Origin of the sequence: Allobrachymonas sp. (assembly GCF_041912815.1) — a bacterium.
In the GTDB taxonomy this organism is placed as follows: Bacteria; Pseudomonadota; Gammaproteobacteria; order Burkholderiales; family Burkholderiaceae_C; genus Brachymonas.
Genome location: NZ_JAYRLV010000006.1, coordinates 1 through 56,099, shown reverse-complemented (window position 1 = coordinate 56,099; position 56,099 = coordinate 1). Strand labels below are relative to the sequence as shown.

Below are 56,099 nucleotides of genomic sequence, written 5' to 3'. Positions count from 1 at the left end.
CCTCTCCGACACGGAGAGGCCATGCCGCAGCGGTTCGGTTCAGAAGGACTGCTGCGCCCCACTCTCTGCGGAGCGTACCGGCGTGGCCCGTGCGAGCGCCATCCAGACATCGAAGCGCAGCCGGACAAAGGGACGCTGGGGAGCCTCGCGCAGGCAAACCAGGTGATCCTGTGCATCCAGCCCCATGACCCCGCATTCGTCGGGAATTTCCTCGGGCGTGGCGATGGGCTTGCCTGCCGACGTGCGTCCCAGCACGTAATACAGACGGGGTGCCATGGCCAGGTAAGCGGCGCGCTTGGAGGCCTTGCGCAGGTCTCCAAGCAGATCGGCACGGCTGACCTTGATCTCGTGGATCACCGGTTCGAGGTACGCCTCGCGCGAGGTATGGCGCAGGCTGAAGACATCGGGCATCGCCACGACCCATTCGCGTGCAGCAGGGGCGATGACGTCGTCTGGCACGCACAGGAGTTCTGGGAGCTCCAGATGCTCCGGGTCATCCGGCGCTTCTTCCACTGCCAGCCTTCCCACAGCGTCCCGCACGATGGACGCCCGCAGCGACAGACCGCGCCATGCAATGCGTCCCTGCGCATGCTGATGCTGTGCCACCTGCTCCACCAGCTGCTCGTGGGCCGAGCGAGCCTCTCGGTTGTCGGCACCGTAGGCCGCCAGCGAGTCGATGCCCGCAGCGGTCAGGCGAATAGTGGAACGGCCGTCGGCATCCCAGTGCAGGGACAACAACCCTGCCGCGATCAGATCGACCTCCAGCGTGTCCTGACAGGGCCAGCCCGAGGAACGGTACATCTGACGCAGACGGGTGAGATGACGACGGGAGAGGTTCATGAAAAGACAGGCATCAGGCATGCCGAGCCACGAAAGAGCCGGTGACAGCCACACGATGCGAAACGCCGCATGACTGTATATGCGTACAGCATTGTAGAGGCACTCAGCCCCGCTGCCAAGCAGACTCTTCATTCCCAATGCTCTGCTGCAGCGCCGGCCACCGCACTGCCACAGAAAGCGGAACGATGGACGACAGGCTGATTTTGAATCAGTGAATGGGTCTTTCTGGAATATCAACGGAGAAATGCCATTTCGCAAGATAAAAATACACGGAAATCACATGCATGCATGTCGTCATCTCAGGAAATGGGAAAAAGACACCACTGCAATGCAACGACACCCCAATTCCGCCTTCTTCCTGATGCGTGCCACACAGGACAGGGGCTTGCAGCCCACAAGGGTTTTCCATGAAATGGCCGCGAATGTGACATAGGGATATTTCCCTATATTTCCCTATTCCAAGGGCAAACCCTTGATGGTTTACCCTGAATGACGCATCACTCTGTAAGTTTGCATTCAACATGCATTTTTATAAACACGCCTCGACCTTTTGAGGCCTGTTTTCTTGAAATGACATGAAAGGGAATCGATGAGCAGTGCAATTTACGAAAGAGTGCGCGCCAATCCGAAATTCCATGAGCTGGTGGCCAAGCGCGGCCGGTTTGCCTGGACGCTGGCATTTGTGGTGCTGACGCTTTTCTACGGGTTCGTGATGGTGGTGGCCTTCACCCCCAAGGTGCTGGGTGAGCCTGTGAGTGCAGGTTCGATGCTGACGGTGGGCGTGGCAGTGGAGCTGTTCATGTTCATTCTGTTCTGGGTGCTGACGGCCGTGTATGTCCGTCGTGCCAATACCGAGTTCGACTCCATCAACCAGCAGATCCTGCGTGATGCAGCCCAGGGAGGGAAGTAATGCGTACCTTGTTCCGTCGATTCCCTGCACTGGCACTCGCTGGTGCTTCCGGTCTGGCCTATGCCGCAGGCCCCGCACTGGAGGCCACCACCAAGCAGGCCACCAACTGGTCCGCGATCGTGATGTTCATGATCTTCGTGGGTCTGACCATGGGCATTACCTACTGGGCGGCCAGCCGCACAAGTCGGCTGCCGATTTCTATACCGCTGGCGGCGGGATCACCGGCTTCCAGAACGGCATGGCCATTGCGGGCGACTACATGTCGGCTGCCACGCTGCTCGGGCTGACCGCGCTGGTCTACGGCACCGGGTATGACGGCTATATCTACGCCATGGCGTTCTTTGCCGGCTGGCCCATCATCCTGTTCCTGATGGCCGAACGCCTGCGCAACCTGGGGCGCTTCACCTTCTCCGATATCACGGCCTACCGGCTCGACCAGGGCAAGATCCGCACCATGGCGGCCATTTCCTCCCTGATCGTGGTGTGCTTCTACCTGATCGCGCAGATCGTGGGTGCCGGTCAGCTCATCAAGCTGCTGTTCGGGCTCGACTACATCGTGGCGATCTTCGCCGTGGGCATCCTGATGATGGTGTACGTGACGTTCGGCGGCATGGTGGCCACGACCTGGGTGCAGATCATCAAGGCCGGTCTCCTGCTGTTCGGAGGCACGGTGGTGATGCTGCTGGCCATGAGCCAGTTCGGCTTCTCGTACACGACGGTGGTGGAAAAGGCCATGTCTGTGCACAAGCTCAAGGGCAAGCTGATGTATCCGGGCAGCCTGCTCGCCGATCCGGTGACGGCCATCTCCCTGGGACTGGGCCTGATGTTCGGCACGGCCGGGCTCCCCCACATCCTGATGCGTTTCTTCACCGTGACCGACGCCAAGGAAGCACGCAAGTCGGTGCTGTACGCCTCGGGCTTCGTGGCTTACTTCTTCAACGTGATCTTCCTGATGGGCCTGACCGCCATCGTGATCGTGGGCCAGAACCCCGACTTCTTCGAGGGTGGCAAGCTGGGTGGCAAACTCATCGGCGGCGGCAACATGGTGGCCATGCATCTGGCCAAGGCCGTGGGCGGCAACCTGCTGCTGGGCTTCCTGTCTGCCGTGGCCTTCGCGACGATTCTGGCCGTGGTGTCCGGACTCGCCCTGGCTGGTGCCTCTGCCATCTCGCATGACCTGTATGCCCGCGTCATCAAGAAGGGCAACGTGAGCGAGACCGATGAGATCCGCGTCTCCAAGTACGCCACCATCGTGCTGGGTGTGATTGCCATCGTGCTGGGCATCGCCTTCGAGAAGCAGAACATCGCGTTCATGGTGGGCCTTGCCTTCGGCGTGGCTGCTGCCGCCAACTTCCCGGTGCTGATCCTGTCGATGTACTGGAAGGGTCTGACCACCCGCGGTGCCCTGTGGGGTGGCTATTCCGGCCTGGTGTCCGCAGTGCTGTTCGTGCTGTTCTCCAAGTCGGTGTGGGTGGATGTGCTGGGCTACAAGGCCGCGATCTTCCCGTATACGCAGCCTGCCCTGTTCGCCATGCCGCTGGCCTTCTTCATGGCCTGGCTGATGTCGAAAACCGATGGCAGCGTGCGTGCCAAGGCCGAGATCGCTGCATTCGATGACCAGTATGTGCGCGCACAGACCGGCTTTGGTGCAGCCTCTGCAGCCAAGCACTGAGCCACAACGCTGCTCGCATGGCTGTCCCCGAGGCAGCCATGCCTCCCGGGGTACCTGTCCATCGCGGCAGGTACCCCGTGTGCATGATGGGCAGGCCCGTGCTGACGCACCATGCCTTCCCGCCCCGGCTGAGGCATGGGGGCACCGCTAGAATGGATCACCGGGCTGCCGCCGTGGCGCCCGGTTTTTTTGCGTGTGGAGTGCCGATGCCGCATGGCATGTCTGCGCGGCTCCGCACCGGTTTGCTGGAAGGCTGGTCATGGATATCTTCGATTACGACAACGTACTGCTGCTGCCCCGCAAGTGCCGCGTCACGAGTCGCAGCGAATGCGACACACGGGTGACGTTCGGGCCGCGCGCGTTCCGGATTCCGGTGGTGCCTGCCAACATGAAGACCGTGGTCGACGAGCGGCTGTGCACCTGGCTGGCGGAGCACGACTATTTCTATGTGATGCACCGCTTCGATCTGGATACGGTGGCCTTTGTGCGCGATATGCGGGGCAAGGGGCTGTATGCCAGCATCTCGGTGGGCATCAAGGCAGCGGACCGCGCCGTGGTCGATGCGCTGGCGGCCGAGCGGCTGATGCCCGAATACATCACCATCGACGTGGCGCACGGACATTCGGATGGCGTGCGGGACATGATTGCCCACATCAAGGATCGGCTGCCGGGCAGCTTCGTCATTGCCGGCAATGTGGGCACGCCCGAGGCGGTGATCGACCTGGAGAACTGGGGTGCCGATGCCACCAAGATCGGCATCGGGCCGGGCAAGGTCTGCATCACGCGCCTGAAGACGGGCTTTGGCACCGGAGGCTGGCAGCTCAGTGCCGTGAAGTGGTGCGCCCGCGTGGCCACCAAGCCGCTGATTGCCGATGGTGGCATTCGTTGCCATGGCGACATTGCCAAGTCGATCCGCTTCGGGGCCACCATGGTCATGGTTGGCTCCCTGTTTGCGGGACATGAGGAGTCTCCGGGCAAGACGGTGGAGGTCGACGGCACGCTGTTCAAGGAGTATTACGGCTCGGCCAGCGACTTCAACAAGGGCGAATACCGGCATGTCGAGGGCAAGCGCATTCTGGAACCGGTCAAGGGCAAGCTGGCCGATACGCTGGAGGAGATGCATCAGGACATCCAGAGCTCGATCAGCTATGCGGGTGGCAGGAGCCTGATGGACATTCGCAAGGTGAACTACGTCATTCTGGGCGGCGCCAACGAAGGGGAACACCTGCTGATGTAGGGCAAGGTGCCCTGCCCTTCCCTGCAGTCCAGATGGACTGCTGCACCACGATTCTTGCCTCCCATGTTGCCGATGCGTCCCCTGCCGACTGTCCTGCTGCGCCTGCGCTCTCTGTGGCTGGTGGGCATGTGTTGCCTGCTGGCGGCCTGTGCCTCGGTGCGCTATACCCCGCTCGCCACCATCGACCGGGTGCAGCCCGAGGTGGGCTACCGGCTGCGCACGGCAGTGCAGTCGCAGACGGCGGACCGGGCACGGGCCGATGACCTGTTCGTGGTGATGATGTTCTCGGGCGGCGGCTCGCGGGCGGCGGCGCTGGGATATGGCGTGCTCAAGGAGATGCGCCGGCAGCAGTTCGTCCGGAACGGCGAGACCACGGACCTGTCGGCACAGGTGGATCTGACGTTCGGCATTTCGGGTGGTTCGATGCTTTCGGCCGCCTGGGCGCTGGAAGGGCCGGAGATCTTCCAGACTTTCGAGCCGCACTTTCTCAAGCAGGACATTCAGCGCAATATCGTGCACAAGGTGTTCTCGGTGACCAACTGGTCGCGCCTGAGCTCACCGGAATTCGGACGAGGCGATCTGCTGGAGGAGCAGCTCGACCTGACGCTTTTCCAGCACGCCACCTTCGGCGATCTGGCCAGCCGCCGCAAGGGGCCGTTCTCCGTCATCAGTGCGACCGACATGTCCACCGGATCACGGCTCGACTTCATTCAGGAGAACTTCGATGTGCTCTGTCTGAACCTGTCTAAGCTGCCAGTGGCCAGGGCCGTGGCGGCATCGAGCGCGGTGCCGCTGGTGTTTGCACCGGTCACGCTCAACAACCACGGCGGACACTGCCACTACACCCTGCCGGAGGAAATGCAGCAGGCGCTGTTCCTTACATCGCCCGGCAGCCTGGAACACAAGACCCGCATGGAGATCGTGCGCTCGCTCACGGGTTATGACGAAAGCCGCCAGCGCCCCTACATCCATCTGCTCGACGGTGGGCTGGTGGACAACCTGGGCATGCGCGGCCTGCTCGATGCCACCCAGCTCTACAGCAGCGAGCAGATTTACGACCAGTTCACCCTGCACCGGGCACGCCGCATCGTGGTGATCAGCGTCAATGCGCAGAACCGTCCCGCCTCGGTCATCGACCAGAGTGCAGCCGTTCCGCCCACCCGCGAAGTGGTGCAGGCCCTGGTGAACATTCCCATCGACAGGAACTCGCAGGAATCGCTGCGGCAGTTCCGGCGGCTGATCGATCACTGGCGGGCAGGCGAGCAGGCCCGTGCCCGGCAAAAGGGCGAGACGCCGGTGGATCTGTATTTCATCAGCCTCGATCTTGCCGATCTGCCCGATGCTGCCCAACGCCGACAGGCGCTGAACATTCCCACCAGCCTGTACCTGCCGCCCGCCCAGATCAACCTGCTGGAAGAAGCTGGCTCCGTGCTGCTGCGCCAGTCGTCCGAATTCCAGCGGCTGCAGAAAGACCTGTCCCTCACGCGCTCATGATGTCGTCCTCATCCTCTCCTGCCGCTCCATCTTCTTCCACCGCCTTCACTCCGCTGCAGCTGGCCTGGCTCGGCACCGGCGCCATGGGGCTGCCCATGGCGCAAAGACTCTGCGCTGCAGGGCATCGGGTGCATGTCTGGAACCGCACGACTGCACGGGCCGAGCCTTTGCGCGAGGCCGGAGCGGTGCTCCACACACAGGCTGCCGATGCCGTCCGAGCCGCCGATGTGGTGGTGGGCATGCTGGAAAACGGCCCTGTCGTGCAGGACGTGCTGTTCGGCGCCGCAGAGGCTGCCGCCCACATGCGGCCCGGCACGCTGTGGATCGACATGGCGAGCATCGCCCCCGACGAAGCACGCGCGCATACCGAACGGCTGGCCCGGCTGGGCATCCATGCGCTGGATGCCCCCGTCTCGGGCGGCACCGTGGGGGTCGAGGCGGGCACGCTGTCGATCATGGTGGGTGGGAGCGCAGAGGATTTCGCACGCGCCACACCGATCTTCTCGGCACTCGGACGTGCCACACGGGTGGGCCCTGCCGGCAGCGGGCAGCTGGCCAAAGTGGCCAACCAGATGATCGTGGGCACCACCATCGGCGCCGTGGCCGAAGCCCTGCTGCTCTGTGCCCGGGGCGGGGCCGACATGGCGCAGGTGCGGCAGGCGCTGCTCGGCGGATTTGCCGACAGCCGCATTCTGACGCTGCACGGCGAACGCATGGTGCAGCGCGACTTTGCCCGACGTGCCCGCATGCAGGTGCAGCTCAAGGACATGCGCAACGCCCTGCACACGGCCGATGCCCTGGACTGCCAGCTGCCGATCACGGCGCTGGTCGAGCAGCTCTACGCCGATGCCATCGCTCACGGGCTCGGCGATCTGGACCACTCTGCCCTGTTTCTGGAGCTGGCCCGGCGCAACGGCATGGCGTAGCGGGCCCACAGAATCCCTGAACGGGTGCGGATGCCTTCACTCCTCCCACAGTGCCCGGCGCAGGGCGGCGGCGGCATCTGCATGGGCCTGCAGGGCTTCGGGAATGGCTCGCCCCATCTTGATGAATTCATGGATGACACCGTGGTAGACCTCCAGCGTCACGGGCACTCCCTCCGAACGCAGCCGATCGGCCCAGAGCATGGCATCGTCATAGATCGGGTCGCACTCTGCCAGCCCCAGCCACAGGGGAGCCACACCATCCACCCGTGGGGCCAGGAAGGGAGCAAACCGCCAGTCCTCATAGTCGGCAGGGCTGTTCACCCATTGCTCGAACATCCATGCGATCTGGGGCTCTGTGAGCAAAAAGCCCTGCGCATACTTGTGTCGTGAAGGGGTGAGGGGCGCAGCCTGCATGCCGGGATAGAAGAGCAGCTGCAGGCGCAGAGGCACTCCCTCCTGCGCGGCCTGCACCGCACATCCTGCCGCCAGGGTGCCCCCTGCGCTGTCCCCACCGACAGCCATGCGCTGGGCATCCAGCCCCAGGGCCGCTGCCTTCTGCCGCAACCAGAAAATCGCATCCCACGCATCCTGGAAGGCAACGGGAAACTTGTGATCGGGGGCCAGCCGGTAGTCCACCGATACCACGGCGCAGCCACTGCCTGCACACAGCGCGCGGCACAGGGTGTCGTGCGTGGCCACGCTGCCGACCACAAATCCTCCCCCATGGTAGAAGACCAGCACCGGCAGCGGAACGGTGGCGTCCTGCCCTGTCCCCCGCAGGGGAATGTAGAGCCTGCCCGGGATACTGCGCGCATCGCGCGTGGGAATCCGAAGCTCCTCGACACGGGCCAGCTCGGGGGGACGGATCTCCAGCACCTCGGAGCCCAGCGCATAGGCCTCGCGCGCCAGATCGGCGGGCAGGCTTTCCATGGGGGGACGCGTGCGGCGGCCTATGCGTTCGAGCAGGGTGCGCACGTGAGGCCGCAGCTCGCCCCACGCCACGGGATCGACTCCCGCAGGAACCGAAAGGGGAGCAGAGAGAGAGAAAGACGAATCGGAAGAAGACATGATGGGAATGATGCAGAAACAGGCAGGCAGCGAGGCAGCCTCCACAACGGAACGCACAGAATGCAGATTCAGAGAGGCTGCACCTGCCCCGGGTCGGGATGTTCGAGCCAGTGCGCCCATTCATCGGCCAGCTGGCGACTGGCTGCCACGGCCTGGGTCCAGGCCCGGATACGCCCCGCGTCATCGCCCAGATAGCGCTTGAAATCCTGGCGGTCTGGGAGTTTGCCATGGGGCAGGTGCGCCACCCAGTCCGGGCGCGGGGACAGCAGCAGGACATGATCAAGGGCTGCTGTGCTCGCATGACGTCGAGTCCAGGCCTTGTCGAACCACCCGGGAATCAGGGTGCGCTGGAAGTGAGGATACAGCACGATGCTGCGGGCTGGTCCAGTGCCTGCGGGCTGCGCCGAGAGGCCCTGCAGATAGCGCAGGTGCAGATGGTAGTCGGTGATGCCCCCATCCCAGTAGGCCCCGCATGGGGCTCCCGGAATGTCATGCACGGCCTCCAGCACAAACGGAATCGAGCCACTGGCCTGCACGGCGGGCAGGAAACTGGCTGGCGTCAGGCTCACCTGCCGGGTCGGAAAGTCCCGCGCATCGAACGGCAGGGGAGACGACTCGGCCCCACCCGTGTCCGCCCCAGTCCCACCGGAAACCACCGGTGCAGAGAACACCACGCGTTCCAGCCACTGCCCCAGTGCCTCGCGCCTGCGGGCGTTGCCGACATAGGCGGCCAGGTACCCGAGTGTGCTGCGCCACGGGCCTTCCTTCGCCAGCAGCCCGCTCCGCCCATGCGAGGTCATGACGTGCAGCCGATAGCGGGGATGCGCCAGCACCCGGTCCACGCTCCCGTCGAAGATTTCATGCAGGTTGGCCGCAAACGAAGCACTGATGGCAGACGGCGGCGGCAGGCGCCATCGTCCCCACGCCCGCCGCAGCGGATAGCTGTCATGGATGTAGTGGTGTTCCAGAGCATCGAAGCCGGCCACCGGATCATCCAGACAGGCCGTGGCCAGTCGCCATGCGCCGATGGAGGCTCCGACCAGATTGATGGGACCTTCGGCCTGCGGCAGCCAATGCCCGAACAGATGCCTGTCGAGGTGCAGCAGCATGAGACCCTTGGGGCCACCTGCGGCAGCCGGCACCGCAGCGACATGGGACGGCACGAGGCCGTGTGCACGAATATGGGCCAGGGCTGCCGGCCCGGCATGCAAGGCAAGCGCTTTCATGAAAGTCCTTCGTCACCCCCCTTTGGGCATGGCCTCCGCAGACAGACCTGCGATGATCACCCCCTGGAGGCATGGCCGATGCCATCGGATGGCATGCAATTATGCAGGAGCCCCTGCATCCCCTTCTTCCCGGAAAGGGTACGCCCCCAGTCAGCCGGCCATCATTGCCATGGCTTGATACTTTCTGATTTGCCTGCATATAGAAGCATCTGTTCCCTGTTCTGCCGTGCGCAGGGCAAAGGTATTAGACTGCCTCACGCCGCCGATGCCGGGTCCGTCACACGGGCACATCGGAATACAGGGTCGGCACCCCACGAGACCATACAAGGAGAATCCGTTCCATGCGCATCGAAGCATCCCGTCTGGCACAGGGACATCCTGAGCTGGAAGACGCCATTGTGCGTGCCCGCAAGCTGCTGCGTCGCAAGGCCCTGACGGGCGCTGCCACCAGCATGGTGCCCATTCCCGGGGTGGACTGGCTGGTCGACGCCTCCCTGATCACCCGCGTGATTCCGCAGATCAATGCCGAGTTCGGTCTCACGCCCGCACAGATCTCGCGCCTTGATCCGGGGCGCCAGGAACGCCTGCAGAAGGCCATCGCCACGGTCGGCACCATGATGATCGGGCGTCTGGTCACCAAGGAAGTGGTACTGCAGGTCCTGCGCCGTGCCGGTGTGCGCATGACTTCGAAGCAGGCCGTCAAGTACGTGCCCGTTGCCGGCCAGCTGGCTGCCGCTGGCCTGGGCTATGCCGCCTTGCGCTACCTGGGCGAGCAGCACATCCGGGACTGCGTGCAGGTCTGTCTGGACTCTGAGCTGGCCAGCGAATTGCCCCCGCTCACGCGGCTCTCGGGCAGCGTGGGCCGGCGCATGCAGGGACACTGGCTCGGACGTTCGGCTGACGACGAGTGAGCCGATGAGGAGCCGGCATCGCACTGCCGGCTCTCCTCTGCTGGTGACTGGGAACCTCCGACGCACGACGGGCTCCTTGCCGTTCGGCCACCAGCCACCGCCTGCAGCTCCCGGCCTCTGCCGGAGGCTGCACACGGTTCTCATTACAATGGGTTTTTCCCCGCAGCGGTTGCCGTGCGCGGGTGTGCCCATGCAGACCCGCCAGATCCGACCATCGTTCGCGTTCTTTCCGATGATTGTCCGATTGCCCAGGAATGTCCGGTCCGCCGCAGCTCATAGCCATTCTTCTGGTGCCCCTGTTGCTGGGCATCCCCCTCACCCTGCTCCCGCACCATCTGCCGGGCCGCGCCCTGCGCAACGGCGCGCTCCCGGCTGCTGAACGGCCTGCGGCACGCCAGGCCAGTGCCATGCTCGCTGGCCTGCTGGCTCTGGGCAGCCTGGGATGCCTGCTGAGCCTGCTGCCCGACCTGATGGCCGCCGGGGCAGTGCAGACCTCCATGCCCTGGGTGCCCGAGCTGGGGCTCGACATCTCCCTGCGGCTCGACCCGCTCTCGGCCCTGTTCGTGGGGCTGATCGACGTGATGGGCCTGCTCACCATCGTCTATGCCAGCGGCTACCTGCACCGACACGATTCCACGGCACGGTTCTACAGCCGGCTCATGCTGTTCATGTCGGCCATGCTGGGCGTCGTGCTGGCGGACAACCTGCTGCTGCTCATCGTGTTCTGGGAACTCACGAGCCTCTCCTCCTTCCTGCTCATCGGCTACTGGGGCACGCAATACGACGCACGGCGCGGCGCGCGCATGGCACTGACCGTGACCGGCGGCGGGGGGCTCGCCATGCTGGGTGGCTTCATGCTCATTGGACAGATCACCGGCACCATGCGCATCAGCGAGCTGCCAGCCCTGGCCTCCCACATCCAGGCCCATCCGCTGTTTCCATGGGCGCTGGGACTGATTCTGGTGGGCTGCTTCACCAAAAGTGCGCAGCTGCCCTTCCATTTCTGGCTCCCGAGCGCCATGGCGGCACCGACTCCCGTTTCGGCCTACCTGCACTCGGCCACCATGGTCAAGGCGGGCATCTATGTGCTGCTGCGCCTCTTTCCGGTATGGGAGGGGAATGCGCTGTTCCAGCAGATCGTGCTGCCCGTGGGGCTGTGCACCATGGCCTTCGCGGCAGCGGTGGCCATTTTCCGGCATGACCTCAAGGCGCTGCTGGCCTATTCCACGGTGAGCCACCTCGGACTCATCGTATGCCTGATTGGCATCGGCACGCCCCTGGCGATGGAGGCGGCGGTGCTGCACATCGTGAACCACGCCAGCTTCAAGGCAGCCCTGTTCATGACGGCCGGCATCGTCGACCACCAGGCCGGCACCCGCGACATGCGCAAACTCGGCCAGCTCTCCCTGTATCTGCCTATGACGGCCACCGCCGCCACCGTGGCCACGGCCAGCATGGCCGGCGTGCCGCCGCTCGGCGGCTTCGTGAGCAAGGAGATGTTCCTGACTTCGGTCTGGTCGCTGCAGGCGCTCTCGCCTATGGGCTGGGTCCTGGTCGCAGTGGCCGCGCTGGGCGCCACGGGCAGCGTGGCCTATTCGGCGCGCTTTCTGCTCGACACCTTCTTCCGTCGGGGAGATGCCGCGTTTGCTGAGCAGGCCCGCCGCAATCCCCATCTGACGGATCCGGTCTGGAGCATGCGTGCCCCGGTCCTGCTGCTGGCCGCCGTGTGTGCAGCCGGCGGATGCTTTCCCGAGGCTCTCTGGGGCGGTCTGGTCCGGAGCGCCGCCTCCACGGCGCACGGAACGCCAGTCGACGTCCATCTGGCCCTGTGGCATGGCTGGAATGTCCCGCTGCTGATCAGCGCTGTCGCCCTGATCGCCGGCCTGTCCATCTACCTCTGGCTTGTGCGGGACCGGCGGCTGCAGCTGCGTCCGGAGAGCGGATTCTGGAAGCACTGGAGCGGGCCCGAGCTCTACACCCGCACCATCGACCGCCTGTTCGCACTGGCCGGGCGTCTCACCAGCCTGACTGCCAACGGCTCGCTGCAGCGCTACCTGGTGCTGCTGCTGGGGTGCGTCGTCGTGTGCGCAGCAGGAGCGGCCATCGCATGGCCCGAAGCTCTGCCCGTTGCTGGCACGCGCGCCCTGCTGCCCGCCACTCCGCTGGCCTGGCTGCTGTGGGGGCTGACGGCACTGGGATGCGTGTCCGTGCTCCGGTGGCATCACCGGCGCCTGTACAGCGTGGTGTTCATCTCGATCGTAGGCATGGTCACTGCACTGTGCTTCGTGTTTCTGTCGTCTCCCGATCTGGCTCTCACCCAGCTGAGCGTGGAGGTGATTTCCACCGTGCTGCTGCTCATGGGGCTGGCACTGCTGCCGCCCACCACTCCGCGCGAATCTTCCGCATGGCGCAAGGCCCGCGACGGTGCGCTGGCGTTGTCCATCGGTGCCCTGGTGGCGTGGCTGGCCTGGGTCATGCTCACGCGCGACCATGCGTCCATCGCCTGGTACTTCCTGCAGAATGCGCTGCCCCACGGCGGCGGCGGCAATGTGGTCAATGTCATCCTGGTCGATTTCCGTGGCTATGACACCATGGGCGAGATCACCGTGCTGTCCATCGCAGGGCTCGGAGTCATGGCCCTGATGCAGGGCCTCCGCGTGGAGCGCCCCGCACGGGATCCGCAGAGCCTTGCCTGGTCCTTTGCCCCTTCGCCGCTCATGCTGCGCATGGGAGCGACGGTCATGCTGCCCTTCATCGTGCTCGTGGCACTGCACGTCTTCCTGCGCGGGCACCAGGCGCCTGGCGGGGGGTTCATCGCCGGCCTGATCACTGCGGCGGGACTGGTGCTGCAGTACATGGCCCGCGGGCAGACCGAAGCCGATGCCCTGCTGCACGTCCGCCACGGCGACCGTTTCGTGCGCTGGATTGCGCTGGGCCTGGGCATGGCGGCCATCACCGGGCTGGGGGCCATGGTGTGGGGATACCCTTTCCTCACCAGCGCCGCCGGCCATCCGGTATGGCCCGTGGTGGGCGAAGTGCCGCTTGCCTCGGCCGCGCTGTTCGACCTGGGAGTCTACGGCGTGGTGATCGGCTCTGTGCTGCTCACGCTGTCCGTGCTGGGACAGGCCTCGCGCCATGCCCACCCTGCGTCTCTTTCTCCCGCACGTCTGCCAGACGGCATGCCGGGTCCGAACCTGCTCCCCACAAAGGGAGATCCATCATGAGCCTCGAATTCCTGCTGGCCAGCGGCATCGGCCTCGTCACCGCCAGTGGCATCTACCTGATCCTGAGGGGCCGGAGCTGGCCCGTGGTGCTGGGACTGAACCTGCTGGGCTACGCAGTCAACGCATTCATCTTCGCCATGGGACGCCTGTGGCTCGACGCCTCCCCCCTCATCGGCCATGACACGCCCCCCACGGCGCGCACGCTGGCCGACCCCATTCCCCCGGCCCTGGTCCTGACGGCCATCGTGATCGGCTTTGCCACCACAGGGCTGCTGCTCGAACTGGCACTCCGGGGCTATCACACCCACCACAGCGACCATGTCGACGGCCACGAGCCCGGGACTCCCGCGCGCGAGGAGGACACCCATGCATGAGCTTGCTCCCGCACTGACCCTCCTGCCTCCGGCGTGGCGCCAGCACCTGCCCCTGCTGCCCGTGCTGCAGCCCCTGCTCACGGCCATCGTGCTGCTGATGGTGTCCGGACAGCGCCGTCTGCACCTCCAGCGCGCACTGGGGCTGGCCAGCCTGGTGCTCGGAGGAATCGTCGTCGTGGCGCTGCTGCAGGTCGCCGACACGGGCTCCGTCATGGTCTACCGCCTCGGCAACTGGCCCCCTCCCTTCGGCATCGTCCTGGCGGTGGACCGTCTGGGAGCCTACATGCTGGCCATGGCATGGCTCATCGCCGTCCCCATCCTCTGGTACGCCTGTCACGGCTGGGACGAACGGGGCCTGCATTTTCACGCGCTCTTCCAGCTCCAGCTCATGGGGCTCAACGGGGCCTTTCTCACGGGCGACCTCTTCAACCTGTTCGTCTTCTTCGAGATCCTGCTCATTGCCAGCTATGTCCTGCTGCTGCACGGACGCGGAGACGAACGCCTGCGCAACGGCCTGCACTACGTCATCCTCAATCTGGTCGCTTCGTCGTTCTTCCTCATCGGACTGGCCCTCGTCTACGGCATCACCGGCACGCTCAACATGGCCGATGTGGCCCTGCGTGCCATGCAGCTGGCCCAGGAATCAGCCACCCAGGCCTGGCTGCTGCGCATCACGGCGCTGCTGCTGCTGACCGTATTCGGCCTCAAGGCTGCGGTGTTTCCCCTGCACGTATGGCTGCCCGGCACCTATGCCTCTGCCAGCGCTCCCGTGGCCGCCCTGTTCGCCATCATGACCAAGGTGGGCATCTACGCCATCCTCCGCACCCATGTGATGATGTGGGGCCACGTACCGGGTGCTGGCGACGTGGCCCAGCACTGGCTGCTGCCGCTCGGCATTCTCACGGCAGTCACCGGGGTGCTCGGGGCGCTCGCTGCCCACCGACTGGCCCGTCTGGTGGCCTGGCTCACCGTGACCTCGGTCGGCACCGTGCTCACCGGTGCGGGACTCGGCACGGTCGAAGGCCTCTCTGCCGGCCTGTACTATGCGCTGCACAGCACCCTTGTCATGGCCGCCATGTTCCTGCTCGTCGAACTCGTCGCCCTCCAGCGCGGCTCCGCCTATGACCGCCTGCAGCCAGCCAACCGCCTCGCCCAGCCCGCCACGCTGGGGCTGCTGGTGCTGCTCGGTTCGGCCTCGGCAGCGGGCCTTCCTCCCCTGCCGGGCTTCCTCGGCAAGCTGATGCTGCTGCACGCTGCAGCCGGACACATGCACCAGGGGCTGATCTGGGCTTCCGTGCTGGGTGTGGGCTTTCTCACCCTCATAGGACTGGCACGCGCAGGCAGCCTGCTGTTCTGGAGCGTAGAGCCCGCAGCGCCTGCCAGCGGTCACCTTCCCGCGTCGACCCCCTATATTCCCAGCGCCGCCTCCTGGGCCGTGCTGGCCCCGTCCTCCCTGCTGCTGGGCTGCGTCATGCTCGTGGCCGTGTATGCCGCACCCCTCAAGCACTACACCGACGCCATGGCCCGCCAGCTCCTCGACATCCACAGCTATGCCACCCAGGTCCTGGGGCCACAGCAGCACAACGGCATCTCCCTGAGCACACGCCCCTACACCGGCCACATGCCAGCCACATCCAAGGAGGCCCACCCATGACCCCTCCCTCCGCACCTCCTGCTTCCAGCCTGCGCCGCTGGCTGCCCCATCCCTGGTGGAGCCTCTGGCTGGCGGCATGCTGGCTGCTGCTGGAAGATGCAGACAGCCCGGGCCACTGGCTCATGGCCCTTCTGTTCGCCCTGGTGCTGCCCCGGGTGCTGCACGCCTTCATGCGTCTCCCCCCACCCCCGCAGACCCCGGATGCACCCGACACCCCCACTCGCATCCGCATCCGCTGGCAGCCCATCCCCCGACTCGTGGCCCACGTGCTGCAGGACATTCTCCTGTGCAATCTCATCGTGGCCCGTCAGGCCCTCGGGCGCATGTCGGCCCTGCATCCGGCCTGGCTCGAAGTCCCCGTCTCCCTGCGGCACCCCCTGGCCATCGACCTGCTGGCCTCCATCATCACCAACACCCCGGGCACCATCAGCTGCACCATCAGCCCCGACCGGCGCCGCATCCTGGTGCATGCCCTGCATTGCGACGACATTCCAGGCGCGCTGGCCTCCATTCACAGGCGCTACGAGCAGCCGCTTGCCGCCATCTTCGACACCCCACCGGAGACCCTTCCCCATGCCCCATCCCGCTGATTACCCGATCTGGATCCTGGCCCTGCGCATTGCCATGGGGGCAGCCGGACTCTCCATGCTCCTGTGCGCCTGGCGTCTGTGGAAAGGCCCCTCCCTACCGGACCGCATTCTGGCACTCGACACCCTCTACCTCTACACCCTGGCCCTCATCGTGCTCACAGGCATCCTGCAACAGTCGGCTCTCTTCTTCGAAGCCGCGCTCGTCATCGCCATGCTGGGATTCGTTTCGACACTGGCCGCCGCACGCTACGTCGCCCGCGGCACCGTCATCGAATGATCCGCAGGAGCAATCCCCATGCCCCCCGTCCTCGCATCGCTCCTCGTCTGGCTTCTCTCCCTGCTGCTGCTGGCCGGGAGTTTCTTCATGCTCGCCGGCGCCATCGGCCTCGTCCGCTTTCCGGACTTCTACATGCGGCTCCACGCCCCCACCAAGGCCTCGACCCTGGGCGTCGGCAGCATCCTGCTCGCCTCGATGGGAGCCTCGGCGCTCGATCTGCACCTGCATGCCGCCGAACTGCTCATCACCCTCTTCCTGTTCCTCACGGCCCCCATCTCCTCCGGTCTGCTGGCACAGGCAGCACTCCACCTGCGCCAACCCGGTGTGTGCGCCCTGCCGGGTTCTCCCGAAAACGCCGAGTTGGCCGCACGTCAGCCAGACAGGGCACAATAGCGCCTGCGCTCCGGGCGGCGCCTTTTAGCCTCTGCCCGGAGACACATACACCCTGCATGTTTTGACCCCGCACCGCAAGGAACCCCATGACCACCATCATCAAGCAGGACGATCTGATCGAATCGATCGCCGCCGCGCTGCAGTACATCAGCTACTACCATCCCGCCGACTACATCGAGCACCTGGCCCGCGCCTGGGAAATGGAACAATCCCCCGCCGCCAAGGACGCCATGGCGCAGATCCTCACCAACAGCAAGATGAGCGCACTGGGCCACCGCCCAATCTGTCAGGACACCGGCATCGTCAACGTCTTCCTCAAGGTCGGCATGGACGTCCAGTGGGGCGACTTCACCGGCAGCCTCGATGACGCCGTCAACGAAGGCGTGCGCCGCGGGTACAACGACCCTGACAACACCCTGCGCGCCTCCATCGTCTCCGACCCCCAGTTCAAGCGCAAGAACACCGGCGACAACACCCCCGCCGTCATCCACACCGAAATCGTGCCTGGCAACACCGTGGAAGTCACCGTGGCAGCCAAGGGAGGCGGCAGCGAAAACAAGTCCAAGTTCGCCATGCTCAACCCCAGCGACAGCGTCGTCGACTGGGTCCTCAACACCGTTCCCCACATGGGTGCAGGCTGGTGCCCGCCCGGTATGCTCGGCATCGGCATCGGCGGCACGGCCGAAAAGGCCATGCTCATGGCCAAGCAGGCTCTCATGGAAGACCTCGACTTCCATGAACTGCAGGAAAAGGCCAAGCGCGGCGAACCCCTCACCGATGTGGAAAAGCTGCGCATGGAACTCGTCGAAAAGGTCAACGCCCTCGGCATCGGCGCCCAGGGCCTCGGCGGCCTCACCACCGTGCTCGACGTCAAGATCAAGATGTACCCGGCCCATGCGGCCGGCAAGGCCATCGCCATGATCCCGAACTGCGCCGCCACACGCCACGCCCACTTCACCCTCAAGGGCAACGGTCCGGTCTATCTCGCTGCGCCCAGCCTCGACCTCTGGCCCAAGGTCGACTGGCATCCCGATGCCGACAAGGCCACCCGTGTCAACCTCGACACCCTCACCCCGGAAGAAGTCGCCTCCTGGAAGCCGGGCCAGACCCTGCTGCTCAACGGCCGCATGCTCACCGGCCGCGATGCCGCCCACAAGCGCATCCAGGACATGCTCGCCAAGGGCGAAAAACTCCCGGTCGACTTCACCAATCGTGTCATCTACTACGTCGGCCCGGTCGACCCCGTGCGTGACGAAGTGGTCGGCCCTGCCGGCCCCACCACGGCCACCCGCATGGACAAATTCACCGAGATGATGCTGGCCCAGACCGGCCTCATCTCCATGATCGGCAAGGCCGAGCGCGGCCCGGTCGCCATCGAAGCCATCAAGAAGCACAAGAGCGCTTATCTGATGGCCGTTGGCGGAGCCGCCTACCTCGTCTCCAAGGCCATCAAGGCAGCCAAGGTTCTGGCTTTCGAGGATCTGGGCATGGAAGCCATCTACGAATTCGAAGTCCAGGACATGCCCGTCACCGTCGCGGTCGATGCCCAGGGTGTATCGGTTCACAAGACCGGCCCAGCCGAATGGTCCCAGCGCATCGCCAGCGGCGAATTCAAGGGCGTCGGCATCATCGCCGGCTGACAGGCTGACAGGCTGATACGCAGTCCTCACGGTGCGGCAGCCCTGCCGCACCCCTCCTTGTTCCTCTCGGGGCCGCCTCCCTCGGAAGCGGCCTGAGTGGCACACAGAGTCCCTGCGCTGCAAGGCCATCTGATGCCTCCAGCGCGGGCGACTTTTTCTTCCCTCTTGCTTCCGGGCACACTACATGCCGGTCTTCAATCCCCACAGTCTCGAACCCATAGGCGTCTTCGACAGCGGGGTGGGAGGACTGAGCGTACTGCGCCAGCTGCTGCGCCTGCTGCCTCAGGAAGACTTCGTGTACCTTGCGGACACCGCCTGGGCCCCCTACGGCGAACGCAGCGAGGACGACATCCGACACCGCTGCCTGGACATCACCCAGTATCTGGTGCGCGCCCACGCCATCAAGGCACTCGTCATCGCCTGCAACACGGCCACTGCCGCTGCCGCATCCCTGCTGCGCGAACGTTTCCCCACCCTGCCGCTGATCGGCATCGAACCGGCCATCAAGCCTGCCGCATCGCTCACGCGCACCGGCCATATCGGAGTCATGGCCACGCGCGCCACGGTAGGCAGCGCCCGCTTCCAGCAGCTGGCACGCACCTGGGGCACCAACTGCCACCTGCATATCCTGGCATGCAACGGCCTTGCCCTCTCGATCGAAAATGCCCTGGAAAACCATCCCAACCCCGATGGCGAAACCGTGCGCAGCCTCTGCGAGCGCTACATGCACGAACTGTCGCCCTTCGTCGGACAGGACTCCGCCCACGGCATCGACACCTTGGTGCTGGGCTGCACGCACTACCCGTTTGCCACACGGCTGCTCGCGCCACTGGCCGGCCCCGGCGTCGCGCTCATCGAGCCAGGCGAACCGGTGGCACGCCAAACCGCCCGTCTGCTCGGCAAGACGGGCCTGCTGCGCAGCGCCCCGGTGCCCTCGCCCGACGATGCCAGCGAACGCCCCGAGCGCCCCGTGCCCGGCACCCTGATCCTCGAAAGCACCGCTTTCCCGGAACGGCTCACCACAGCCGCCAGGCGCTGGCTGCATCTGCCTCACATCGAAGCCCACGCAGTCACACTGTCCTGATCACCGTCTGCCGATCACAGCTTTCAGGGTTCTGGGGGAAGCGGGCACCGATCCCGCACTGCTCCCGCTGGGGCGCTGCTGCCAGAACACGCCCTCCCTTTGAAGGAAGGCATGAAAGGCCCCGCCACCTTGCGCGCCAGTCGCGCCTTCGCATCAATGCAGATGGCGCGGCTTGCGTCCACCGCCACTGCGGTGCCCAGTGCCTCCGGCATTGCCGCCTTTCGGCGACTTTCCGATCTCCAGCGACTCCACCAGCGCATCAAAGCGCTCGGTGAACAGCCGGTCGATCTCGCCCACCACACCAGTCAGCTCGCTGGCATCGAAATGCCGCTCCATGACATTCACCACATCCTGCACCAGCAAGTCGCGCTGGATCTGCATGATCGCCGCCGGCGTGGGACCGACGAAGACCAGAATGAAATCGTCTCGCGACTCCTCATCGCGCGATTCCTCGTCGTCCTCATCGAATTCGGTGTCATAGAACGACACCTCGATAGGCGCCCCCACACTGGCGAGCTCATTGAGGTTCATGCACATGTCGTCGATGTTCTGGCGAAAATCCTCGTCGCCGCGCAGCGTCCAGCACATGCGCAGCAGATGCTGGCGCGCCTCGTACTGGATGCCGGGCTCTTCGTCATAGATGCTCGCCGCACCGTCCTGCAGAGAACGGGCTCCTGCGTACTCCCACAACGGGCGCAGTGCCTCCTGCACATCTTCGAGCTTCACTTCGGGATGCAGAGACACTTCGCCGTGCACATGGATTTCAAAGGGGGGGTTGTAATGTGCCATGATCTTCTCTGTCTGTAGTGTCTGCCTGTCATGCGTCCGACTGTCAGGCACGTGTCCCCGGCAAGCCCGCATGCTCCAAGTGTAGCGATCTTTTCCCGCTGCCCCGTGTCCATGCCTTCCGCGCACCGGCATGGGGGTGCCCCATGTCCGTGCATCTGGGCTAGAATCAAGAGAGTTTTTCCTGTTTCACCCTCAGCAAGAGCGAGAAAGGCACATCCGGTTATGACACCGCGAACTCCGTCCTCCCCCTCTCTCGACGTCTCCCTGCAGACGTCGGGCCGCTGCTTGCACGGCCGTCGGTAAATTCGGCGGACATTCCGTTTTCAGAAGCAGGCGCGGCATCCCCCGCGCCTTTTTGTTGCCTCCTTCCCTCCTTTTTCTGATCCAGAGTCTTTCACGATGGTACGCATTACCCTCCCCGACGGTTCCCAGCGCAGCTTCGACCATCCCGTCACCGTAGCCGACGTGGCTGCCAGCATCGGCAGCGGATTGGCCAAGGCCGCCCTCGGCGGCCGCATCGGTTCCGCAGACGATTCCCGACTGGTCGACACCAGCTATCTCATCGAGCACGACACCCCGCTGGCCATCGTGACCGCCAAGGATGCCGACGGCCTGGACATGATCCGCCACTCCACCGCCCACCTGCTGGCCTATGCGGTCAAGGAACTGTTCCCCGATGCGCAGGTCACCATCGGCCCTGTGATCGAAAACGGCTTCTACTACGATTTCGCCTACAAGCGCCCCTTCACCCCCGAGGATCTCGCCGCCATCGAAGCCAAGATGACCGAACTGGCCGGCAAGGACGAACCCATCGTGCGCCGCGTGCTCCCCCGCGATGAAGCCATTGCCTACTTCAGGGATCTGGGAGAAAAGTACAAGGCCGAGCTCATCGGCAGCATTCCACAGGGCGAGGAAGTCAGCCTCTATCGGGAAGGCCGCTTCGAGGACCTCTGCCGCGGCCCCCACGTGCCGAGCACCGGCAAGCTCAAATACTTCAAGCTCATGAAGGTCGCCGGTGCCTACTGGCGCGGAGACAGCCGCAACGAAATGCTCCAGCGCATCTACGGCACCGCCTGGGCCTCCAAGGACGAGCTCAAGCAATACCTGCACATGCTCGAAGAGGCCGAGAAGCGCGACCACCGCAAGCTCGGCAAGGAACTCGACCTCTTCCACATCGACGAATTCTCGCCCGGCACCGTGTTCTGGCACCCCAAGGGCTGGACCATCTGGCAGCAGGTCGAGCAATACATGCGCCATATCTACCAGGACAACGGCTACCTCGAAGTCAAGGGACCGCAGATTCTGGACAAGGGACTCTGGGAGAAGACAGGCCACTGGGACAAATACCGTGAGAACATGTTCATCACGGAAAGCGAGAAGCGCGAATACGCCCTCAAGCCGATGAACTGCCCCGGCCACATCCTGATCTTCAAGCAGGGCGTGCGCAGCTACCGTGACCTGCCCCTGCGCTATGGCGAATTCGGGGCGTGCCATCGCAACGAACCCAGCGGCGGCCTGCACGGCATCATGCGCGTGCGCGGCTTCACGCAGGACGATGGCCACATCTTCTGCACCGAGGCACAGATCCAGTCCGAAGTGACGGCTTTCACCACCCTGCTGCAGAACGTCTATCGCGAATTCGGCTTCGAGAACATCATCTACAAGCTCTCGACCCGCCCCGAGAAGCGCATCGGCACCGAAGAAAGCTGGGACCGAGCCGAAAACGCCCTTGCCGAAGGCCTGCGCGCCTCCGGCTGCGAATTCACCTATCTGCCCGGCGAAGGGGCGTTCTACGGCCCGAAGATCGAATACACCCTCAAGGACGCCCTGGGACGCGAATGGCAGTGCGGCACCATCCAGGTCGATCCCAACCTGCCCCAGCGGCTCGATGCCGAATATGTGGGAGAGGACGGCAACCGCCATCGCCCCATCATGCTGCACCGGGCCATCGTGGGGAGCCTCGAACGCTTCATCGGCATCCTCATCGAGCACTATGCCGGCGCAATGCCCACCTGGCTCGCTCCCGAGCAGGTGGTGGTGCTCAACATCACCGATGCACAGGCCGACTATGCCACCCAGGTGGCCGAAACGTTGCGCAGGCACGGCATCCGTGTGGCCACCGATCTGCACAACGACAAGATTACCTATAAAATACGCAGTCACGCCACCCAGAAAGTGCCGTATATCCTCGTCGTGGGAGACAAGGAACGCGACAACCACCAGGTGGCCGTACGCGCCAGAGGCAACCAGGATCTTGGCGTCATGTCCGTCGAGGATTTCATGAGCCTCGTGCAGAGTGACATCACCAGCCGGTCAGCCACTCCGCCCATTCCGCAAAAGAGCTGAGTATCCGGGCGGCAGCGGCTCTGCCTGCTCGCCGCCCGACTGGCGTACAACGTATTGAAAGGACATTCACCATCGCTACCGAATATCGTGATCGTCGTCAGCGCGAGGAACGCAAGCATCGCCTGAACCGCGAAATTTCCGCACCCGAGGTGCGCCTCTCCGGGCCCAACAACGAACCCATCGGCATCGTCAGTCTGCAGGAAGCCCTGCGCATGGCTGGCGATCAGGATGTCGATCTGGTCGAAATTGCCCCCATGGCCCATCCTCCTGTCTGTCGCCTGATGGACTACGGCAAGTTCAAATACCAAGAACAAAAGAAAGCCGCAGAAGCCAAGGCCAAGCAGAAGGTCATCGAGGTCAAGGAGATCAAGTTCCGTCCTGGTACCGACGAAGGCGATTACAACATCAAGATGCGCAACGTTCGCCGCTTCCTTGAAGAGGGCAACAAGTGTAAAATCACGCTCCGTTTCCGCGGACGCGAGATCACGCACCAGCAGCTCGGCATTGAGCTGCTGCAGCGCATCCGCGACGAGCTCGGCGACACCATTGTCGTCGAGCAGTTCCCCAAGCTCGAAGGCCGCCAGATGATCATGATGATCGCTCCTGGCCGCAAGAAGGTGGTCGGCAACGCCAAGGACGCAGGCAAGCCCGCTTCCGAAAGCACCGTCGACGCGGGAGCAGAAGCCGGACAGTGATGCCTCGTCGCTGCGCGACGCATTGCCATCCGCACCCCATGGATGCAGGGCTGCCCTCACCCGGCAGCCCTGTCCATTGACCGCCTCCGGCAACGGAAGCGATCACAACAAGTGGCTCGGGGCCAGCAAGCGTGTGTGAAAGGTTGCACACCGCCTCACGAGCACAAATGAAGGAGCATCACAATGCCCAAGATGAAGACCAAGAGCAGCGCGAAAAAACGTTTCCGCGTTCGTCCCGGTGGCACGGTCAAGCGTGGCCAGGCCTACAAGCGCCACATCCTGACCAAGAAGACCACCAAGAACAAGCGCCATCTGCGTGGTGCAGTGACCGTGCATGAGACCAACATGGGTCACATGGCTCAGATGCTGCCGTTCGCCGGCCTGTAATCAGACGAATAAGGAGATAAAACATGCCTCGCGTCAAACGTGGTGTCACGGCTCGTGCCCGTCACAAGAAAGTCCTCGCCCTTGCCAAGGGTTTCCGCGGCCGCCGCGGCAATGTATTCCGCATTGCCAAGCAAGCCGTCATGAAGGCAGGTCAGTATGCCTATCGTGACCGCCGCAACAAGAAGCGTGTGTTCCGCCAGCTGTGGATCGCCCGTATCAACGCCGCCGCCCGTGCCAATGGCCTGACCTACAGCCAGTTCATCAACGGACTCAACAAGGCCCAGATCGGTCTGGACCGCAAGGTGCTGGCCGACATCGCAGTGCACGACGCTGCCGCATTTGCCGGCATCGTCAATCAGGTCAAGGCCTCTCTGGCAGCCTGATGGCACGCGGGATCGTCCCGGAATCGGTCTCTTCGAGGCCTCTTTCGGGAAAGTCCATCGCTCAAGAACAAGGGCTGGTGCTTCACGGGACCAGCCCTTGTTGCTTTTGGCAGCTTCACCCACATGCCCTGCCTGCCATTGCAGGGAGCAGGACATGCCGCTGATGCTGTCCCCCGCGGGAGACTTCCTCTCCCGCTTTCCCCGATCCGTCTTTTTTCCGTATTTGCCATGAACGATCTGGATTCCATCGTCACCCAGGCCCGGCAGGATTTCGCCGCTGCCAGCACCCCCAACGATCTGGAGAATGCCAAGGCACGTTTCCTGGGCAAGTCCGGCCAGATCACGGAGCTCATGAAGGGGCTTGGCAAGCTCCCCGTCGAGGAAAAGAAAACCCGTGGCGCCGCCATCAACCAGGCCAAGCAGGCCATCGAGGCGGCCCTGACGGAGCGTCGCCAGGCCCTGGCCGATGCCGAGATGCAGGCACATCTCCAGGCTGAACGTCTGGATGTGTCCCTTCCCGGCCGCCAGCGCGGACTGGGAGGGCTGCATCCGGTCACACTCACTACGGAACGAATCGAGGCCATCTTCGGTTCCATGGGATTCGAAGTGGCGCGGGGCCCCGAGATCGAGGCCGACTGGTTCAATTTCACGGCACTCAACACGCCCGAGGACCATCCTGCCCGCTCGATGCACGACACCTTCTACGTGGAAGGCGGCAGTGCCCATGCCCCCAATCTGCTGCGCACCCACACCAGTCCGATGCAGATTCGCCATGCGGTGCAGCATGTCAAGCGGCATCGGGCGCTGCTCGATGCGGGGCAGCGCATGCCGGAAATCCGTGTCATCGCTCCGGGACGCACCTATCGCGTGGACAGCGATGCCACCCACTCCCCGATGTTTCACCAGTGCGAAGGGTTGTGGATTGGCGAAAACGTGAGCTTCAAGGACCTGAAGTTCATCTTCACCGAGTTCTGCCGCACGTTCTTCGAAAGCGATGATCTGGTCCTGCGCTTCCGCCCCAGCTTCTTCCCCTTCACCGAGCCCAGTGCGGAAATCGACATCCAGTTCCAGAGTGGCCCCCTGGCCGGCAAGTGGCTGGAAGTGGCCGGCAGCGGACAGGTGCATCCGAACGTGGTCCGCAACATGGGACTCGACCCCGAGCAGTACATCGGCTTTGCCTTCGGCATGGGGCTCGACCGGTTCACCATGCTGCGCTATGGCGTCAACGATCTGCGCCTCTTCTTCGATGGCGACGTGCGCTTCCTGAGCCAGTTTCGCTGAGCCTAGCGCTCCACCGACGGCGCAGCGCATCCCCTCCCCTTGCCCATCCTTCGACCTGCCCCATCCAAGACAGGTCTCAGAGAACCCATCATGCAATTTCCCGAATCCTGGCTCCGCACGTTCTGCAACCCTTCCCTGTCCACCCAGGAGCTGGCCGACACCCTGACCATGGCTGGTCTGGAAGTGGAAGAGCTCCGTCCCGTGGCGCCTCCGTTCACGGGCATCGTGGTCGGTGAAATTCTGGAAGCCGTACAGCATCCCGATGCCGACCGTCTGCGCGTGTGCCGAGTGAATGTCGGACAGGACGAGCCGCTGCAGATCGTCTGCGGCGCGCCCAACGCCCGTGCAGGCATCCGTGTGCCCTGTGCCCTGGTCGGAGCCGAGCTGCCCCCCGGAGAAGATGGCAAGCCCTTCCGCATCAAGGTCGGCAAGCTGCGCGGCGTGCAGAGCTTCGGCATGCTGTGCTCGGCCCGGGAGCTGCAGCTCTCCGAGGAACATGGCGGCCTCATGGAACTGCCGCCCGATGCGCCTGTGGGAACCAGCATCCGCACTTATCTGGATCTCGACGACACCCTGTTCACCCTCAAGCTCACGCCCAATCTGGCCCACACCCTGAGTGTCTATGGCGTGGCTCGCGAAGTGTCCGCACTTACCGGAGCGCCGCTCGCGCCGCTGCCGTCCGCCGAGGTGTCCGTCGCATCCCCGGATGCAGTGCATGTGGACATCCAGGCCACCGATCTGTGCGGACGCTTCAGCGGCCGCGTAATCACCGGAGTCGATCCGCACGTCCAGACGCCTGCGTGGATGGTGGATCGCCTGGCCCGCTGTGGACAGCGCAGCGTGTCGCCACTTGTCGACATTTCCAACTACGTGATGTTCGAGCAGGGACAGCCCACCCATATTTTCGACCGCGACCGGATCTCTGGCGACACGCTGCGTGTGCGCTGGGCTCAGGCAGGGGAAACGCTCAAGCTGCTCAACGGCACCACCGTCACCCTGGACGGTGAAGTGGGCGTCATTGCCGATGACCGCGCCGTCGAATCCCTCGCCGGCATCATGGGGGGTGACGCCACGGCAGTCAGCGACAGCACCCGTAACATCTATGTGGAAGCCGCCTTCTGGTGGCCTCGCGCAATCGCAGGCCGCTCGCGCCGTTACAACTTTGCCACCGATGCAGGGCACCGATTCGAACGCGGAGTCGACCCTTCGCGCACACGGGAAGTCCTGGACCGCATCACGGCACTGGTCATCGACATCTGCGGAGGCAAGGCAGGTCCGGCCAGCGACGAGCGCCCGCATGTGCCCGAAGCACGCCCGGTCACACTCCGCGTGGACCGTGCCAGCAAGGTCATCGGCATGCCCGTGACCGAAGCACAATGCCTGTCCGCCCTGCAGGGACTGGGCCTGCCCGCCACGGCCCAGGCGGGTGTCATCACGGTCATCCCTCCAAGCTACCGTTTCGACCTGCAGGGGGAAGAAGACCTCATCGAGGAAGTGGTGCGCATTGTAGGCTATGACAAGCTGCCCCATACGCCGCCCGTGGCCCCCATCCTGCCCAAGGCCATGCCAGAAAGCGAACGCAATCCCTTTGCCGTACGCCGCATGCTGGCAGCCCTGGGCTATCAGGAAACGATCAACTACAGCTTCGTGGACGCACGCTGGGAACAGGAACTGGCCGGCAACGACAATCCCATCCGCCTGCTCAACCCCATCGCCAGCCAGATGGGTGTCATGCGCTCCTCGCTGATCGGCTCGCTGCTCAACGTCGTCAAGTTCAACCTGGACCGCAAGGCCCAGCGGGTGCGCATCTTCGAGGTGGGACGTGTGTTCCTGCGTGATTCCGATGTGGTGGAAAGCGACACCACCGTCGCGGGATTCGATCAGCCCATGCGCGTTGCGGGCATGGCCTACGGAGCCGAGAACATGCTGCAGTGGGCACTCAAGGAAACTCCTGCGGACTTCTTCGACGTGAAGGGCGATGTGGAGGCCCTGCTGTCGCCCGTGTGCGCCACGTTCGAGGCAGCCGAACATCCGGCCCTCCATCCCGGACGCTGTGCACGCGTGATGGTCGAGGGCAAGCCCATCGGCTACATCGGCGAACTGCATCCGCGCTGGCGCCAGGCCTATGCCCTTCCGCTCGCTCCGGTCGTCTTCGAGCTCGACTGGGAAGCTGTGGTGCAGCGCCCCCTGCCGCGTACGGCGCCCATCTCCAAGTACCAGGCCGTCGATCGTGACATCGCTGTCATCGTCAAGGAGTCGGTCACCCATGATGCCCTGCTCGCGGCCGTCATGGCCACTCCGGCACAGGGTCTCCTGCGCGAAGCCACCGTTTTCGACGTGTTCCGCCCTTCCAAGGGGCAGCCCGCCGACTGGCTGCAGAGCGACGAGAAAAGCGTGGCCATTCGCCTGCGCCTGCTCGACGACCAGGCCCCCTTGACCGAAGACACCATCGAAGCTACCCGGCAAGCCGTTCTGTCCCAGCTGACGAAGCAGCTGGGCGCTCGCCTGCGCAGCTGATGCGGACGGTGCCGCAGGCACCGCCCCATCTCGCTTACAATTTTCTCACTTCCTCTTCCCCGACTGCCCCTGCCATGGACATCGCGCTCGATTCACTCGAAACCCCGACCCTGACCAAAGCCCAGCTGGCCGAGGAACTCTTCGACAACATCGGCCTGAACAAGCGCGAAGCCAAGGACATGGTAGATGCCTTCTTCAATCTGGTGGTGCAGGAACTGGTGGATGGGCGAGATGTCAAGATCTCGGGCTTCGGCAATTTTCAGCTGCGCGCCAAGTCGCCCCGGCCCGGCCGCAACCCCCGCACCGGTGAACTGATCTCGATCGATGCCCGTCGGGTCGTCACCTTCCACGCCAGCCACAAGCTGAAATCCGTCGTCCAGGGTGAGGATCTGTCAGCACTCGATGCAGCCGAAGGCCACGAATAAGCCGGCCGCCCCTCTCTCGCGTCACCTGCCCCGCCTCGTCCAAGGCGGAAATGCTCCTCGGACACCCCCTACCGCCCATGGCAATCGGGACATCGGTGGCATGGGCAGAACCCTCTCTGGCACCTGCTGCCTTGCTGCATGGCCATGTCGGACAGGGGATCTTTTGCCGCATAATGGCCGTTCCCTACCTGTCCGTCGCCATGAGCACCCCCTCTCTTCCTCCCATTCCGGCCAAGCGCTACTTCACCATTGGTGAAGTAGCCGAACTGTGCGGCGTCAAGCCCCATGTGCTGCGCTACTGGGAACAGGAATTCACCCAGCTCAGTCCCATGAAGCGGCGCGGCAACCGCCGCTATTACCAGCATCACGAAGTGCTCATGGTGCGACGCATCAGGGCGTTGCTGTATGAGCAGGGCTTCACCATCAATGGCGCACGCCACCAGCTCGACGGCTGTCGGGGAGCCTCTGCCACCCCGGCCTCCCCACAAGACAATCACGCTGCCCTGCAGCCATCCTCCCTGCCTTCGGACTGCGCACCGGCAGCCTCCTTTGCCGCCCCGCAGCCCGTGCACGCCGTCTTCCCATTGGCCGACCATGCCGGTTCCCCGCTGTCCGGACATGTCGTGACGCTCTCCCAGGTCGTGCAGGAGCTGCGGGCCATCCGCGATCTGCTTGCCTGATGCCTGATGCCTGGTGTTTGGCCTGCCACCGGCACACCTCCACAATTTTTTCTTCCCTCTCGAAAATCATCCGAAATTACCCTATAATTCATGTCTTCGGCGTGTAGCGCAGCCTGGTAGCGCACTTGCATGGGGTGCAAGGGGTCGCGAGTTCGAATCCCGCCACGCCGACCATATAGAGACGGGTTACAGAGCAATCTGTAACCCGTTTTTCTTTGCCAGAACCTCCCCATCTCCCTGCCCAGGAACTGGAGTAGGTTGTCCGCCCATTTCCGGCACATGCCCGTCCGGACGCCATCTCGGAGACAATCGGGGCATGAATGCTTCTCTCATCCCCTATCTCAAGGAAATCGGCCGTGGCAAGGACGGCATGCGCAACCTGACCTTCGAGCAGGCACGCCAGCTCTGGGGATGGATTCTTGACGGACAGGTTGGCGATCTGGAACTGGGAGCCTTCTGCATCGCCATGCGGATCAAGAGCGAAACCCCGGAAGAGATGGCCGGGTTTCTCGATGCCACGCATGCCCGCCTGAGAGTACCTGCTTCTCTGCATCCAGACCCGGCGCGTGCCACCACCGTGGTGCTCCCTAGCTACAACGGGGCCCGCAAGCTGCCCCTGCTCACTCCCCTGCTGGCCGTTCTGCTGCAGCGGGCCGGCCTCCAGGTGCTGCTGCACGGCATGCGCACGGAAGCTCGTCGCATCACTGCACCTGAGGTACTTGCCGCGATGTCAGCGGGGCTGAACGCGAGCGGTGACACCCTTCCCGCCTGGGTGGATACCGGCGCGCTGTGCCCTGGACTGCCCCGTATCCTGCGCGTCCGCTACAGCGTAGGCCTGCGCAATTCCGCGCACAGTCTGGTCAAGCTCATGAATCCTCTGGCAGGCACTCCTGCTGCTGCACGAACCATTGTGGTCGGCAGCTACACCCATCCCGAATACGCCGAGTCCATGGCGGCCACCATTGCACTGATGCAGGGACATGCGCTGCTGCTGCGCGGCACAGAGGGCGAACCGGTGGCCGATCCCCGCCGGCTCCCGCAGCTCAATGGCTACCTGCACGGAACGCTCGCAGCACAGCGCCCGGCCCAGGGTGGGAGTCTGGCCAGCCTCCCCGATCTGCCGCAGGAAACCACGGCAGAGGCAGCCGCACGCTACAGCCTGGCAGTGCTGCGCGGAGAACTCCCGGTGCCCCAGCCGCTGACCGAGCAGGTGGATTTGCTGCATTCCATGGCGGACGAGCTGCACTGAGAACCATGTTCTCTCACGCGCCGAAAGAAAAGTCACCCCAAAAACAAAAACGCCCCGCTTGAGCGGGGCGCTGGTGGCATATCCGCCGCCATGGGCCTGGCGGATATGCATGACGCATGCGTCAGATCAGTGCTGCACTGCCACATCCACGCGACGTGCCTGGGCATCGCTGCCCTGGGTATGCGGCGTGGAGGCCGGCTTCTTGAGTTCGATGGACGACTCGGCCACGCCCTGGGCACGCAGGGCATCACGCACCGCGAAGGCGCGCTTCTTGGCCAGTTCCTCGTTGAGCTTGGCACTGCCGGTGCTGTCGTGATAGCCACTCACCACCAGCTTCTTGCCGGACTTGGCGGCAGCCACGGCATCTGCCAGTGCAGCCTGTGCGCCCTGAGCCAGATCGGCCTTGCCAACGGCAAAGTAGAACTGCACAACCCCATCCACCACCTGAACAGCGGCCTCGTCGTTGCGCAGTGCCACCGGAGAGCTGGCTGCCGCACTGGCAGTGGCCTGCACGGAGGCTGCTTTCTTGCCATGCGAGAACACTCCGGCGCGCGACATGCCAACACCCAGAACCAGGGCCACCACGGCCAGGATGACGGCCCCGAGCACGATCCATACGACCGGCTTCTGATCCATATCATCATCTTGAGTCATCAAAGACATAGAAACTCCAATAGCTAAAAAAAGAGGGAAACCTGGAAACCTTGTCGGAGCGCAGCGCCCTGTACCGGCTGCGGGCGTCTCGCGCCTGCAGTCGCACTTCCTGTGCACAGAGATGCTGCCGATCCCGGACAGAAAAAAGGGGGAGGCACGTTCAGGAAAGCGTCATTGTACGGGGTGAACCTTCTCTTGCGAACATGGCCTGTCCCCCAATACCGCAACCACACTCCGCTGTTGCGGCATGCGCGCCATAATCCACCATTGAACGTCCTTATTTTCCAAGCCATGAAATCCCACAACCCCCACATTGCCGACCTGCGCAAAAGCTATGAACGCGCAGAGTTGAATGAAGAAGCCTCCCAGGCCGATCCCATGGTGCAGTTCGATCAATGGCTGACGGAAGCCATCGCGGCCGAATTGCCCGAGCCCAATGCCATGACGGTGGCCACGGTAGGCAGCGACATGCGGCCCAGTACCCGTGTGGTGCTCATCAAGGGGTATGACGAACACGGCATCGTCTGGTACACCAACTACCAGAGCCGCAAGGGCCAGCAGCTCGCAGGAGATCCCTATGCGGCGCTGCAGTTCCATTGGGTCGAGCTCGAACGGGTCGTTCGCATCGAAGGCAAGGTGCAGAAAGTGAGCGCGGAAGAAAGCGATGCCTACTTCGCCACCCGCCCCCTGGATCATCGCATTGGCGCCTGGGCAAGCCCCCAGAGTCAGGTGATTGCCAACCGGGGAGTGCTGGTGGCCAATGCAGCCCGCTATGGTGCCCAGTTCATGTTGCATCCTCCCCGCCCCCCGCACTGGGGAGGGTACCGGCTGGTACCCGACCGCTGGGAATTCTGGCAGGGACGCAAGAGCCGCCTGCATGATCGGCTCTCTTATCGACTGCAGGCGGATGGTGTCTGGCTGCGCGAACGTCTCGCCCCCTGACACGGCCCTTGTTCCAGGCGCTCCTTCACAGAAAGGGCGCCTGGGAACTGGGAATGGCGGCATGCTCCGCACCCGCCTGGAGGCGGCCAAGGCACCTCCAGCAACCATGAATCCTTCGGTCAGCTCGCAGTGCGCTGCCACTCCGGAAAAGCCTGGCGGAATGCATCCACCTTGGGCGCCACGACCACCGCACAATATCCCTGATAGGGGTGATTCTCGAAATAGCGCTGATGGTATTCCTCGGCCCGGTGGTAGCGTTCACAGCGTGCCACCTCGGTTCTCACGGGATGCGCATAGTGCCGGCGAGCTTCGTCCAGCCACTGCATCACCTGTCGCTGCTGCGCGTCACTGCTGCAGAATATGGCGCTGCGATATTGCGTGCCGATATCCGCTCCCTGGCCATTCAGGCTGGTCGGGTCATGGGAGGCAAAGAAGATATCGAGCAGCTGCTGCAGGGAGACCATGGCAGGATCGAACTCGATGCGTACGACTTCCGCATAGCCAGTCTGGCCCGTGCACACTGCATCGTAGCTTGCCTGTTCCTGAGTGCCATTGGAATACCCGCATTCCACATCCACCACACCGCGAACCTCGCGGAAAACCGCTTCAAGGCACCAGAAACACCCCCCTGCGAGCGTGATGGTTGCGTTGGCATGCTCCGTCGCGTGCGGAACCTCTCTGTGCATTGTCTCCATGGTCAACCTCATCGTCGAAAACTTTGGCCATGGACCTTGCTGCACCAACATGCAGAAAGGTCCAATACCCCTGGCTTCTCTCACTGCTCTGGAAACCAGCTATTTCCGTAGGATCAATGGTGCCATATCCGCCATTGTCCACCCTTGCGTCCAGGATATAGCGTCTTTCATAGAGCATCCGCAGGCCCAGCCCGGGGCACAGGCCGGCGCTCCGGATGCAACGGGGGCGTGCTGTGGCGTAAAATGAAGGTTTGACCACCAGTCACACAGTCACCTTCGGAGCACACATGAACGTCGAACAAGCCCGCTTCAACATGATCGAGCAGCAGATTCGTCCGTGGGGTGTGATGGATGCGCATCTTCTCGATCTCCTGCAACGGGTCAAGCGTGAAGATTTCTGTCCTCCTGCCTATCGCAACCTGGCCTTTGCCGATCTTCAGATTCCCCTGTCTTATGGGGAAATGATGCTGGAGCCGCGGGTACAGGCCCGCCTGGTGCAGGACGTGCAGCCTCACGGACAGGACAAGGTGCTGCAGATCGGCGCCGGTTCCGGCTACATGACCGCCCTGCTCGCCCACTGCGCGCATCATGTGCTGGCGTTCGAGATTCATCCGGAACTCGCGGATCTCGCCCGCCAGAACCTGCGCCACGCAGGCATCGAGCGCGTGGATCTCAAAACCGGCGATGGCTTTGCGCTGGCAGCCCAGGCAGGCACCTTCGATGCCATCGTGCTGTGCGGATCGGTATCGCACGTGCCGCACAGCCTGCTCGAACAGCTCAACGTGGGTGGTCGACTGATTGCCGTGGTGGGCGATGAGCCGATGATGCGCGCCACGGTCGTCACCCGTGAAAGCGACACGGTGTTCCAGACGACGCAGCCCTGGGATGTGGTCATCCCGCGCCTGGAAGGTGTGTCCGATACCCCTGCCTTCACGTTCTGAGCACGCACATCATGTGGCAGGAAATAGACCCCCGTAATCTGTCGAGCTGGACCCAGGCCTGTGACACTCAGGGACTCACGCCCATCGTGCTGGATGTGCGTGAGGACTGGGAATATCAGACTTCCAACATCGAGCCCCTGGCAGCGACACTCGGCATCACGCTGCAGCATGTGCCCATGGGACGCATTCCCGGGGCGCTCAATGCCCTCCCGCGCGAGGGAGCATGCCTGGCCTGCCTGTGCCACCACGGTGTGCGCAGCGTGCAGGTCAGCCGCTTCCTGAGCCAGATCGGATACCGCCATATCGCCAATGTCACGGGCGGAATCGAAGCCGTGTCCGACGTGTATCCCGACGTTCCACGCTACTGACCGTCGATCCACCCTTTTGCTCGCTCCCTGCATGCACACAGAGAGTTCGAGCTGTGCGGGTTTCTGTGTGCACCGTCCCACCGGGCCCAGGTACCAACGCCTCAGGATGCTCACACATGCTTCCCGCAGGCTGCTTGGTCATGGCCGCATCGATGCCGTGAAGCGCGTACCCGTGCGCCTGCCAGTCCTGTTCCATCCCCTCTTCCTCTCCCACCCCCACCCTCCTTGCCATGGACGGTGACCAGGCCGATCGGCAAGGGCTTGCAAGCGGACGTCCGCTCCGATACCCCATGTCAGCCAGCAGGAACTGGGCTGACGCCTGCAGACATGGAAGGACTGCCCTAGAATTCACCAAAAAATAGATTGTTTTTTCTGGAGCGCGTTTTCACCATGCATAGCTTTTCTTTCTACCTTCCTCCCTTTCCGCAGGGATGGCTGCACTATCTTCTGGGCGGCATGATCATGGGGCTGGGAGTGGCGATTCTCTACGTCCTGACCGGGCGCATCGGGGGAATGAGCTCGGTGTTCAGCAGTACATGGTCCTACCTTGTGCAAACGCCATTCTTTCAGCAGACCAAATTCACTTCGACACGTGTCTGGCGGCTGGTGTATGCGCTGGGCCTGATTGTGGGTGCCTTCCTCTGGATGCTGTTCTTCCATGACGGACAGGCGCTGGGCACCCAGATTCCCTGGTGGAAACTGCTCGTGGGCGGCATGTTTGTCGGATATGGCGCCCGTCTGGGCGGAGGCTGCACATCGGGGCACGGCATCTGCGGACTGGCCTGGCTGCAACCGGCTTCTCTGGCAGCCGTAGTGACTTTCATGGTCACGGCCATGATCACCGCCAATCTGTTCAACCGCTGAATCAGCCGATCTGGAGAATTCTCATGCCTTCGAATTTCAAGAGCAGTCGTGCCCTCGCCACCCTGATGGGCGGCGTGCTGTTCGGTTTTGGTCTCGCACTCTCGACGATGACCAGACCCGAAGTGATTCTGTCCTTCCTGACCTTTCACGATCTGGGGCTGATGCTCGTGATGGGAGGAGCTGTGGTGGTCGCCATGGTGGGATTTCGCCTGGGCCGCACCTGCGAACATCCTGTCTGCGGCGGGGAAATGGATACCTACTGCAGCCACTGGACGCGCAACACGCTGATCGGATCGGCGCTTTTTGGTGTGGGCTGGGGTCTGGGTGGGGTCTGTCCCGGTCCGGCCATTGCAGGCTTGGGAGCGGGCAACGTCTCGATGCTGTGGTCGCTCGGAGGCATCCTGCTGGGTGCCCTGCTGCAGGGACTGGTGGCTGGACGCAGGATGTGAAGAAGTTGCCTCAAGGAGGAGCCCCTCTTCTGGAGGCTCCTCCGAGTCAGGTAGTCAGGCAGGGCAGTGTCGTTTTCTCGACATGACCATGGCCCGTTGCATTCAGTGACGGGATGATGCGACTGTTCCCCCCAGCAGCAGTGCACGATGGCGACGCCCCTGCAGCCAGCGTGCCAGCATGCCTCCCTGCAATCCGAACAGCAGAGAGCACAGATACACCATGCCGCACAGCAGGATGATGGCGGGCCCCGATGGCATGTCGACGTGGTAGGACAGCAGCAGCCCCCCATATCCGCACAGCGTTGCCAGCACGCTGGACAGCAGCATGATGCTCCCCATGCGGCTGACCCACAGGCGTGCCGCGATGGCCGGCAGCATCATCAGCCCTACAGCCATGAGGGTGCCGAGAGCCTGGAATCCAGCCACCAGATTGAGCACCACCAGCATGAGAAAGGCCACGTGCCACACCGTGCCCCGTCCCCCGACCGACTGCAGGAAGACGGGATCGACGATCTGCACCACGAGGGGCCGGTACATCACGGCCAGCATGGTCAGCGTGATGCTGGCGACGATGGCCACGAGCGTGAGGGCAGGCTGATCCACGGCCAGCACGGAGCCGAACAGCAGGTGCAGCAGATCGACCTGACTGCCCTGCCGACTCACCAGCAGCACTCCCAAGGCCAGACAGGTCAGGTAGAACGCTGCGAAGTTGGCATCTTCCTTGAGGCTCGAATAGCGGCTGGCCAACCCTACGGCCAGCGCCACCAGCAGTCCCACCAGGAGACCACCCAGCCCCATGGCCATGAGATTGAATCCGGCCACCATGTAGCCAAGCGCCACGCCGGGCAGTACCGCGTGGCTGATGGCATCTCCCATGAGGCTCATGCGGCGCATCATCAGCAGTACCCCCATGGGCGCTGCACTCAGCGCCAGAAACAGAACGGCCGCAAGGGCACGGCGCATGAAGTCAAAATCGGAAAAGGGGGAGATGAAGATATCGTGCAGCATGCGGCACCTTGAAAGTCGGAGGTCTGGTCGTGAAAGCGACACAGGAATACGGGGGCTTACACCTGACCGCCACCGCGCAGTTCCCTGCGGGGCCGATGGCGGATGCATGGCCTCTTCAGTGCGGCGGCGAAGCGGGGGGCGCAGAAGAAGGGGCGAGATTCCCCGGCTCTGCATGGAGATGCACATGCGTGGGTGCCGAAAGCCCCGCATGCGCCGACGCATCAGGAGGGATGTCGCACCAGGCCACGACCGGGGCGTCCTGCCGGAACATGTTCATGCGCTGCACGTTGTCGGGGGTGAAGACGTCGTGGCTCAGACCTTCGGCAATCACTTCCCGCGCCAGCAGCAGCGCATGATGGAAGCAGTGTCGCGCCTGGGACTGGTCATGCACCACGGCGATCACGCCCTTGCCTGCATGCACGCATTCCTGCAACACCGTCAGCAAGGCCTGCGTGGTATGCGCATCCATGGCGTTGAAGGGCTCGTCGAGCAGCAGGAAACGGGCATCCTGCACCAGCATGCGGGCAAAGAGCACGCGCTGGAACTGTCCTGTGGACAGTGCGGCAATCTGGCGGTGTGCAAAATCGGCCATGCCGACCCGCTCCAGGGCCTGCATGACCCGTGCAGCCTGCCGGGAACGCAGACCGCCGAAGAGACCCAGCTCATGCCAGAGTCCCAGTGCCGTGAGCTCGAAGACAGTCATGGGCAGACTGCGGTCCATCTCGGATTGCTGAGGCAGGTAAGCCAGATCGCGCCGCTGCAGGCCTTCCCAGCGCACTTCTCCGGTACTGCAGGGCATCAGCCGCATGATGGTCTTGAGCAGGGTGCTCTTGCCCGCGCCATTGGGACCATAAATGGCCCAGGAGCATCCTTCGTCGAATCGGGCATAGACGTGATGCACGGCAGGCAGGCTGCGATAGGTGACGGTGACATTGTCCAGGACGAGAGGCATGGCTATACCACCGCTCCATACACCAGCCAGATCACGAGCAACAGCACCGCCAAGCCTGCGAGGCGCCATGCCACGCTGTCCAGAAGAAGGGATTTCATGGGAAAGGATTCGGCAAGAGAATGGGGGTGCAGTTGGTGATGGCACATCAGACACGCACACACCCCCTTGTTTTTCCGGTCCATTGTAGCCAGAAAATGCAAGTGTGTTGCAAAAAGGACGGCTTTGCCCTGTCTCGCCATCCCGGCAGATGACGCAGAGGCCCGCCCGAGGGCATAATGCGCCCTCACCATCATGAGCTATCAGGTCAAGGAAATTTTCTATACCCTCCAGGGGGAAGGACTGCAGGCGGGACGTCCCGCCGTCTTCTGCCGCTTCGCCGGATGCAATTTCTGGAACGGCAGGGAGCAGGATCGTCCACACGCCATCTGCACCTTCTGCGATACCGACTTCGTCGGTACCGATGGGACGCTGGGGGGCCGGTTCCAGTCTGCCGAAGAGCTGGTCGCCCGCATGGCCAGCCTGTGGCCAACGCAGGACAACGGGCCCCGGTTTGCAGTGCTCACGGGCGGCGAACCGCTCCTGCAGGTGGATACCGCACTCATCGATGCCCTGCACAGTGCACGTTTCGAGATTGCAGTGGAAACCAATGGCAGCATTGCTGCACCTGCCGGCATCGACTGGCTGTGCGTGAGCCCCAAATCGCTGGGGCACTGGGTGCAGCGCGAAGGCGACGAGCTCAAGGTCGTATGGCCGCAGGCGGGCATGGACCTGCCAACCCTGGAAGCATCCCGATTCCGGCATTACCTGCTCCAACCGCTTGACGATGCCTCTCGCGCAGCCCACGTGCAGGACTGCATTGCGCTGTGCATGGAACGGCCAACCTGGCGCCTGAGCCTGCAGACACACAAGATCACCGGCATCCGCTGATGCCCTTTCCCTGTTTCCACTGACCATGCATTACGAACTCAGCCAGTCCTTCTTCTTCGAGGCGGCACATACCCTGCGCCGCAAGCTCGACGATGCGGCCGAAGTGGCCGGCAGCCGCCGCATCCATGGGCACACCTACCACGCCGAGATCTGCGTGCGGGGCGCGCCCGAAGACGATACCGGCATGGTGGTCGATCTTGCGATCCTGCGCACGCACATTGCCGCCCTGCGCAGCCAGCTCGACCACCATTACCTCGATGAGGTTCCTGGCCTGGGGCAGCCCACCCTGGAAAATCTGTGCGGCTACATCGCCCGCGAAATCCAGGCCCGTGGCGTGCAGCCAGCCAAGGTTCGGGTCTGGCGTCCGTCGAGCGGGGATGGCTGCACCCTGACGCTCTGACCTCTTGCCTGACCGCTGCGGGCTGTACCGTCATCAGCCTCCTTGCGACGCTCCTGGCATCTGCCCCGTCTGCTTCGGCGCCGTGCTCCTGCACACCAGCAGCCAGGCCACGCCCAGCGTACCACCGAGCTGCAGCCCCAGTGTGGGCCATGCCATGTGGGTGTCGAGCAGCAGCGCGGACACGCGCCCCGCGCACAGGGCTTCGGCTATCGCCGCCTGGTTGTTGGCAGCATGCAGGGCCATGGCCACTTCCAGCCCTCCCGTGCGCACGGTCACCCAGGCGAACACCAGACCGAGCAGGCACCGCATCGCAAAGAGCGGGACATCCTGCTGGCCGTGCAGGGCCGCAAAGAGCAGCGAGGGCATCGCCAGCACCAGGATATGCCGCAGCCACGCACGGCCCGTCCATCGCCCGGCCCAGCAGGCCATGATCTGCTGCAGCGCGCCCCTGAAGACCAGCTCCTCGCCCGCTGCCTGCAGGGGAGTGAACAGAACCAGCACCGCCACCGCTGCCCATGGCACGGCGAAACGATGCGCAGGCAGTGCCCCCGTGATCCAGAAATCAAGAACGGCCATCCCCCCGGCCGCTGCAAGCGCCACGGCCCAGGCGCGCATCAGAACGCCCCATCGGATGTGCCCGTACACGGACAACAGATAGCCCAGAGGACGGCGCAACCCGATATGGACAGCCCACAGGCTGCAGGGAATCCACCAGGCAATGCCCATTTCCAGCCACAGCAGCAGTTCCCAGGGCCCTGGGAGGGCCGCCGGCTCCCACCAGGCTTCGCTGGCCAGCCGCAGCATCCAGATGCCCATGCCGATTCCGAGCGCCAGCAGCACCAGAGCCACACTGGCATGCCACCAGGCCTGCGCTGGATGGGCGTACAGGCGCCAATAGCGTTCGGTTTCGGAAGACCCTGACGAAAGGGAGCGGCTCTCACGCAATGACACGGCTGGCTCCTCTGCAGAAAGCGCACCCCCCCACCGTCTTCACACAGGCGAATCGGTGAGAGTTATGGGCAGGACATCGGTGCAAGCCCGCTCAGCGGGCAGCACGCCAGGATTCGATGAGCCTGACCAGATGGGCCTGCAGCTGGGGAGAGAGCTTTTCCTCGATCTGCTGCGACCACTGCAGCAGCATGAAAGGCAGCTGCTGCTGGAGCTCCTGCCGCACGGCGCGCTGGATGTGTTCCTGGAGCTGCCGCTGCCAGTCTGCCGGAAAGGCTGCCTCGGCGGCACGCGCCGCAGCAGATGGCATGGGGGCAGCAGAACCTGCAGACGATGCCGGCACTGGTGCATCGGCCAAAGCGTTCCTGCCCTGGACAGAAGCGGCAGCCCCCTGCCGGACGGGCGCGGCAGCGTGTCCCGCATCCCGCGCAGCCGGGCCGCCCATGTGAGGAGCAGCCGAAACCGTGGTGCGCTGGTATTCGCTCAGGGGCGGCACATGGGCGACCTTGGGCCCCGAAGTCTCCAGCTCTCCCAGATCGAGATCGAGCATGGAATCCGGCTCCTGCAGCCGACGCTGCTGCAGGTAGCGCGAATCGTCGGATACCGTACTCGGAATGTTGCCATCCGTGAGGGTTTCGGTCAGGGTAGGCACGAAGCGAGGGGGATTGGTCTGTGTCATCGAAGGCCTCCTTCCGCGATCCGGAAAATATCGGCATGCAGGTTCATGTAGGTGGAAATTATCCACCAGTTACCTGAACATCATGCCGAATGATCTGGTAGCCCCGCTGACCGTAGTAGCGCCAGCGCTGACGGGCGTCGTTGCGGTCGGAGGCATCCAGGGAAACAATCTCGATGAGCCGCTCGAATTGCTCGAATCCCTCGGCGATGGAGGCATGCAGGTTCACCAGCACCCGGTGACGATCGCTCGCACAGACCGATTCGGACAGCCACACGCGCGCCCGCTCCCTCGCCACGGCCATGGCTGCATGTTCCGCTCCCTCCCCTTCATCCCCGTCGCTGGATGCCTCAATCCAGGCATGCCCGACGAAATCCACCGGGGACAGCTGCCAGAGCATGCGGTCGATGGCTTCGAGCTCCTCGCGGGGCCCCGTCACGAGCAGCTGGGCGCCCTTGGCCGTCGCCTTGCGCAGCAGGCGACAGACATAGGGCACCCGCTGGGGGATGTTGAAGTGGAAGGAAATCTCGGTCATGGCGGTGGATGTTCAGGGGCAGGCGGCAAGTCCTGCACTCACTTGCTGCTGGAACGGGACGCCTTGGCCCGGGATGCCGACTTGGGCTTGGCGCCGGTCGCGTCTGCCCCCTTGACGGACTTGGCAGACTTGGCGGTGCGTGCCGAAGGAGCAACCGTGGCTGCCGGTGCGTCAGCAGGCGCAGCAAAGGCCACCGGGCTGGCCGCCTGCGCGAGCACGAACTTCAGCAGCAGCGGCACCGGACGCCCCGTGGCCCCCTTCTCCGCGCCCTGATCCCAGGCCGTGCCGGCAATGTCCAGATGCGCCCAGGGATAGGCAGACGTGAATTTCTCGAGGAACTTGGCCGCCGAGATGGCTCCTGCTTCCCGTCCTGCCACGTTGGCCATGTCGGCGAAGTTGGATCGCAGTCCCTTGCCGTACACGTCGTCCATGGGAAGGCGCCACAGCAGATCGGCGCTGGTGCGGGAAGCCTCCTCCAGCGCGCCAGCCAAAGCGTCGTCGGTGGTGAACAGGCCGCTGCGCAGATGGCCCAGTGCCAGCACGCAGTTGCCGGTCAGCGTGGCGATGTCGACCACGGCCCGTGGCTGGAAGCGTTCCGCGTAGGTCAGGGCATCGCACAGAATCAGGCGCCCTTCGGCATCGGTGTTGAGAATCTCGATGGTCTGCCCGCTGAGACTGGTGACCACATCGCCGGGCTTGATGGCACGCCCACTCGGCATGTTCTCGCACGAGGGGATCAGTCCCACGACATTGATGGACGGACGCGCATGGCGCAGTGCCTCAAAGAGGCCCAGCACGCTGGCAGCGCCACACATGTCGAACTTCATCTCGTCCATGCCGGCGCCCGGCTTGAGCGAAATGCCGCCGCTGTCGAACGTGATGCCCTTGCCCACAAACACGAGCGGTGCATCTGCCTTATTCGCGCCACGGTATTCCAGCACGATGAAACGCAGCGGCTCTTCAGAACCCTTTGACACGGCCAGAAAGGCCCCCATGCCGAGCTTTTCGACCTGGGCCTGATCCAATATCTGGCAGGCAAAGCGCTTGCCGCCAGCGGCATTGCCCTGACGGACGATGTCCTGTGCCGCATCGGCCAGCTGCGAAGGCGTGGCATGGTTGGCCGGACGGTTGCCCCAGCCTCGCGCAAGCTCCACCCCTGCGACCAGTGCCTGCCCCTCGGCCCACGCCGATTCCAGGCTGTGCGCATTCGGTGCCCCCAGGGCCACCTTCTCGATGCCTGCCTTGGCAGAGGGCTTGGTATCGCCATAGAGATAGCCACCGCGTGCCACGGCCAGCATGGCCGCCTGAAGCTGCTCGGGGTGGGCATCCTGCGCAAAGCACACGGCCAGGCTGCGCACTTCGGGAGCCAGCTCGCGGGCCAGCTTCTGGAGCGGCTCCTGAATGTCGGCCGCACGCCCACTGCCCACGCCCAGAATCACCACACGTCCGCTGGCGGCATCCTCGGGACGGTACACATCGAGTCGCTTGCCGGCCTCGGTGCGCAGATGCCCCTGCTCGGCAGCCTGTGCCATGCAGGCCGCCAGTTCGCTCGTGGAAGCGAAGGAGCCGTCGTAGCCCTCTGCCACCAGCACCACCAGTACCTCGTGGTGGCCCTTGCCTGCAGCCAGGAGGTCGTCATGGGAAAGCGTGAAAATCATGATAATGTCTGCCCTTTCTTGACGCTGTAAATCTCAGCACTAGCGCATGTTATTCCAATCATCCATTCGCCACGAGTTGACGCGGACTTTCAGCGCCACCCTGTTCGTGCTCGTGATCATCGTGATGACGATGATGCTGATCCGGACCCTGAATTTTGCCAATCAGGGAGCCATCAACCCATCGGAAGTCTCGCTGGTGCTCGGCTTCACGGTGCTGGCCTATTTTCCTACCATTCTCACCCTGAGCCTGTTCATCAGCATCGTCTACACCCTGTCGCGCATGTACCGCGACAGTGAAATGGCCGTATGGTTCTCCAGCGGGCAGGGCCTGTTCCAGTTCATCCGCCCGCTGCTGCAGTTCACCCTGCCCGTGGTGCTGGTGGTGGCCGTGCTGTCGCTCGTGGGCTGGCCCTGGGCCAATGCGCAGACCCAGGAGCTGCGCCAGCGCTACCAGACCCGGGGCGACGTGGACCGCATCGCTCCCGGACAGTTCCAGGAATCCAGCGACGGCAACCGGGTCTTCTACATCGACGGCGACGATCGCAGTGCCACGTCTGCCGCCGCCCTCTCGGGCGCCTCTGCGGCAGGGCGCAAGCTGTTCATCTTCGCTCGGCAGCCCAAGAGCGAGCAGATCGTCACGGCCCAGAGCGGACAGGTCAAGGATGTGGGCAACAGCCGGTTTGCCGTGCTCACCAATGGCCAGAGCACCGAGATCGCCGACGACCACACGCTCACGGTAAGCCGGTTCCAGGAGTACGGCATCCGCATCGGCGACCGCTCGCAGGCACTGCATGGCTCGCTCGACGATCCCCAGACCCTGGCAGCCACTCCGCCGCGCGCCATCCCCACCCTGCGCCTGCTGCAGCTCCCCGCTCCCCAGTACCAGGGCGAGCTCGGGTGGCGCATCAGCATGGCGCTCGCAGGCATCAACTTCATGCTGTTGGCGCTGGCCTCATCCAAGGTCAATCCGCGCTCGGGCCGCAGCGGCAGTCTGGTGCTGGCCCTGCTGTTCTTCACCGTCTACTACAACCTGATCAACTTCGCGCAGGACTGGATCACGCGCGGACGCATCGACATGCCCCGCATGCTGCTTCTGCTGCACGGAGGCATCTTCGCGCTCGCCATGCTGTGGATCTGGATGCGCCACAACCAGTGGAGTCTGCACCGGCTGCTGCCGCGGCGCCCCGTGCCGGCCGGTGAAGGGAGGCAGGCATGAGAGTCGCTGCCCGCTATATCCACCGCCAGATTCTCCTGGCCGTGCTGTTCGTGACGCTCAGCTTCCTGGCACTGTTCCTGTTCTTCGATGTCATCAACGAAGTCAACTTCAGCAGCAGCAATGCAGCCGTGCGCTACACCGTGCTCAACTCGATGGTCTACGTCGCCCTGCTGGTGCCCGAACATGTGTACGAGCTGTTGCCCATTGCGGTGCTCATCGGCGCCATCTTCGTCATGGCCAACATGGCCATGACGTCCGAGTTCACGATCCTGCGCACCAGCGGCATGGGCCCATGGCGTGCCCTGCGCATCCTGCTCGTGCTGGGGGCGCTGTTCACCGTGGGGACCTTCCTGGTGGGCGACTACGTAGCGCCCAAAACCAACAAGCTCGCCCAGCTCTACAAGGCCCGCTTCGAGGGTCGCATCACCGCGGGTCGCACCGGCGCGTGGATGAAGGAGAACCAGGCGGACCACGACCGCATCATCAACGTCCACGAACTTACCCCCGACGGCGAGATGCGCCAGATCCGCGTGTTCGACTTCAATGCACAGGGACTGCTCGCCGACACCATCGAGGCCGGATCGGGACGTTTCTCGGACAAGGGCTGGACCCTGCACGATGTGCAGCGCAACCAGCTGGTCGGGGCCGATGGCAACACGGGACATGCCCGCATGCAGCGCACCCATCTCGACAGCCTGAGCCTCGACACCAGCATCCACCAGGGCATGGTGGCCGCTGCCCTCATCGATCCCGACCGCATGTCCACCTTCGAGCTGTACCGCTACATCTCCCATCTCAAGGAAAACAACCAGTCCGCCCGCAACTACGAGATCCAGTTCTGGCGCAAGGTGTTCTACCCCCTGAGCTGTCTGGTCATGGTGATCCTGGCGCTGCCCTTCGCCTATCTTCACTTCCGCTCCGGCAACATCAGCACGGCAGTGTTCGGAGGCGTGGTGGTCGGGATCAGCTTCTTCCTGCTCAACAATGTCTTCGGCTACATCGGCAACATGCATGCCTGGATGCCCTGGCTGGCTGCAGCCATTCCGAGCCTGATCTACACCGCCATTTCCCTGACGGCCTTCACCTGGCTGGTACTCAAGCGATGACCTCCTCCCAATCCGCAGTCTCCCCTTCCGCTGGCATGTCCGCAGCAGCGACTTCTGCTTCGGACTCTGCCATCGTTCTGCTCGGACACGGATCGCGTGCCCCTGGCTGGAACGCTCCCCTGCTGGCCATGCAGACAGCCATTGCCGCACAGGATCCCGCCGTCCGCGTCACCTGTGCCTACCTCGACTATCTGCCGCCCCAGCTGCCGGACGCACTGTCTGCCCTGGTGGCTGAACATGCTCCCGCGCACATCCTCATCGTGCCCGTGTTCCTGGGCGCTGGCGGGCATGTGACGGAAGACGTGCCTCGCCTGGTCGACGCAGCACGGCAGGCCCACCCGCACATCCACTTTCACCTGTCCCAGAACATCGGGGACCGTCCCGAACTGTCGGCTCTGGTCGCGCAGCTGACCCTTGGCGATCTGCAGCACTGCACCGCTGCCGCCGCGTCCCGGTAAGACCCGCACGCCCCCTGTGCGGCAGGAACGCCCCACCGACCAGAGAAAAGAAATGGGGCCATGCCTGACAATCGGCTTTTGTCAGGCTATAATTCATGGCTTCGGAGTGTGGCGCAGCCTGGTAGCGCGTCTCGTTCGGGACGAGAAGGTCGAAGGTTCGAATCCTTTCACTCCGACCAATTATTTCCCTCCGCTGTCTGCTTTTTCTGCAGCCAGCGCGTCTGCAAGAGGTACGACATGGCTCGTACCTTTTCTTTTTGGCATTTCCCTTCTGCACATTGGGTTCGATGGAATAAACCAGAGCGTCAAAATAATGGATAGTGTATAAAATCCACGGATTGCCACTTGGTATTACTTCTTCGCATTTCTGCTGGAAATGTGAATCTCCCTTATTGACCGGGACATGAACCTTCATCAATTCCGCTTCGTGCAGGAAGCGGTTCGCCGCAATCTCAACCTTACCGAGACGGCCAAAGCCCTCTATACCTCCCAGCCGGGAGTGTCTAAGGCCATCATCGAGCTCGAAGAAGAACTCGGCGTCGAGATTTTCGTGCGCCACGGCAAGCGGCTCAAGCACATCACCGAACCCGGCCGGCACATCATCCAGAGCATCGACATCATTCTGCGCGAGGTGGGCAACCTCAAGCGCATCGGCGAGGAATTCAGCAAGCAGGATGCCGGGCACCTCTCCATTGCCACCACGCACACCCAGGCGCGCTATGTGCTCCCGGACTGCATCGCCAAGCTGCGCCATACCTACCCCAAGGTGCAGATTGCCCTGCACCAGGGAACTCCCGAACAAGTGGCCCGCATGCTGCTCGACGAATCGGCAGAGATTGGCATTGCCACCGAATCGCTGGCCGATTACCCCGAGCTGGTCAGCCTGCCCTGCTACGACTGGGAGCACGTGCTCGTGGTGCCCGAACAGCACCCTCTGGCGACCCAGGAACGCATCACCCTGGAAGACCTGTGCAAGGTGGATCTGATCACCTACCACCCGTCCTTCAGCGGCCGTACCCGCATCGACCACGCCTTCGCACAGCGCAAGCTGGAACCCCGCATCGTGCTCGAAGCCATCGACTCGGACGTGATCATCACCTATGTGCAACACGGTCTGGGCGTGGGCATCGTCTCCGAGATGGCCATGGTGCATGACCCCAAGCCCGGGCTTGTCTATCGCCGGCTGGGCACGCTGTTCGGCAAGAATGTCACCCGCGTCGCCTTCAAGCGCGGAGCGTATCTGCGCGACTTCGTGTACGAGTTTGCCGAATCGCTGAGCGAACGGCTGCCTCGCCAGCTGGTGATGAAGGCCATGACCGGCCAGTTCGAAGACTACGGACTCTGATCTTTCCGCTCCCATCGGACCATCCGATGGGATGGCCCGAGGTACTGCTCTCATGAACGCACCCTGCAAGCCCCTGCTGTCTCCCCTGCCCTCGCGTCTGCCCGAGGTGGGAACCACCATCTTCTCGACCATGTCGGCACTTGCAGCGCAGACCGGCGCCGTCAACCTGGGTCAGGGCTTCCCCGACTTTGGCTGTGATCCCGCCCTGATCCGCGGGGTCACGCAGGCCATGGAGGCAGGATGGAACCAGTACCCGCCCATGCCGGGTGTTGCTGCGCTGCGCCAGGCCATCAGCGACAAGATTGTGCACCTGCACGGCCGCCGCTACGAGGCAGAAACCGAGATCACCGTCACGGCGGGCGCCACGCAGGCGCTGCTCACTGCGATTCTGGCACTGACGCAGCCCGGCGACGAAGTGATCGTGCTCGATCCGTGCTACGACAGCTATGTGCCCGCCATCGAGATGTCCGGTGCCGTGCCGGTGCGCGTGCCCCTCACACGTGGGAGTTTCCGGCCCGACTTTGCGGCGCTGGCTGCCGCGCTGGATCCCAAGACCCGCCTGCTGCTGCTCAACACGCCCCACAACCCCACGGCCACCGTGTGGACCGAGCAGGAACTGCAGCAGCTTGCCGATCTTCTCGCTCCCACCGATGTGCTGGTGCTCAGCGATGAGGTGTACGAGCACATGGTGTACGACGGCCGGATGCACGTCAGCGCGGCGCATGTGCCGGGCCTGGCCGAACGCGGCATGGTGGTGAGCAGCTTCGGCAAGACCTACCACGTGACGGGCTGGAAGGTCGGCTATGTGGCAGCCCCTGCGCCGCTGATGCAGGAGTTCCGCAAGGTGCACCAGTTCAACGTGTTCACGGTCAATACCCCGATGCAGCATGGCCTGGCGGCATACATGCAGAACCCGGCTCCCTACATGGACCTGTCGGCCTTCTACCAGCGCAAGCGCGATGCGTTTGCGCAGGGACTGGCGCGCACCCCGCTGCGCCTGCTGCCCTGTGAGGGAACCTACTTCCAGTGCGTGAGCTACGCCGATCTGCGGGGACCGGAGCGCGATCTGGGAGAAGCGGATTTCTGCATCTGGCTCACCCGTGAACTGGGAGTGGCGGCCATTCCGGTGGCTGCCTTCTACGGCGATGGCACCGAGCAGAAGACCATTCGGTTCTGCTTTGCCAAGCAGGAAGCCACCCTGCAGGCGGCACTGGAGCGGCTGGCCCGGCTGGGCTGAGCCTGCGGGAGCACAGTGCGCTGCGTCTGGGCCCCCCAGCTCCTCAGCCACCCAGACAAGACAAAGGCGCGATGTGCCTCCCACAGGAGGACTCCATCGCGCCTGATGCAGACGGACCCGGCGCACGCCGGAGCCCGATTCAAAGAAGACGGAATCAGTCTTTCTTGGCAGCTTCCTTGGCCTTCTGGGCGGCTTCGTTGGCCTTCTGGAGAGCGTCGTTGGCGGTGTCCTTTGCCACGTCCTTGGCGTCCTGTGCAGCCTGCTTGGCTGCACCCTTGGTCACTTCGGTCGCGTGCTTGGCACCATCAGCGGCAGCCGATGCAACCATGACTGCCGAAGAAGCAGCCATCTGCGCAGCCTGGTTGGCCTGATCGGCGGATTTCTGGGCCTGATCATCGGCCTTCTTGCCGCAGGCTGCGAGGGAAACGGTGCAAGCCAGTGCCAGCAGGCCGGCCATACGGGTCATGTTCATGGGAATCCTTTCATGCAACGAGGATGAGCACTGCATCCCTCCGTCCCCATGGACGGGCAGGACACGTGGCCGGGATGGAACACGCTTTCCACCAGGGGGGCAGCCAAGGCTGACAATTAATTGACGGTTCCTCCCGGTGCATGCAATGTACTCCATCCGTTGTCGCAGGGGTATGGTACGGGCCAACGAAATGTGACAAATGGTGCATTTCTCCCGGATGGATGCACGCCTCCGGTTCGCCGCCCGTCTGCTGGACACCCATGAAAACAACAAGGCTCCGGGAATGCCGGAGCCTTGCGGTGGGATGCTGCCCTGCCAGCGGGATGCCTGCACCGAGGCAGGGCCCGCCGGGAGCTGCACAGACCTTACTTGATCTGGGAGGTCATGTACTTGACAGCGGACTTCACTTCGTCGTCGGAAGCGGTGGAGCCGCCCTTGGGAGGCATCACGCCCTTCTGACCCTGGAATCCTTCCAGAGCGTGTTTGAACAGCACGGCATCGCCCTGGGCGATGCGGGGGCCCCAGTCGGCCTTGTCGCCGAACTTGGGCGCACCGGCCACACCGGTAGCGTGGCAGACGGAGCAGGTGGACTTGTACAGGGCTTCGCCTGCAGCGGCGTCGATCTTGCCGCCCTTGGCATCGCCTGCCACCTTCTTGGCGGTGTCCTTGACGTCGGCTGCGACGGACGCAGCGCTGGCGGCCGTAGCGGCTGCAGCAGAAGCAGTGGCCGTGGCGGCAGAAGCAGCTGCGCTGGCAGCGGAAGCAGCCACGTCGGCAGCGGATGCTGCGGCGCTGGCGGCAGCCTGGGCGTCATCCTTCTTGCCGCAGGCGGTCAGGGCTGCAGCAGCAGCCAGGGAAAGGATGAGCAGGGAACGTTGGAATGGCATGATGTCCTCTTGGAGATGAGACCAGCAGCAGAGACGCCGGTGGCCCCGCTGAACAGAAATGAAAAGGCAGTGCGTATACCACCATGACATCACGTCCCGCCCGGGGCGTTTGATGTCGGTTAAAACTATAGACGGTTGAATTACAGTTTTCTGTCAGGGTGGGGGTTTTCTTGATTCAGGTGAAGTGAATCTATGTTTTTTTGATGTATTGGCGCCACTGCCCCGCAGACAGGGCCTCCGGGTCAGTGGATGAGCTGCTGCCAGGTTTTTTCGAGGCGCTTGACGCTCACCGGCTGGGGGGTGCGCAGCTCCTGCGCATAGAAGCTCACGCGCAGTTCTTCGAGCATCCAGCGGAATTCCTGCATGCGCGCATCGACCTTGCCCTTGCGTTCGGCCACGAGCCGCCAGTAGCGCTGCTCCAGCGGACGGTGCTCGGCCATGCGGGCAGCATCGCGGGCGGGGTCGGCCCGCAGCTTGTCGAGCCGCATGACGATGGCCTTGAGATAGCGCGGCATATGGTGCAGCTGGGCCCAGGGGGTGTCGGCCAGAAAGCGCGGACCGCACAGGCGCTGGAGCTGCTGGACGCAATCGGCCACGGCCTCGGGCTGGATGCGGGTGTCCTTGATCTTGCGGCTGGCGGCAGCGAACTCGGCGAGGACGCTGCCGGCCTGGCGGGCGACTTCCTGCGCGATGAGGGTGAGACGGGTGCGCCCTTCCTCAAGCCGCTGGCGGAAGCTGTCGGCATCATGCGGCAGGGGCTCGATCAGGAAGGCCCGGTCCATGGCCACCTGCAGGATCTGCTGGCGAAGCTCCTCTGCCGTACCCAGCGGCATGTAGGCTGCGGCCATGCGCTGGAAATCGGGCAGATTCTTTTCGAGATACTTGAGCGCGTCGCGGATGTGCAGCGCAAACAGGCGGCGCAGTCCGGCACGGTGGCGGGCCTCGGCCACCTCGGGTTCATCGAATACCGACAGGCTCACCGCAGTCTGCTGATCGACCAGCGCCGGGTAGCCGATGAGGGTCTGCCGTCCCCGATGGATTTCCATGATTTCGGGGAGTTCGCCGAAGTCCCAGGCGGTGTAGCGCTGGTCCTCGTCGATGCGCAGGGCATCGGGCGCATGCGGGGCTGCAGCGCCTCCGGAACCGGTGTCCGAGCTGCCGGTCTGGGTGGCCGGCGTGTGTCCACGCGAAGAGGGTGCGGCGGCAGGAGATTCCGGGACTTCGGCCCCTTCCGCTCCGGCATCGGGTCGCGTTCTGAGCACGGCGAGCGCCTGGAATGCACCCCGGGCCTGAGAGCCGAGTTCCGCCTTGAGTGCCCCCAGATTGCGCCCCATGCCCAGCTGGCGTCCATGCTCGTCGGTGACGCGCAGGTTCATGAACAAATGCGGGGGCAGCATGTCGAGCTTGAAGTCCGTGCGCTTCACGTCCAGTCCCGAATGGGCACGCACGGCCTGCAGCAGGGCCTCGACCAGGCTTCCATGGGCGAATCCGGGAGCCTCGTCCTGCAGCTGGGTGGCCAGACGCTGGGCGCTCTCGGGCAACGGCACGAAACGGCTGCGCGGGCGCTGCGGCAGGCTCTTGAGCAGGGCCTGGATCTTGTCCTTGAGCATGCCGGGCACGAGCCATTCACAGCGCTCTTCGTCCACCTGGTTGAGGGCAAAGAGCGGGATGTCGGCCGTGACGCCGTCGCGGGAATCGCCCGGCTTGTGCAGGTAGCTGGCCCGGCAATCGACTCCGCCCAGCCGGATGGTGCGGGGAAACAGGTCGGTGGTGATGCCGGCAGCCTCGTGCCGCATGAGTTCCTCGCGGCTGATGCGCAGCAGCCCGGGCTGGCCACGGCTGGCGGCGCGATACCATTTTTCGAGCTGGTGGGCGTTGGTGACGTGTTCGGGAATCTGGGCCTCGTAGAAGGCGTAAATGAGTTCGTCGTCGACCAGCAGGTCCTGCCGGCGCGACTTGTGTTCCATTTCCTCGACCTGCCGGATCATCTTGCGGTTGGCGGCCACAAAGGGCAGCGGGCTGTCCCAGTCGTCGCCCACCAGAGCCTGCCGGATGAAGATTTCCCGCGCTGCCACGGGATCGACCTTGTCGTAGTCGACCTTGCGGTTGTTGTAGACCACGATGCCATAGAGGGTGGCGCGCTCCAGTGCCACCACCCGGGCCGCCTTCTTCTCCCAATGCGGGTCCAGCAGCTGGCGGCGCATCAGATGGGCGCCCACTTCCTCGATCCACTGCGGCTCGATGCTGGCCATGCCGCGACCGAACAGCCGGGTGGTCTCGACGAGCTCGGCACAGACGATCCAGCGCCCGGGCTTCTTGCGCAGATGCGCGCCGGGATGGCGGAAGAACTTGATGCCCCGGGCTCCGAGGTATTCGCCGTGGGCATGCTTGCCATCTTCTTCGATGCGGCATCCCACGTTGCCCAGCAGCCCGGCGAGCATGGACTGGTGGATCTGGACATAGCTCGCCGGGGTGGCATTGAGCGTCCACTTCTGCTCACCGGCCACGGTCAGCAGCTGGCTGTGGATGTCTCGCCACTCACGCACCCGCCGCACGTTGATGAAATGCTGACGCAGCACGCTCTCGTACTGCCGGTTGCTGAGACGGTGGGTTGCAGGCGCAGCGGCAGGATGGGGGGCTGCGGCCGGCTCCGTGGCGGGTGCAGCCGCCTGCACACTGCGCTGTCCGACCGGCAGGACGGCATGGGAGGTGGGACGTCGGGAAGCGGCTTCCTGCTGGCGGACCGAAAGCAGGGAGGGGTTGCCGCCCCGCACCTCATGCAGCCACTGCCACAGCTTGAGGTAACTGGAGAATTCGCTCCGATCGTCCTCGAAGCGTGCCTGCTGCTGGTCGGCCTGCGCCTGGGCGTCCAGGGGACGGTCGCGCACGTCCTGGACGCTGAGTGCGGAGGCAATGACGAGCGCTTCCTGCAGGGCTCCGCGCTGCTGGGCTTCGAGCAGGATGCGACCGATGCGCGGATCGAGCGGCAGGCGGGCCAGCGCCTGTCCGACAGGCGTGAGGGCGAGGGCGTCGTCGACGGCACCGAGTTCGGCCAGCAGCTGGTAGCCATCCGAAATGGCCTTGGGACGGGGTGCCTCCAGAAAGGGAAAGGCGTCGATGTCCCCGAGATGCAGGGACTTCATGCGCAGGATCACGCCAGCCAGAGAGCTGCGCAGGATCTCGGGGTCGGTGAAGCGGGGCCGCGCGGCGAAGTCCTTCTCGTCATAAAGCCGAATGCATACCCCGTGGGCCACGCGCCCGCAGCGGCCAGCGCGCTGGTTGGCTGCTGCCTGGCTGATGGGCTCGACCTGCAGCTGCTCGACCTTGCTGCGGTAGCTGTAGCGCTTGACGCGGGCTGTGCCGCTGTCGATGACATAGTGAATGCCCGGCACCGTGAGCGAGGTTTCGGCCACGTTGGTCGCCAGCACGATGCGGCGCCCCCCGTGCGGCTCGAAGACGCGGTCCTGCTCTGCCTGGCTGAGGCGTGCAAACAGCGGCAGCACTTCCACCTGCCGGCGGGCGGCCTCGGCCCCGAAATGGGCTCGGAGGTGATCGGCCGCCTCGCGGATTTCACGTTCGCCGGGCAGGAAGACCAGGATGTCGCCCCCCGCCTGCGGATTGCGCCAGAGCTCGTCCACGGCATCGGCGATGGCGGTGTAGAGGTGGGTGTCGCGGCCCTCCTCGAAGGGGCGGTAGCGCACTTCCACCGGATACAGCCGCCCCGAGACCATGATGACGGGGGCCGGCCCCTGGGCAGAGGCAAAGTGCTGGGCAAACCGCTCCGCATCGATGGTGGCGGAAGTGACCACGATGCGCAGATCGGGGCGGCGCGGCAGAATCTGCCGGAGGTAGCCCAGCAGGAAATCGATGTTGAGGCTGCGCTCATGCGCCTCGTCGATGATGAGAGTGTCGTAGGCCTTGAGGAGCGGGTCGCTCTGCGTCTCGGCCAGCAGAATGCCGTCGGTCATCAGCTTGACCGAAGCGCCCTTCTGCAGGCGATCGGCAAAACGCACCTTGTAGCCAACCACCTCGCCAAGGGGGGTGTCGAGCTCCTGGGCAATGCGCTTGGCCACCGAGCTCGCGGCAATGCGCCGTGGCTGGGTATGGCCGATCAGCCGGGGACGCTGCCCCGGGGCCGCATGCATGGCCCCACGGCCCAGCGCCAGGGCGATCTTGGGCAGCTGGGTGGTCTTGCCGGACCCCGTCTCGCCACACACGATCACCACCTGATGGGCGCGCATGGCCTGCATGATCTCCTCGCGACGGGAGGACACCGGCAGATTTTCGGGAAAGTGGAGGGAAACGGTCTGGGAAGGCGCGGGCTGCGCCTCCTGATGGGTGGACATGTATGCGGAACGGAAAGGGACAAAACGCCCGATTATCCCAGTCCCTCCCCTGCACTGCCAGCGGCACCTGATGCCGGCTCTGCCCTCACGGGTCCGTGCGGCTGCGATCCGTCAGGTTCCCGACCGTGGGGGCAGCCGTGGGGGCTCCAGCGGCAGGCACCGGCGTCGGCGGCTGACTCGCATCCGCCTGCACGCGGGGCAGTTCGAGGCGCAGCCGCGTCCCGCCTGCCGTACCGGACACCGCATCCGCGCTCACGTCGAGCCTGGCGCCGATCCCCTGCGCACGGTGCCGCATGCTGGCCATGCCCTTGCCCCCCGAGGCAGCGGACGACGATGACGATGCCTCCAGGCCACGGCCGTTGTCCCAGAGCTCAAGCGTCACCCTGTCGGCAAGGGCGTCATACCGGCAGGACAGCCCCATGCGCTGCGCCCCCGCGTGTCGAATGGCATTGGCCAGTCCCTCCTGCACGATGCGCAGCACCTGGCGCGCGCGCTCGCCCCGAACGTCATCGAGCTGGGGGGCCAGATCGACCTCCCACTGCAGCAGCACCCCCAGACGCGAGAGCACCGGCTGCACGCGGTAGCGCAGCGACGCCAGCAGATCGACGAGCGTCGCGGTACCGCCCCGGTCGCCCACCTCGTCGACCATCAGCTTGAGGTCGAGCAGGCACTGTTCGAGCGCCAGGGCGAGCTCCTGCTGGTGGACATCGCCGCGATCGAGCCCTGCGAGCAGATGCACCAGCTGCGATCCGACCCCGTCATGCAGTTCGCGGGAGATGCGCTGGCGCTCTTCGTGCAGCACGGATTCGCGCAGCCTGAGCTCCTGCCTGCGCAGGGCACGCAGGCGCCCGCTGGCCACAAGCCACAGCACCCCCATGGCACAGGCGTAGAAGAAATGGAAGGCCGTCACCATGGGCACGAGCTCGATCGAATGGTGCATGTCCACCATGAACAGACCGAACCCTGCGAGCGACAGAATGAGCAGAGCCGCACCCTGGGGATGGTCTCCGCGCAGTCCGAGGGTGGCGAGTGCCACGCAGTATCCCCCGCAGAAAAGCGCGTTCCACCATTGCCAGACCTGCAGGCTGTCGAACAGCGCGCCATCGGGCCACATGGCGGCGCGCAGCACGATGATGAGCGAGCCTCCCAGCCACTGGATGAAGCTGACCCATAAGGTCAGCATGTGCAGCTGGTTGACCACCTCCAGAAAAAAGAGCAGCGCAGCCAGCAGGGTGAGCTGGTACCACAACTGCACCTGGATCGAGGCAGCGGAGGTGTCTACCGCCGTCTGGCGCAGCGGGGTCCACGCCAGAAACACGGCCAGCGCCATCATGGACAGGGCGAACAGCACATCCAGGCGCCTGCGGCTGCGGCGCCAGAACACCGTGGCCGAGCCGCCATAGACCGACAGCACAAACGCTCCCACCCACGCCATCCAGTCATGCGATTGAATCAGCAGCATGATCTCCCTCCCCCACTCTCGCACTGAAGGCCATACAACAGCCTGAGGCGCCGGGTCTGCACCGCACCGCCACGACACCCCAAAGGTGCGCCTTCTCCTGCGCCTTGATGCCAGACGGACACCGCCCGGCCATCTTCCTTTTGGGTATTAGCACCATTCATTACATCCGTCTACAGGGTAACCACCCGGTTTTGCCTTCCCCTGCCATTTTCTGCCTGCTGAAACCGCGCTGCTCCCATCTGGTGCACCTGCCATGGCTTGCACTGGTTCGCTGCCGCTGCCCCCTGCTACAGCCACCCGTGGGTAGTGGCCTTGTTGACGGCCTGGGCCCGGGTGCGCACCTGGAGCTTGCGGTAGATGTTCTTGATGTGGGCGTTGACGGTCTCGACGCTGATCATGAGCTTGCCGGCTGCTTCCATGCTGGTGTAGCCCGAGGCCACGAGCCGCAGCACATCCTTCTCGCGCTGGGTGAGGTGTTCTGCTTCCGGCGCGGAACCGCCCGAGGCCGCGCCGGGAGACGCAATGCGCCAGAAAGGCGAGGTGGGCGTGCTGTCGAACCGGCGCAGAAGCCGCCGCGCGAGATTGGGGGTGATGGAGGCTCCTCCGTTGACCACCTGCAGCACGGCCTGCGCATAGGTGCCGAACCACGAATTCTTGACCAGATAGCCCGTGGCCCCGCAGGCAAAGGCCTTGAGCGCGAGATCTTCGTCCTCCATGGCGGACACCACGACCACCTCCGCCATCGGACGATGCTGCTTGCAGCACTCGATAAGGGCAAAGCCATCACCATCGCCAAGATTCAGGTCGACCAGCAGCACCTCGAATTCATGGTGTGCGATGAGCTTGCGCCCCTCCTTCTGGCTGGTGCCGGTGGCCACGAGCTGCACGCGCATGTCGGCCATGAGCTCGTTGGTCACTACCCGCCGCATCTGGGCATCGTCATCGACCAGAAGCACCCGCACGGGCTGCCCCGGCTGGCCAGCCAGAAAGTGCGGCCATGCGGGTGTGTCCATGGCGATGACGCCCGAAGAAGTGCCCGTGATGTCCGCATGCTGTCGGGCATCCATGTCCTGCTGCAGGACGGAAGAAGGACGGGGAGGAATCATGGTCGTCTCCGGTCAGGGCCGACATACCCAAAAAGGTGTACCCAATATGGATATGAAAGTAGGCGGTCTCCAATCCGAAGTGCAACACCTCCGTCCTGAGGTAAGTTGTCACGATGAGCACCCGATACCGCCACTTGCAACCTGAAGAGCGCCTGACCCTCGCTTCCTTGCTCCA

51 protein-coding genes, 2 tRNA genes and 1 pseudogene are annotated in these 56,099 nt (G+C 64.1%); 37 read left to right on the top strand and 17 right to left on the bottom strand.

What is annotated here, in order from left to right; all coding sequences use genetic code 11:
* Positions 1-39 precede the first annotated feature (39 nt).
* A complete protein-coding gene (locus ACE3P9_RS06600) occupies positions 40-840 on the bottom strand; it encodes a hypothetical protein (RefSeq protein WP_374492654.1) in 801 nt (266 codons plus the stop codon).
* Positions 841-1,429: 589 nt separating this feature from the next.
* Here ACE3P9_RS06600 and ACE3P9_RS06595 point away from each other — a divergent pair.
* The 5 genes and pseudogenes from ACE3P9_RS06595 (at position 1,430) to ACE3P9_RS06575 (ending at position 7,079) form a co-directional block, all read left to right on the top strand.
* Positions 1,430-1,750, top strand: coding sequence for a DUF485 domain-containing protein (locus ACE3P9_RS06595; protein WP_374492652.1), 321 nt, complete (start codon positions 1,430-1,432; stop codon positions 1,748-1,750).
* Positions 1,750-3,422 (top strand): annotated as a pseudogene (locus ACE3P9_RS06590) (cation acetate symporter). The gene ACE3P9_RS06595 and the pseudogene ACE3P9_RS06590 overlap by 1 nt, the downstream one beginning before the upstream one ends.
* Before the next feature lie 259 nt (positions 3,423-3,681).
* Positions 3,682-4,659, top strand: coding sequence for a GMP reductase (locus ACE3P9_RS06585; protein WP_374492650.1), 978 nt, complete (start codon positions 3,682-3,684; stop codon positions 4,657-4,659).
* A gap of 63 nt (positions 4,660-4,722) precedes the next feature.
* Positions 4,723-6,153 carry a patatin-like phospholipase family protein gene (locus tag ACE3P9_RS06580; protein WP_374492648.1) on the top strand — a complete coding sequence of 477 codons (1,431 nt, stop codon included), beginning with the start codon at positions 4,723-4,725 and terminating at the stop codon, positions 6,151-6,153.
* Entirely contained in the window at positions 6,153-7,079 is a 927-nt protein-coding gene (locus tag ACE3P9_RS06575; protein ID WP_374492771.1) for an NAD(P)-dependent oxidoreductase, read from the top strand. Before ACE3P9_RS06580 ends, ACE3P9_RS06575 begins: the two co-directional genes overlap by 1 nt.
* A 36-nt stretch (positions 7,080-7,115) precedes the next feature.
* Here the strand turns inward: ACE3P9_RS06575 and ACE3P9_RS06570 are convergent, their stop codons facing one another.
* Positions 7,116-8,147 (bottom strand): alpha/beta hydrolase, encoded by a 1,032-nt coding sequence (locus ACE3P9_RS06570; RefSeq protein ID WP_374492646.1) that lies wholly within the window; start codon positions 8,145-8,147, stop codon positions 7,116-7,118.
* Positions 8,148-8,215: 68 nt separating this feature from the next.
* Positions 8,216-9,373, bottom strand: coding sequence for a phospholipase (locus ACE3P9_RS06565; protein WP_374492645.1), 1,158 nt, complete (start codon positions 9,371-9,373; stop codon positions 8,216-8,218).
* A gap of 341 nt (positions 9,374-9,714) precedes the next feature.
* Between ACE3P9_RS06565 and ACE3P9_RS06560 the strand changes: the two genes are divergently transcribed.
* The 9 genes from ACE3P9_RS06560 to murI all read left to right on the top strand — a co-directional run bounded on the left by ACE3P9_RS06560 (position 9,715) and on the right by murI (position 19,520).
* Positions 9,715-10,284, top strand: coding sequence for a hypothetical protein (locus tag ACE3P9_RS06560; protein WP_374492643.1), 570 nt, complete (start codon positions 9,715-9,717; stop codon positions 10,282-10,284).
* A gap of 254 nt (positions 10,285-10,538) precedes the next feature.
* Complete coding sequence (gene mbhE, locus ACE3P9_RS06555) at positions 10,539-13,508, top strand: hydrogen gas-evolving membrane-bound hydrogenase subunit E (protein WP_374492642.1); 2,970 nt, start codon at positions 10,539-10,541, stop codon at positions 13,506-13,508.
* The gene (locus tag ACE3P9_RS06550) at positions 13,505-13,882 is read left to right on the top strand and encodes a Na+/H+ antiporter subunit C (RefSeq protein ID WP_374492640.1); all 378 of its coding nucleotides are present in this window, start codon (positions 13,505-13,507) and stop codon (positions 13,880-13,882) included. Before mbhE ends, ACE3P9_RS06550 begins: the two co-directional genes overlap by 4 nt.
* The gene (locus ACE3P9_RS06545) at positions 13,875-15,536 is read left to right on the top strand and encodes a monovalent cation/H+ antiporter subunit D (protein WP_374492638.1); all 1,662 of its coding nucleotides are present in this window, start codon (positions 13,875-13,877) and stop codon (positions 15,534-15,536) included. The genes ACE3P9_RS06550 and ACE3P9_RS06545 overlap by 8 nt, the downstream gene beginning before the upstream one ends.
* Complete coding sequence (locus tag ACE3P9_RS06540; protein ID WP_374492636.1) at positions 15,533-16,126, top strand: Na+/H+ antiporter subunit E; 594 nt, start codon at positions 15,533-15,535, stop codon at positions 16,124-16,126. The genes ACE3P9_RS06545 and ACE3P9_RS06540 overlap by 4 nt, the downstream gene beginning before the upstream one ends.
* Positions 16,110-16,403, top strand: coding sequence for a K+/H+ antiporter subunit F (locus ACE3P9_RS06535; protein ID WP_374492634.1), 294 nt, complete (start codon positions 16,110-16,112; stop codon positions 16,401-16,403). Before ACE3P9_RS06540 ends, ACE3P9_RS06535 begins: the two co-directional genes overlap by 17 nt.
* 18 nt (positions 16,404-16,421) lie before the next feature.
* A complete protein-coding gene (locus ACE3P9_RS06530; RefSeq protein ID WP_374492632.1) occupies positions 16,422-16,796 on the top strand; it encodes a Na+/H+ antiporter subunit G in 375 nt (124 codons plus the stop codon).
* 86 nt (positions 16,797-16,882) lie between these two features.
* Positions 16,883-18,436 carry a fumarate hydratase gene (locus tag ACE3P9_RS06525; RefSeq protein ID WP_374492631.1) on the top strand — a complete coding sequence of 518 codons (1,554 nt, stop codon included), beginning with the start codon at positions 16,883-16,885 and terminating at the stop codon, positions 18,434-18,436.
* Positions 18,437-18,620: 184 nt separating this feature from the next.
* A complete protein-coding gene (murI, locus tag ACE3P9_RS06520; RefSeq protein ID WP_374492629.1) occupies positions 18,621-19,520 on the top strand; it encodes a glutamate racemase in 900 nt (299 codons plus the stop codon).
* A gap of 153 nt (positions 19,521-19,673) precedes the next feature.
* On the opposite strand, the gene ACE3P9_RS06515 is transcribed toward murI, so the two are convergent.
* The gene (locus ACE3P9_RS06515) at positions 19,674-20,309 is read right to left on the bottom strand and encodes a DUF6806 family protein (RefSeq protein WP_374492628.1); all 636 of its coding nucleotides are present in this window, start codon (positions 20,307-20,309) and stop codon (positions 19,674-19,676) included.
* 399 nt (positions 20,310-20,708) lie between these two features.
* Here ACE3P9_RS06515 and thrS point away from each other — a divergent pair, with 399 nt between their 5' ends.
* The 10 genes from thrS to ybiB all read left to right on the top strand — a co-directional run bounded on the left by thrS (position 20,709) and on the right by ybiB (position 30,272).
* Positions 20,709-22,655 carry a threonine--tRNA ligase gene (thrS, locus tag ACE3P9_RS06510; protein WP_374492626.1) on the top strand — a complete coding sequence of 649 codons (1,947 nt, stop codon included), beginning with the start codon at positions 20,709-20,711 and terminating at the stop codon, positions 22,653-22,655.
* Positions 22,656-22,726: 71 nt separating this feature from the next.
* Positions 22,727-23,350: a translation initiation factor IF-3 gene (gene infC, locus ACE3P9_RS06505; protein ID WP_374492770.1), complete on the top strand. Its 624-nt coding sequence runs from the start codon at positions 22,727-22,729 to the stop codon at positions 23,348-23,350.
* Between the two features lie 183 nt (positions 23,351-23,533).
* A complete protein-coding gene (rpmI, locus tag ACE3P9_RS06500) occupies positions 23,534-23,737 on the top strand; it encodes a 50S ribosomal protein L35 (protein WP_374492624.1) in 204 nt (67 codons plus the stop codon).
* Between the two features lie 23 nt (positions 23,738-23,760).
* Positions 23,761-24,120 (top strand): 50S ribosomal protein L20, encoded by a 360-nt coding sequence (gene rplT / locus ACE3P9_RS06495; RefSeq protein WP_374492622.1) that lies wholly within the window; start codon positions 23,761-23,763, stop codon positions 24,118-24,120.
* Between the two features lie 228 nt (positions 24,121-24,348).
* Complete coding sequence (gene pheS / locus ACE3P9_RS06490; protein WP_374492621.1) at positions 24,349-25,401, top strand: phenylalanine--tRNA ligase subunit alpha; 1,053 nt, start codon at positions 24,349-24,351, stop codon at positions 25,399-25,401.
* 90 nt (positions 25,402-25,491) lie between these two features.
* The gene (gene pheT / locus ACE3P9_RS06485; protein WP_374492619.1) at positions 25,492-27,918 is read left to right on the top strand and encodes a phenylalanine--tRNA ligase subunit beta; all 2,427 of its coding nucleotides are present in this window, start codon (positions 25,492-25,494) and stop codon (positions 27,916-27,918) included.
* Between the two features lie 74 nt (positions 27,919-27,992).
* A complete protein-coding gene (locus ACE3P9_RS06480) occupies positions 27,993-28,343 on the top strand; it encodes an integration host factor subunit alpha (RefSeq protein WP_374492617.1) in 351 nt (116 codons plus the stop codon).
* Between the two features lie 200 nt (positions 28,344-28,543).
* Positions 28,544-29,023, top strand: a complete 480-nt coding sequence (locus tag ACE3P9_RS06475; protein ID WP_374492616.1) for a MerR family transcriptional regulator — start codon at positions 28,544-28,546, stop codon at positions 29,021-29,023.
* Between the two features lie 97 nt (positions 29,024-29,120).
* Positions 29,121-29,197: transfer RNA gene (locus ACE3P9_RS06470), tRNA-Pro, on the top strand.
* A gap of 142 nt (positions 29,198-29,339) precedes the next feature.
* Complete coding sequence (ybiB, locus tag ACE3P9_RS06465) at positions 29,340-30,272, top strand: DNA-binding protein YbiB (protein ID WP_374492614.1); 933 nt, start codon at positions 29,340-29,342, stop codon at positions 30,270-30,272.
* A gap of 126 nt (positions 30,273-30,398) precedes the next feature.
* Here ybiB and ACE3P9_RS06460 read toward each other — a convergent pair whose 3' ends face one another.
* Positions 30,399-30,908, bottom strand: coding sequence for an OmpA family protein (locus tag ACE3P9_RS06460; protein ID WP_374492613.1), 510 nt, complete (start codon positions 30,906-30,908; stop codon positions 30,399-30,401).
* Between the two features lie 309 nt (positions 30,909-31,217).
* On the opposite strand from ACE3P9_RS06460, the gene pdxH reads away from it, so the two are divergent.
* Complete coding sequence (gene pdxH, locus ACE3P9_RS06455) at positions 31,218-31,868, top strand: pyridoxamine 5'-phosphate oxidase (protein WP_374492611.1); 651 nt, start codon at positions 31,218-31,220, stop codon at positions 31,866-31,868.
* Positions 31,869-31,987: 119 nt separating this feature from the next.
* On the opposite strand, the gene msrA is transcribed toward pdxH, so the two are convergent.
* The gene (msrA, locus tag ACE3P9_RS06450; protein ID WP_374492610.1) at positions 31,988-32,563 is read right to left on the bottom strand and encodes a peptide-methionine (S)-S-oxide reductase MsrA; all 576 of its coding nucleotides are present in this window, start codon (positions 32,561-32,563) and stop codon (positions 31,988-31,990) included.
* 287 nt (positions 32,564-32,850) lie between these two features.
* Between msrA and ACE3P9_RS06445 the strand changes: the two genes are divergently transcribed.
* From ACE3P9_RS06445 to ACE3P9_RS06430, 4 genes are all read left to right on the top strand, one after another.
* Complete coding sequence (locus tag ACE3P9_RS06445; RefSeq protein WP_374492608.1) at positions 32,851-33,504, top strand: protein-L-isoaspartate O-methyltransferase; 654 nt, start codon at positions 32,851-32,853, stop codon at positions 33,502-33,504.
* A gap of 11 nt (positions 33,505-33,515) precedes the next feature.
* A complete protein-coding gene (locus tag ACE3P9_RS06440) occupies positions 33,516-33,872 on the top strand; it encodes a rhodanese-like domain-containing protein (protein WP_374492607.1) in 357 nt (118 codons plus the stop codon).
* A 390-nt stretch (positions 33,873-34,262) separates the two neighbouring features.
* Complete coding sequence (locus ACE3P9_RS06435; protein ID WP_374492605.1) at positions 34,263-34,736, top strand: YeeE/YedE family protein; 474 nt, start codon at positions 34,263-34,265, stop codon at positions 34,734-34,736.
* A gap of 23 nt (positions 34,737-34,759) precedes the next feature.
* Complete coding sequence (locus ACE3P9_RS06430; protein ID WP_374492604.1) at positions 34,760-35,185, top strand: DUF6691 family protein; 426 nt, start codon at positions 34,760-34,762, stop codon at positions 35,183-35,185.
* A gap of 102 nt (positions 35,186-35,287) precedes the next feature.
* Here the strand turns inward: ACE3P9_RS06430 and ACE3P9_RS06425 are convergent, their stop codons facing one another.
* Positions 35,288-36,193 (bottom strand): metal ABC transporter permease, encoded by a 906-nt coding sequence (locus tag ACE3P9_RS06425; protein WP_374492603.1) that lies wholly within the window; start codon positions 36,191-36,193, stop codon positions 35,288-35,290.
* A 115-nt stretch (positions 36,194-36,308) separates the two neighbouring features.
* On the bottom strand, positions 36,309-37,145 hold the full coding sequence (locus ACE3P9_RS06420) for a metal ABC transporter ATP-binding protein (RefSeq protein ID WP_374492602.1): 837 nt from the start codon (positions 37,143-37,145) through the stop codon (positions 36,309-36,311).
* Positions 37,146-37,436: 291 nt separating this feature from the next.
* Here ACE3P9_RS06420 and queE point away from each other — a divergent pair, with 291 nt between their 5' ends.
* Positions 37,437-38,072, top strand: coding sequence for a 7-carboxy-7-deazaguanine synthase (gene queE / locus ACE3P9_RS06415; protein WP_374492600.1), 636 nt, complete (start codon positions 37,437-37,439; stop codon positions 38,070-38,072).
* Positions 38,073-38,097: 25 nt separating this feature from the next.
* Complete coding sequence (locus ACE3P9_RS06410; RefSeq protein WP_374492597.1) at positions 38,098-38,472, top strand: 6-pyruvoyl tetrahydropterin synthase family protein; 375 nt, start codon at positions 38,098-38,100, stop codon at positions 38,470-38,472.
* Positions 38,473-38,505: 33 nt separating this feature from the next.
* Here ACE3P9_RS06410 and ACE3P9_RS06405 read toward each other — a convergent pair whose 3' ends face one another.
* The 4 genes from ACE3P9_RS06405 to ACE3P9_RS06390 all read right to left on the bottom strand — a co-directional run bounded on the left by ACE3P9_RS06405 (position 38,506) and on the right by ACE3P9_RS06390 (position 42,289).
* Entirely contained in the window at positions 38,506-39,423 is a 918-nt protein-coding gene (locus ACE3P9_RS06405) for a lysostaphin resistance A-like protein (RefSeq protein ID WP_374492595.1), read from the bottom strand.
* Between the two features lie 91 nt (positions 39,424-39,514).
* Complete coding sequence (locus tag ACE3P9_RS06400; RefSeq protein WP_374492594.1) at positions 39,515-40,099, bottom strand: hypothetical protein; 585 nt, start codon at positions 40,097-40,099, stop codon at positions 39,515-39,517.
* Positions 40,100-40,157: 58 nt separating this feature from the next.
* Entirely contained in the window at positions 40,158-40,631 is a 474-nt protein-coding gene (locus ACE3P9_RS06395; protein WP_374492592.1) for a DNA polymerase III subunit chi, read from the bottom strand.
* A 38-nt stretch (positions 40,632-40,669) separates the two neighbouring features.
* Positions 40,670-42,289: a leucyl aminopeptidase gene (locus ACE3P9_RS06390; protein ID WP_374492590.1), complete on the bottom strand. Its 1,620-nt coding sequence runs from the start codon at positions 42,287-42,289 to the stop codon at positions 40,670-40,672.
* A gap of 46 nt (positions 42,290-42,335) precedes the next feature.
* Between ACE3P9_RS06390 and lptF the strand changes: the two genes are divergently transcribed.
* From lptF to ACE3P9_RS06360, 6 genes are all read left to right on the top strand, one after another.
* The gene (gene lptF, locus ACE3P9_RS06385) at positions 42,336-43,505 is read left to right on the top strand and encodes an LPS export ABC transporter permease LptF (RefSeq protein ID WP_374492589.1); all 1,170 of its coding nucleotides are present in this window, start codon (positions 42,336-42,338) and stop codon (positions 43,503-43,505) included.
* Positions 43,502-44,611 carry an LPS export ABC transporter permease LptG gene (lptG, locus tag ACE3P9_RS06380; protein WP_374492587.1) on the top strand — a complete coding sequence of 370 codons (1,110 nt, stop codon included), beginning with the start codon at positions 43,502-43,504 and terminating at the stop codon, positions 44,609-44,611. The genes lptF and lptG overlap by 4 nt, the downstream gene beginning before the upstream one ends.
* The gene (locus ACE3P9_RS06375; protein WP_374492585.1) at positions 44,608-45,069 is read left to right on the top strand and encodes a sirohydrochlorin chelatase; all 462 of its coding nucleotides are present in this window, start codon (positions 44,608-44,610) and stop codon (positions 45,067-45,069) included. Before lptG ends, ACE3P9_RS06375 begins: the two co-directional genes overlap by 4 nt.
* A 102-nt stretch (positions 45,070-45,171) precedes the next feature.
* Positions 45,172-45,248, top strand: a tRNA-Pro gene (locus ACE3P9_RS06370).
* A gap of 224 nt (positions 45,249-45,472) precedes the next feature.
* A complete protein-coding gene (locus ACE3P9_RS06365; RefSeq protein ID WP_374492584.1) occupies positions 45,473-46,414 on the top strand; it encodes a CysB family HTH-type transcriptional regulator in 942 nt (313 codons plus the stop codon).
* Positions 46,415-46,466: 52 nt separating this feature from the next.
* Positions 46,467-47,651, top strand: a complete 1,185-nt coding sequence (locus tag ACE3P9_RS06360) for a pyridoxal phosphate-dependent aminotransferase (protein ID WP_374492583.1) — start codon at positions 46,467-46,469, stop codon at positions 47,649-47,651.
* Between the two features lie 154 nt (positions 47,652-47,805).
* Here ACE3P9_RS06360 and ACE3P9_RS06355 read toward each other — a convergent pair whose 3' ends face one another.
* From ACE3P9_RS06355 to ACE3P9_RS06335, 5 genes are all read right to left on the bottom strand, one after another.
* Positions 47,806-48,123 carry a hypothetical protein gene (locus ACE3P9_RS06355; RefSeq protein ID WP_374492581.1) on the bottom strand — a complete coding sequence of 106 codons (318 nt, stop codon included), beginning with the start codon at positions 48,121-48,123 and terminating at the stop codon, positions 47,806-47,808.
* Between the two features lie 365 nt (positions 48,124-48,488).
* Positions 48,489-49,010 carry a cytochrome c5 family protein gene (locus tag ACE3P9_RS06350; protein ID WP_374492579.1) on the bottom strand — a complete coding sequence of 174 codons (522 nt, stop codon included), beginning with the start codon at positions 49,008-49,010 and terminating at the stop codon, positions 48,489-48,491.
* Positions 49,011-49,252: 242 nt separating this feature from the next.
* Positions 49,253-53,356, bottom strand: a complete 4,104-nt coding sequence (gene hrpA / locus ACE3P9_RS06345) for an ATP-dependent RNA helicase HrpA (protein ID WP_374492578.1) — start codon at positions 53,354-53,356, stop codon at positions 49,253-49,255.
* An 85-nt stretch (positions 53,357-53,441) separates the two neighbouring features.
* The gene (locus tag ACE3P9_RS06340) at positions 53,442-54,818 is read right to left on the bottom strand and encodes a sensor histidine kinase (RefSeq protein WP_374492576.1); all 1,377 of its coding nucleotides are present in this window, start codon (positions 54,816-54,818) and stop codon (positions 53,442-53,444) included.
* Positions 54,819-55,105: 287 nt separating this feature from the next.
* Positions 55,106-55,831, bottom strand: coding sequence for a response regulator transcription factor (locus ACE3P9_RS06335; RefSeq protein WP_374492769.1), 726 nt, complete (start codon positions 55,829-55,831; stop codon positions 55,106-55,108).
* Positions 55,832-56,099 lie beyond the last annotated feature (268 nt).

Excerpts from the sequence above, each read along its gene's own strand:
- pheT (WP_374492619.1), top strand. The coding sequence starts at position 25,492 with ATGCAATTTCCCGAATCCTGGCTCCGCACGTTCTGCAACCCTTCCCTG.
- ACE3P9_RS06515 (WP_374492628.1), bottom strand. The coding sequence starts at position 20,309 with ATGGCACATTACAACCCCCCCTTTGAAATCCATGTGCACGGCGAAGTG.
- ACE3P9_RS06480 (WP_374492617.1), top strand. The coding sequence starts at position 27,993 with ATGGACATCGCGCTCGATTCACTCGAAACCCCGACCCTGACCAAAGCC.
- ACE3P9_RS06540 (WP_374492636.1), top strand. The coding sequence starts at position 15,533 with ATGACCCCTCCCTCCGCACCTCCTGCTTCCAGCCTGCGCCGCTGGCTG.
- ACE3P9_RS06575 (WP_374492771.1), top strand. The coding sequence starts at position 6,153 with ATGTCGTCCTCATCCTCTCCTGCCGCTCCATCTTCTTCCACCGCCTTC.
- ACE3P9_RS06535 (WP_374492634.1), top strand. The coding sequence starts at position 16,110 with ATGCCCCATCCCGCTGATTACCCGATCTGGATCCTGGCCCTGCGCATT.
- ACE3P9_RS06585 (WP_374492650.1), top strand. The coding sequence starts at position 3,682 with ATGGATATCTTCGATTACGACAACGTACTGCTGCTGCCCCGCAAGTGC.
- ACE3P9_RS06400 (WP_374492594.1), bottom strand. The coding sequence starts at position 40,099 with ATGACACAGACCAATCCCCCTCGCTTCGTGCCTACCCTGACCGAAACC.
- ACE3P9_RS06550 (WP_374492640.1), top strand. The coding sequence starts at position 13,505 with ATGAGCCTCGAATTCCTGCTGGCCAGCGGCATCGGCCTCGTCACCGCC.
- ACE3P9_RS06430 (WP_374492604.1), top strand. The coding sequence starts at position 34,760 with ATGCCTTCGAATTTCAAGAGCAGTCGTGCCCTCGCCACCCTGATGGGC.
- ACE3P9_RS06340 (WP_374492576.1), bottom strand. The coding sequence starts at position 54,818 with ATGCTGCTGATTCAATCGCATGACTGGATGGCGTGGGTGGGAGCGTTT.
- ACE3P9_RS06360 (WP_374492583.1), top strand. The coding sequence starts at position 46,467 with ATGAACGCACCCTGCAAGCCCCTGCTGTCTCCCCTGCCCTCGCGTCTG.
- lptF (WP_374492589.1), top strand. The coding sequence starts at position 42,336 with ATGTTATTCCAATCATCCATTCGCCACGAGTTGACGCGGACTTTCAGC.
- ACE3P9_RS06435 (WP_374492605.1), top strand. The coding sequence starts at position 34,263 with ATGCATAGCTTTTCTTTCTACCTTCCTCCCTTTCCGCAGGGATGGCTG.
- lptG (WP_374492587.1), top strand. The coding sequence starts at position 43,502 with ATGAGAGTCGCTGCCCGCTATATCCACCGCCAGATTCTCCTGGCCGTG.
- ACE3P9_RS06410 (WP_374492597.1), top strand. The coding sequence starts at position 38,098 with ATGCATTACGAACTCAGCCAGTCCTTCTTCTTCGAGGCGGCACATACC.
- ACE3P9_RS06530 (WP_374492632.1), top strand. The coding sequence starts at position 16,422 with ATGCCCCCCGTCCTCGCATCGCTCCTCGTCTGGCTTCTCTCCCTGCTG.
- thrS (WP_374492626.1), top strand. The coding sequence starts at position 20,709 with ATGGTACGCATTACCCTCCCCGACGGTTCCCAGCGCAGCTTCGACCAT.
- mbhE (WP_374492642.1), top strand. The coding sequence starts at position 10,539 with ATGTCCGGTCCGCCGCAGCTCATAGCCATTCTTCTGGTGCCCCTGTTG.
- ACE3P9_RS06390 (WP_374492590.1), bottom strand. The coding sequence starts at position 42,289 with ATGATTTTCACGCTTTCCCATGACGACCTCCTGGCTGCAGGCAAGGGC.
- pdxH (WP_374492611.1), top strand. The coding sequence starts at position 31,218 with ATGAAATCCCACAACCCCCACATTGCCGACCTGCGCAAAAGCTATGAA.
- ACE3P9_RS06475 (WP_374492616.1), top strand. The coding sequence starts at position 28,544 with ATGAGCACCCCCTCTCTTCCTCCCATTCCGGCCAAGCGCTACTTCACC.
- ACE3P9_RS06355 (WP_374492581.1), bottom strand. The coding sequence starts at position 48,123 with ATGAACATGACCCGTATGGCCGGCCTGCTGGCACTGGCTTGCACCGTT.
- ACE3P9_RS06350 (WP_374492579.1), bottom strand. The coding sequence starts at position 49,010 with ATGCCATTCCAACGTTCCCTGCTCATCCTTTCCCTGGCTGCTGCTGCA.
- ybiB (WP_374492614.1), top strand. The coding sequence starts at position 29,340 with ATGAATGCTTCTCTCATCCCCTATCTCAAGGAAATCGGCCGTGGCAAG.
- ACE3P9_RS06365 (WP_374492584.1), top strand. The coding sequence starts at position 45,473 with ATGAACCTTCATCAATTCCGCTTCGTGCAGGAAGCGGTTCGCCGCAAT.
- ACE3P9_RS06375 (WP_374492585.1), top strand. The coding sequence starts at position 44,608 with ATGACCTCCTCCCAATCCGCAGTCTCCCCTTCCGCTGGCATGTCCGCA.
- msrA (WP_374492610.1), bottom strand. The coding sequence starts at position 32,563 with ATGGAGACAATGCACAGAGAGGTTCCGCACGCGACGGAGCATGCCAAC.
- hrpA (WP_374492578.1), bottom strand. The coding sequence starts at position 53,356 with ATGTCCACCCATCAGGAGGCGCAGCCCGCGCCTTCCCAGACCGTTTCC.
- pheS (WP_374492621.1), top strand. The coding sequence starts at position 24,349 with ATGAACGATCTGGATTCCATCGTCACCCAGGCCCGGCAGGATTTCGCC.
- ACE3P9_RS06545 (WP_374492638.1), top strand. The coding sequence starts at position 13,875 with ATGCATGAGCTTGCTCCCGCACTGACCCTCCTGCCTCCGGCGTGGCGC.
- ACE3P9_RS06460 (WP_374492613.1), bottom strand. The coding sequence starts at position 30,908 with ATGGATCAGAAGCCGGTCGTATGGATCGTGCTCGGGGCCGTCATCCTG.
- ACE3P9_RS06425 (WP_374492603.1), bottom strand. The coding sequence starts at position 36,193 with ATGCTGCACGATATCTTCATCTCCCCCTTTTCCGATTTTGACTTCATG.
- ACE3P9_RS06525 (WP_374492631.1), top strand. The coding sequence starts at position 16,883 with ATGACCACCATCATCAAGCAGGACGATCTGATCGAATCGATCGCCGCC.
- ACE3P9_RS06595 (WP_374492652.1), top strand. The coding sequence starts at position 1,430 with ATGAGCAGTGCAATTTACGAAAGAGTGCGCGCCAATCCGAAATTCCAT.
- ACE3P9_RS06395 (WP_374492592.1), bottom strand. The coding sequence starts at position 40,631 with ATGACCGAGATTTCCTTCCACTTCAACATCCCCCAGCGGGTGCCCTAT.
- ACE3P9_RS06335 (WP_374492769.1), bottom strand. The coding sequence starts at position 55,831 with ATGGACACACCCGCATGGCCGCACTTTCTGGCTGGCCAGCCGGGGCAG.
- queE (WP_374492600.1), top strand. The coding sequence starts at position 37,437 with ATGAGCTATCAGGTCAAGGAAATTTTCTATACCCTCCAGGGGGAAGGA.
- rpmI (WP_374492624.1), top strand. The coding sequence starts at position 23,534 with ATGCCCAAGATGAAGACCAAGAGCAGCGCGAAAAAACGTTTCCGCGTT.
- ACE3P9_RS06445 (WP_374492608.1), top strand. The coding sequence starts at position 32,851 with ATGAACGTCGAACAAGCCCGCTTCAACATGATCGAGCAGCAGATTCGT.
- murI (WP_374492629.1), top strand. The coding sequence starts at position 18,621 with ATGCCGGTCTTCAATCCCCACAGTCTCGAACCCATAGGCGTCTTCGAC.
- ACE3P9_RS06580 (WP_374492648.1), top strand. The coding sequence starts at position 4,723 with ATGTTGCCGATGCGTCCCCTGCCGACTGTCCTGCTGCGCCTGCGCTCT.
- rplT (WP_374492622.1), top strand. The coding sequence starts at position 23,761 with ATGCCTCGCGTCAAACGTGGTGTCACGGCTCGTGCCCGTCACAAGAAA.
- ACE3P9_RS06565 (WP_374492645.1), bottom strand. The coding sequence starts at position 9,373 with ATGAAAGCGCTTGCCTTGCATGCCGGGCCGGCAGCCCTGGCCCATATT.
- ACE3P9_RS06600 (WP_374492654.1), bottom strand. The coding sequence starts at position 840 with ATGAACCTCTCCCGTCGTCATCTCACCCGTCTGCGTCAGATGTACCGT.
- ACE3P9_RS06420 (WP_374492602.1), bottom strand. The coding sequence starts at position 37,145 with ATGCCTCTCGTCCTGGACAATGTCACCGTCACCTATCGCAGCCTGCCT.
- ACE3P9_RS06560 (WP_374492643.1), top strand. The coding sequence starts at position 9,715 with ATGCGCATCGAAGCATCCCGTCTGGCACAGGGACATCCTGAGCTGGAA.
- ACE3P9_RS06440 (WP_374492607.1), top strand. The coding sequence starts at position 33,516 with ATGTGGCAGGAAATAGACCCCCGTAATCTGTCGAGCTGGACCCAGGCC.
- ACE3P9_RS06570 (WP_374492646.1), bottom strand. The coding sequence starts at position 8,147 with ATGTCTTCTTCCGATTCGTCTTTCTCTCTCTCTGCTCCCCTTTCGGTT.